A 57671-nucleotide genomic window follows, 5' to 3' on the forward strand; every position below is an offset into this window, starting at 1 on the left:
ATGTAGGAACGAATATAATAGATGGAAAAATTGTTGGAGACGTTAATTTTGAAAATGTTAAGAAAAAAGTTAAAGCTATAACGCCAGTACCAGGAGGAATAGGTATAATTACTATTAGGACTTTGGCAAAAAATCTTTTGAGGGCTGTAAAAAATGAAGTGGAAATTTAAAAATTGTAGTGAAATTAAAAAATTTTTAACAAATAATAAGGTATTTGTTTTTAGCTGCAGCGGTTGCAATACGGAAGATATAGAAGAAAAAAATAGAAAAATTGAGGAATTTTTAAAGGATTGTGGACTTGAAAGAGTAGGTATCATAAATTTAGAGCCAGAAATGTGTAATATTTATTCTTTAAGAGAAATTCTTTCTAAAGAATTTCCTAATAATATTGAAAATATATTAACCTTTACCTGTGGAGGACTTCCTCAAGTCTTGCCCTCGTATATAAAAGGTAATATAATACCTGCCATTGATCCCTTAAAGATGGAGTTAGGTAAAAAATTAGGAAGTTTTGCAAGATTGTGTGTGTATTGTGGTGAATGTTGGATTCACTATACAGGTAATTTATGCATGGAGAAATTATGTCCTAAGAAGATGAGGAATGGTCCATGTGGTGGAGCAAAAGATGGTTTTTGCGAAGTTTATGATAAAAGATTATGTCCTTTTGTAATTCTCTTTAAAAAGGATAATGAAAGGGCATTTCAAGATCTAATACCGCCTAAAGATTTTAGTGTAATTCTTCTTCAAGAATGAATTTTAGAGATAAGGTTTTGTCCAATAAATTTGTTATAACTGCTGAAGTAACTCCCCCTCGGGGAGTAAATGTAGATAGCTATATAAAGAGGAGCCTACTTTTAAAAGGAAAAGTAGATGCCTTAAATGTTACGGATTTTCAAAATGTAGGGGTTAGACTTACATCATTAGTTGGTAGCTATTTACTATTAAAGGAAGGTATAGAACCAATTTTTCAAATTACTTCTCGAGATAGAAATAGATTGGCTATACAAGGAGAAGTATTAAGTGCTTATGTTTTAGGTATAAGAAATATTTTAGTTTTAACAGGAGACTATCCAACTACAGGAATAATGAAAGATGCAAAGCCTGTTTTTGATGTGGACGCCACAAATATACTAAATATTATTAAAAATTTGTCAAATGGCGAGGACTCATCAGGGAAAAAGTTAGATGGAATTCCTCAATTTTTTCTTGGTGCAGTATTCAATCCTAATTTAACTCCACTGGAATTAGAAGTTTTAAAGATGAGAAAAAAACATGAGGCAGGAGCAGAATTTTTTCAAACTCAACTTTTTTTTGATTTATCACTAATTGAAAGGACAAGAAGCTTAATAAAAGATTGGGAGCCCAAAATATTAGCTGGAGTTACCATTTTTAAATCTCGTGAAATGTTAAATTACATGATAAGTAAAGTTCCAGGAATTAAAATTCCTTCTGATATTGTAGAGATGTTGGAAAATTCAAAGGATATTCGAAAAAGAAGCATAGAGTTTTGTGCAGAGCTTTGCTTAAAAATGAAAGAGAGTGGATTAGTGAATGGAATTCATTTCTTGGCAAGCCGTCCGAGTGATATTCTTGAAGTATTGGAATTATTAGGATGGTAAAAGGAGGAAACAAGTATGTTAGAGCCTAAAGATTTTTTTGAATTGGAAGGAATTGAATTGGAACTTTTTAATGGCATTAATTATGTGTGGGAAGCATTACATAATATAAAAGATTTTCTTTCTAAGTATGTGAAACCAGAAATTCGAGGAAAAATTATAGGAGGCGTATTTATTGAGGGAGAGGTATTTATAGATGAAGGTACCGTAGTAGAGCCTGGAGTTTATATAAAAGGACCAGCCTATATAGGCAAGAATTGTGAAATAAGACAAGGTGCATATATAAGGGGAAATGTCTATGTTGGCGACAATTGTGTGGTAGGGCATTCTACTGAAATTAAGAATAGTATTTTGCTTTCAAAGGCAAAGGCACCTCATTTTAATTATGTAGGAGATAGCATATTGGGACATAATACGAATCTTGGTGCAGGTACAAAAATATCTAACTTAAAAATAGGTCCCGATTCTACTATTAAAATAAAGATTGATGATAAAGTTTATGATACAGGAATGAGAAAACTTGGTGCAATAATTGGAGATAATAGTGAAACAGGATGTAATTCAGTTCTAAATCCAGGTACGATAATAGGAAAAAATGTTCTCATTTATCCAAATGCTAATGTAAGAGGCTACATTCCTCCATTTACAATTGTAAAATTTAAACCTAATTTAGATTTTGTAAATTATTAATCTTACCAAGCTCTTTTAAGGAGCTCCAAAAGGATCTCTTCATTTAAGGGTTTTGGATTTGTTTTTATAGATCGGGATTTCATGCTCTCTTTTGCCATTTGGGGTAGATCTTCAAATTTTATATTGTAATTTCTTAATCCTAATTTAATATCCAAAGAGTCAAAGAAATCTTTTATTTTTTTCAATATTTTCTCCTTTGCCGACCTCAACGAGTAAACCCCTAATGATCTTCCCAAAAGCATTAATTTCTCTCTTTGTAAAGCATCTAAATTATAATCAAGAACAGGTAAAGTAATTAAGGCAGTAGATAAACCGTGAGGGACATTTCCAAATATTCCAATAGGATGGGCTAATGCATGAATTGCACCAAGCCCTGTTTGGGTTAGACATATCCCTGCCAAAGTACTTGCATATAAAACTTTTTCCCGTAGATCTAATCTTTCTCCATGTTTGTACACTCTTGGAAGGTAATTATATATCAATTTTATGGCTCTAAGAGAAATAGACTCTGTCAAAACATTGTTATTTATAGATAAATATGATTCCAAGGCATGTATAAAGGCATCAATGCCAGAAAAAGCAGTATATTTTGGAGGAAGAGAAAGGGTCAAATAAGGATCAACTATTGCCAAATCAGGATAAAGAAAATCACTTGCTACACTGAGTTTTTCCTTTGTTTCAAGATTTATGAGAACTGAAACTCTTGTAACTTCGCTTCCAGTGCCGGCAGTCGTAGGAACCAAAATACATGGTAAACCCTTTTTAGGAATTTTATCTGCCCCTATATAACTCCAAATAGAACCATCAATGGCAGGTTTAACAGCAATTGCCTTTGCACAATCTAAAGCGCTTCCCCCACCAATCCCAACCACTACTTCAATATTCTCTTCTTTTAAAATTTTTCCCCCTTCATCAACTACTTTATAAGGAGGTTCAGGCGGAACCTCATCAAAAACAATAACCTTACTTGAAAAATTTTCAAACTTCTTTAGGAGTGTATCTAATATTCCTGTTTCTTTTAAATGTCTTTTTCCTGTAACAATCAGTATATTCCTACCATATTTTATGGTCTCCTCAGGAATCGTCTCCCAAAGACCAACACCAAACTTTATTCTTACAGGTAGATAAAAGGTAAAATTATTCATTTTAGTTTGAAATCTTTTTCTTTCTTTAAATACTCAACTAATCCTCCTGCTTGTAAAATATCAATCATGATATTTGGTAATTTTGAATAAATTTTTATTATAGAATTTTTAGATTTATTATAAATCTCCCCATTAATCAAATCAATACTTAAAACATCTCCATCATCAATTTGATCTGTATCACATTCAATTACAGGAAGTCCAACATTAATGGCGTTTCTAAAGAAAATTCTTGCAAAGCTTTTAGCAAGAACAGCACTAATTCCAGCATACTTTATGACTAAAGGTGCTTGCTCACGGGATGAACCACAACCAAAATTTTTACCAGCAACAATAATATCTCCTGGTGTTATCTTCTCATAAAAATTTGGATAAATATCTTCTAATAAATGTTTAGCCATCTCATTAAAATCTAAGGATTTAAACTTGTATTTACCTGAGATAATATAATCAGTATTTATATCGTCTCCAAATTTATGTGCTTTTCCCTCAAATTTCATCTTTCTCCTCCTAATCTAAAACTTCCAACGGATTTGTAATTTCACCTTTAATCGCAGATGCAGTTACAGTTAGTGGAGAGGCTAAATATATAAAGGCTTTGTTATTCCCCATCCTTCCTTTAAAATTCCTATTTGCTGTAGAAATTACATTCTCGTTATCTGCAGGTACTCCCTGGTGAGTTCCAACACAAGGACCACAGCCAGGATTAACTACTACAGCTCCAGCATTAATAAAAGTTTCTATAAGACCTTCTTTTAATGCTTGAAGATAGATCCTTTTTGAGGCTGGAGCAACTATAAATTTTACCCCTTTTGCTATTTTTTTGCCCTTCAACAAATTAGCAGAAAGCCTTAGATCTTCTAATCTACCATTAGTGCATGTTCCAATATAAGCTTCATGAATCTTTATTTTATCTACTTTTGATATAGGCAATACATTGTCTACTTGATGGGGAAGAGCAATTTGTGGTTCCAAATTACTTAAGTCAAAAGTATATGTTTCTAAATAAGTAGCATCTGGGTCTGCGGATATTCCTTCCCTAATATCTAAGCCAATTTCTTTAAAGAAGTACATTGTTTTCTCATCGAAGGGCATGATCCCAGCCTTTGCTCCCATTTCTACAACCATATTTGTAATAGTAGCTCTTCCATCGATGGACAAATCTCTTATAACCTCTCCATCAAATTCTACAGCCTTATAAGTTAATCCATCTACTTTAAAGTAGCCTACAAGATATAAAATCACATCTTTTGCTGTTACTCCCTTTTTTAATTTTCCATTTAAAATAATTTTTACAGATTCTGGAACCTTAAACCACAATTTGCCTGTATACATTGCTGCTGCAAGTTCGCTTGATCCTACACCAGTTGAAAAGCAGTTCAATGCTCCATATGTACATGTATGGGAATCAGCCCCTATAATCAGACTTCCTGGAGTAGCAAATCCCCTTTCCATAAAAACTTGATGACAAACTCCCTCACCAATCTCAGATAAATTAAGATTATGTTTGTAGGCAAAGTCTCTCATTAGTTTATGTAAATTTGCAACCCCTTCATTTGGTGGTGGTGCGGAATGATCTAATACCAAAAGAACTTTTTCATTATTAATTACCCTTTCTCCACCAAGTTCTTCAAAGACTTTTATTGCCAGTGGGGATGTGCCATCTTGCCCCATCATAGCAGATATAGTTGCTATAACAAGATCTCCTGCTTTTACGTCTTTACCTGACTGTTTTGAAAAAATTTTTTCACTAATAGTCTTTCCCATAATTTACTACTCCTTTTCCATTTTTGATTTCATATAATCTTGATATAGATACATTAATTCCTTATCAAATAGTGGTCTTTTTAATTCAACTGCGAGAGCTCTAACTGATTTTAAAAGTTCAGTTGCATCTTCTTCACTTAATTGAATTCCATATTCTTGGAATTTTCTAATCAATGCATGGGTCCCTGAATGTTTACCAATTACTATCTGTCTTTCTCCACCAACTTCCTCTGGAGTAAATACTTCATAAGTTTTTGGATACTTTAGAACTCCATCTGCGTGTATGCCTGATTCATGAGCAAATATATTTTTACCTACAATAGCCTTATTTACAGGTATTTCTCTCGCAGATGCTTTTGCTACATACTCACACAGTTCCTTTAATTTGTGAGTCTTTATATCTAAATCCACATTATAAATATACTTAAGTGCCATAACTACCTCTTCTAATGCTGCATTACCAGCTCTTTCTCCTAATCCATTTACAGTTACTCCCACGTAAGTTGCTCCTGCTCTGACTCCAGCTAAAGCATTAGCTGTTGCCATTCCAAAATCATTATGAGTATGCATCTCAATAGGTATACCTACTTCATCTATCAATTTTTTTATTATTTCGTATGTAGTAAAAGGTTCTAAAATACCCACAGTATCACAAAATCTTAATCTATCAGCTCCTGCCTCCTTAGCAGCCTTTGCAAATTTTATTAAGAATTCCATGTCAGTTCTTGATGCATCTTCAGCATTTACAGATACGTATACACCATGTTTTTTTGCAAATTCACAAGCTTTAACCATACTTTCTAATACCCATTCTCTCGTCTTTTTTAATTTATATTTTATGTGTATATCAGATGTGGAAATAGAGATAGCTACTGCATCCACGCCACATCTTAGTGATGCTTCAATATCACTAATTACGGCTCTATTCCAACCCATAATACTTGCTTTTAATCCGGCTTTTACAATAGCTTTAATAGCCTCCTCCTCATCTCCTCCCATAACTGGTATTCCTGCCTCAATTTGATGTACCCCAATTTCATCTAACATTTTTGCAATTTGTACTTTCTCTGTTTTTGAAAAAACCACACCAGCTGTCTGCTCTCCATCTCTTAAAGTAGTATCCACTATTTTTATGCTACTCTTATCCATCTTTAATTCCTCCTTTTATGTTTATTTATAAAAAGAAAAAGGTGCTTTGTTTTTAACCAAAGCACCTTCGCCAATTTTCAAAACATTATTTTAATTTTTACAGGGGTATTATATCATAACAATTGTGAGTTTTAAAGTTTAATAAATGATGAATTACTATTTTATAAGAGGTAGCTTTATGGTAATTATAGTGCCTTTACCAATGTTACTATCTATATTTAGACCATAGTTTTCTCCGAAAAGTAGTTTTATTCTCTTATGTACATTTGATAATCCTTTATTATCGCTCTCATTATTAAGGGACTCTCGTATTAATAATAATTCTTCCTCTTCCATGCCTTTTCCATTATCTTCAATTGATATAATTAAATCATTACCTTCTTTAAATCCTTTGACTATTAATATATTTTCGTTATTTGAATTTTTGGATTTAAAGGCATGTTTAAATACATTTTCCACTATAGGCTGAAGAGTAAGAATTGGTATTTTATAGTTTAATAAATCTTTATCTATGTACTTTTTATATGTTATTCTTTTAACTCTCTTGGACATTAAATAAATATAACTATCTAAATATTTCAATTCTTCCTTAAGATCTATTAAGAATCTATCTTGTTTATTCATGTGAGCCTCAAGAATATTAGAGAAGGCATCAATCATTTCTGTTACCTCTTCTGCTCCTAAAAATCTTGCCTTCCAACTAATCATTTCTAAAGTATTAAAAATAAAATGTGGATTCATTTTTGACTGTAGAGCTTTAATCTGAGAATCTTTAGCTAATAATTGAGCCTTGTATACAGAATCAATAAGATTTTTTATTTTCAATATGGTATTGTTAAAGGAGTTTATTAAAAAACCCAATTCATCATTCCTTATGGATTCTAATTTTACATTTAGATCTCCATTTTCTACTTTTTTCATGGCTTCTATTAGCTTATTTATCGGCATCATGATATCTCTATAAAGAAAATTAATTACAAGAAAGAGAATTAATATGATAACAAAAAACAGTAAAAACAAAAATCTACTAATGGGAGAAACTTTTTCTAAAATATTCTTTTCATAAATAGATAAGTATATACTCCAGTTTATATTATTTACATCAGTCGTAAGATATATAACCCCTTTTAAATTATCATTTATTACTCTTTTCCCAATTAATTCTTTATTATTTAATGAGTATATAACTCTATTGTTACTCACAAAAATTACATCTTTTGCATTTAACTCATTCATGAATTTTACACTTTCAAAGATTATGTAAGGATTTAGCTTTACTATTAGTAATCCTATTTCTTTTAAAGTATTTCTGTCATATACTATCCTTGATATATAAATATCCGCTTCATTATTAGGTGAAAAATCCACATAAATCAAAGGTTCTCCTTTAAGGTTTATGCTTTTTGAATACAGGGTTTTTACTAAATATTCTGGAAATAGTTGTGAAGAGCGGGAGACATAAAAAAGGAATTTCTTGGAAGAAAACATAAAAGCCAAAGAAGTTACGTCATTTCTTGAAAAAAGGACAGAATTTAAAAAATCCTCTATTTTTCCTCTAAAATCGTAAAAGGCAATTTCATTTTTATCAGATATTTTCATAATATCTTTATTGGCTCCATATAGAAAATTATTATAAAGAATTTCTTGAGTGAACCTATAAAGATCTTCTATTTTATTTTCGATATAAAAACTAATTAATTTTAAATTGGTTTGGTAAGCATCAAGTAGTTTGCTCTTTAAGATATCTACTGTAATAGAATTAATATAGAAAAAGATAAAAGAAGGGGTAATCAGAATTATAATGAAGATAATAATGAGTTTTTTTCTTAATGATAGTTTATTATATAACCTTTTCATTGCGATATTCATAAGGACTTTTTCCGGTTAGTTTTTTAAATACTTTGCAAAAATAAGTTACATCGTTATATCCTACCAATTCCGCTATCTCACTAATTTTATACCTTGGCATTCTCAAAAAGATTTTAGCCTTTTCAATCCTTACCATATTAAGAAGTTGGTTAAAATTAATATTAAGCTCTTTCTTTATAAGTTTCGACAAATGCCAATAACTTATAAAAAACTGCTCTGATAAATCATTAAGAGTTAAATTTTTATTATAATTTTGTACTATATATTCAATTATTTTTCTAATCAAAAAACTAAAATTATCTCTATGAGTTACTGCTTTCAACTGGTTTATAATAAATTCATAGAATTCTTCCTCTTTTAAATATAATTCCATATCCATATCTTCTAATGCCTCTTTAATACTTTCTTCTAACTCTTCAATTTTTATAGGTTTGAATAATAATCTAAATGCTCCAAGTTTTACCGCTTCTTGTGCATAACTTAAGTTTCTATAGGCAGTAATAATTATAATCTTACTCTTTTGATTTTTATTTTTTATTCGTCTTATCATTTCTAATCCGCTTATTCCAGACATTACAATATCTGTTATTATTATTTCGGGTTTAAACTTTTCTATTAAATACAAACCTTCGAAAGCATCTTCTGCTGTACCAATTAATTTGCAGTTGAATTTTTGCCAGTTTATAAACTTTTTGAGCCCCTCTCTGGTTATTTCTTCGTCCTCCACAATAAGGACATTTACTATATATATCACCCCCACATAATTAACATTTACTTTCTTTAAGGTTAACCCTTAATCGCACCTGCAGTCAATCCTCTTATTACAAATTCTTGTAAAAGCATGTAAATTATTATGACAGGTATTATTGTTATTACAAGAGCTGCCATCATAGCGCCATAATTGGTACCGTATATACTTGAGACTAAAGAGAGAAGAACACAAATGGGTTGTTTGTCTCTTGTTGGGATAAATATCATAGACATAAATAGGTCATTATATGACCATAGAAATACAAAAATTGCTACAGTTATAATACCAGGAATTGATAGAGGAAAGATTATTTTAAAAAGAATAGTTAACAAATTTGCTCCATCGATTAAAGCGGACTCTTCCAATTCTTTTGGAAGGGTGGTCATGAAACTTGAGAGTACTAAAATTGCGAAGGGGAGATTTAAAGCAGTTTGAGTTATGATTAAAGATAGATGACTACCACCTATGCCTATTTTTCTAAATAAGACAAGAGCAGGAATTACTATAGAGAAAGCTGGAACCAACATAGCGGAGGTAAAAAAGGATTTTATTATCCCTGTTTTGATCTCAAATCTTGATAGGACAAAAGAAGCTAAACTAGATAATAACAACACTAATAAGACTACGCTTCCAGATATAATGAAGCTATTTATAAATCCTCGAAACATATTGATATTGCCATAGTTTCCTAATTGTTGATAATTTTTTAAGGAGATTTCCTTTGGTAAAGAAAGGGAATTAAGTAAAATTTCTGATGTAGATTTAAAGGAGTTGTTAATGACCCACAAGAATGGGAAAATAGTTGTTATTGCCCAAAAAACCAGAACTATGTAGCTTAGAATACTAAAAACTGACAATTTTCCCTTAGCCATAACTTCCTCCTATCTAATAAGTGATTCTATCTCTTTTTAGAACTCTGTTAGCAAAAATTGATAATATAACTCCCAATATGATAATTAATGTGCCAATTGTAGAAGCATATCCTTGATTTTGTCCTGTGAAGGCTACATTATAGAGGTATGTTCCTAAAACTTGACTGGCATTCATTGGACCTCCACCAGTTATAACATAAACAATATCAAAAACCTTAAAAGTTCCTACTATAGCAAGAGAAATAGCTACAGAAATTACATCCCAAATTAATGGAATTGATATATAAATTGCTCTATGAAATTTGGAGGCACCATCAATTAAAGCAGAATCATAAAAATCTTGAGGTATTTTAGAGAGAGCGGATAGGAATATCACAAAATAGAAGCCTACATATTGCCATATAATTGGTATTAGTACCATTATTAGGGCACTATTTTCTGTTATCCATACAATCTTTTCCTTTCCTAAGGATGTTAAGATAGAATTTAAAAATCCATAATCATATCCATAAGCTAAATAAAACATAAGTCCGATTGCTGTTCCAGAGATAGCAACAGGGAAAAAGTAAACAGTCCTAAAAAATTTGTATCCCTTAGATATTGAGTGTACTAATAGAGCAAGAATAAGAGCAATTCCTATTTGAAATATTATTACTGCAATTAACATAATCATAGTATTAAGAAGAGCTTTATGTACTGCAATATCTTCAATAAGTCTTTTATAATTCTCCAATCCAATAAAGCTTCTGAAGTTTGAAAAATCTCTCCAGTTATAAAAGCTATAATAAATAGTTGCAAAGAGAGGATAATAAATTAATATACCTGTTAAGATTAATGCTGGAAGTAGAAAAATTATTGCATATTTTTTATTTTTAAATACCACTTTTCATAGCCTCCTTATTGAAAGAGTGGGGTGCCTAAAAAGGCACCCCCAAAGTTTAATTATTGCTTGGCACTCTCATGAATTTTTCTTGCTTCCTCTAATAGTTTCTTGGCTGTCTTCTTTCCAGTTACCACATAAGCAAGATTAGTTCTTATATATGTGAATGCCTCTGGTGTAATTTGGGCATCAATAGGCATAGATACTGTGCGAGCTTTTTCCATCATATCATATCCAGTTTGAGCAGCAGGAGAAACATTCTCAACCTTGCACTTTATTGCGGGTACACCTCCAACAGCAATGAATTTGGCTTCTACCTCTGGTGAAGTAATATATTTAACAAATTTAGCAGGAATTCCTCCCTTTTTCTCATTTAATTCTTTACTTACATACCAACCAGAACCAAAACCACCAATTATATCTGTAGGATCTGCTTTACCTCCAGGTATAACAGGAACTGGCATAATCACAGTATTTAGTTTATCCTTCAGTCCACCTACACACCATGATCCATTTATCATCATTGCAGCCTTCTTTTCATAGAACAATTCTCTTGCCTGTTCATCTTTAAGAGTTAATGCATCCTTTGGAAATGCACCTAAAAGGTACAATTTCTTTATATATTCCAAGCCTGCCTCCCAAGAAGGATGGAATGGGGTATTATGTCCCTCTGGTCCTCCAGCAGAAAGTACTAAAGTTTCAATTAAATAGTATGAATCAAGAATAGAGCCTGCAATGGGTATTATCCCTTTTGCCTTGAACGTACTAATAGCTTTCAATAAATTGGTCCAAGTTGTTGGAAGTGCCAGCTTGTATTTATCAAATAGATCCTTATTTACAAACAATCCTTCATAAAATCCAATAGTAGGCAAAGCATATATCTTTCCATCATATTCCTTTATTGGACCTTTATATCTACAAAATTCTAAAGCTCCCTTATAGAAATTTTTACCCCAATCCTTATCTTTTTCTAATTCTTCATCCCAAGAATAAACTTTTCCTGTTTTTAAAAGGGGTTCTGCATCTGCTCCAACAAAGAAAAATGCTACATCTGGTTCGTTACCTGAGGCATAATCTGTTTTTATCTTTGTTCTTATCAAATCACCTGAGGTTGGAGTTGCTTCGTCAATTATTTCCACATTTGGATACCTTTTCATGAAATCTTTTATTACACTCTGCCATACTGCTGTCCATGGATCCTCACCTGTAAAGTAAGTCACAGCTCTGATCTTTACTTTTTCTTGAGCAGAACCTATAAGGGTAGAAATGAGCAAAAAGGAGATTAGGAGAAGGAGTGGTAAACTTTTAAATCTTCTCATAAGAAAATCCTCCTTTAAAAAATATTTTCACTAAAAATATACTTTGGGTAGATTTATTTATGAATGGTAAAGGTTTGTTATTTTTTGAAAAATTTTGGGAATTTTTATAGATATAAAAGCTCTATCTTCTTTTGATGAGTAAGCTTATTCCAATTATAATAAGTGTAATTGGAATTAAAAGATTAATATAATTAGAAAGCTTTTCTTGAAATATTAAAATTAACCCTATTGTGGTTAAAATAATACCCGGATATAATGGCCAGTACCTCTCACCAGAATATTTTGAAAATTTTGAAGTATGTACAAAATATATAGCTATAAAGGAGAGACCTAAGAGTGGGAGAAAGTATATTCCTTCTACATAAACAAGATCTCTTAATAATAAATATATTCCTACTGCTGTTAATATGCATCCTGGAATCAAAAAGCCTATATTCTTACCAAACCTCTTATACATATAGAGAAAGGAAATAGCAAAAATAAATATGATTGATGAGCCAGATAAAAGATGAAAGTTAATTAGTGTCAAAAAGATACCTATTAACAATAAAATCATTCCTAAAATTTTCTGGTCCATTTTTTCCTCCAAAGTTTTTTATTATTATATCATTTTTTATATTCTTGACTTTTTTGCTCTGAATATATAAAATTTATCAAAAAAATGACTGAGAATTCCTTATATGAAAAAGCATTAAGTTTTCCTGAGGCTCCAGGGGTATATATCTTTAAGGATACCCAGGGAAGAGTAATTTATGTTGGAAAGTCTAAATCCCTCAAAAAAAGAGTACTTTCTTATTTTAAAGACAATTCTATCAAAAGCCAATTAATCTTAAAAAGAGCAAAGGATTTAGACTACATTATTACCGATTCTGAAGTGGAAGCATTCCTATTAGAATCCGTATTAATCAAAAAGAATAAACCCATATTTAATGTGCAATTAAGAGATGACAAACAATATCCATTATTAAAGCTAACTCTTAATGAACCATATCCAAGATTAATTCTTTCAAGAAGAATTGAAAATGATAATGCAAGATATTTTGGACCATTTCCCCAGGGGAGTACAGTAAGGGAAACTATTTCAATAGTTAAAAAGATATTTAATCTTAGGAGTTGTAAGTGGAATTTACCTAATAAAAAGCCTAAAAGACCATGTATCTATTATGATTTGAAAAGATGTTATGCTCCATGTCAAGGATATATTACTCAGGAAGAGTATAAGAAGATTGTTGATGAAGTTCTATTATTCTTAGAAGGAAAATATCAAGAATTGATAAAGATACTTATGGAAAAAATGAGACAATCTGCAGAAAAATTAGAGTTTGAAAAAGCCATTAAGTATAGAGAGCAGATAAGATATTTACAAAATCTTGGTGAAAAGCAGAAAATTATCTCCTTTAACAATGAAGATAAGGATTTAATTCAGATTGTTCGTGAGGATGGTACCGCTAAAGCATTAGTCTATCTTATAAGGGAAGGTAAATTAGTGGAGAAAAGATTACATACTTTAAAGATTCCTCATACCGAAGATATATCAGTAAAAGAAATTCTTACTGGATTTTTAACTCAATATTATTCCCAAAGGGATATCCCAAGTAAAGTTATCATTCCAGTAGATTTGGAAGAGGAAAAAGAAGATCTGGAAAAATTTTTATCTAATAAAAAAGGTATTCATGTAAGCATAAAGCTTCCAGAGGGAGAAGAAATTGAGCTAATGGATATGGCTTTAAAGGACTTGAATATAATTGAGATTAAAAAGGATAAGATATGGAGAGGATTATTAGAATTACAAAAAATTTTCAATCTTGATTCAATTCCTCTTTGGATTGAAGGGTATGATATATCCAATCTTCAGGGTAAAGAAGCGGTAGGATCGAGAGTCGTTTTTTATAAAGGATTGCCCTACAAAGATAGATATAGAAGATACAAGATAAAATTTACTGATGAAGAACCAAATGATTATCAAATGCTTCAGGAAGTTATGGAGAGAAGGCTTAATGATAAAGAAGATGAAATTTCAGATGTAATATTAATAGATGGAGGGAAAGGACAGTTAAATGCAGTCTTAGAGGTGTTTAAAAAATATAATATATATCCCAAACTAATTATTGCATTAGCTAAGAGAGAGGAAGAAATATATGTTCCAGGTAAGAAGGATCCTATAAAATTGGAAAAGGATTCACCTGCTTTACATATCTTACAAAATGTTAGAGATGAAGCCCATAGATTTGCTCTTTCATACCATAGAAAATTAAGAGGTAAGAAGATTATAAATAGTCAAATTTTAAATATTCCTGGCTTAGGTGAAAAGAGAATGAAAATATTACTGGATAAGTTTGGTAGTATAAATGAATTGAAAAAGGCTTCCTTAGATGAATTAGTAAATATAAAAGGAATTCCTAAGAATTTGGGAGAGAAGATTTATATGTATTTACATAAAGAATCATAAAACTTTATTTTGACAAAATAAAAAAATGGGAGTATATGATGTATAATTAAAATTGAAAGGGGGTATATAATAATGGAAATATTAATAGGAACCGAAAAGGTAAAAAGAGGGCTTGCACAAATGCTAAAAGGTGGAGTAATAATGGATGTAACTAATGCAGAGCAAGCAGAAATTGCTGAAAGTGCAGGAGCTGTTGCAGTTATGGCATTAGAAAGGGTACCTGCGGATATAAGGGCACAAGGTGGAGTAGCAAGAATGGCAGATCCTAAGAAAATAAAGGAAATTATGTCCGCTGTTAGTATACCTGTAATGGCAAAGGTTAGAATTGGGCATTTCGTTGAAGCTCAAATATTAGAAGCCTTAGGCGTTGACTTTATAGATGAAAGCGAGGTTTTAACTCCTGCGGACGAAAAATATCATATAAATAAACATATGTTTAAGGTGCCTTTTGTATGTGGAGCAAGAGACTTAGGAGAAGCTCTAAGAAGAATAGCAGAAGGAGCAGCAATGATTAGAACAAAAGGTGAGGCAGGAACAGGAAATGTGGTTGAGGCAGTAAGACATATGAGGCAAATAATGGATGAGATAAGAAGTCTTGCACTCCTTCCAGATGAAGAATTAGTGACAAAAGCTAAAGAATTAGGAGCTCCTTTAGATCTCGTCATAGAGACGAAGAAGTTAGGAAGACTTCCAGTAGTCAATTTTGCAGCTGGTGGAATAGCAACTCCTGCGGATGCTGCATTGATGATGCAACTTGGTGCTGATGGTGTATTTGTTGGTTCTGGTATCTTTAAATCAAAGGATCCTAAAAAGAGAGCAAGAGCAATAGTTCTTGCCGTAACTTATTACAATGATCCTTATATTCTTGCGGAAATATCAGAAGACTTAGGTGAGCCAATGCCTGGTATAGATGTTAGACAACTTTCAGATAAAGATTTATTACAAGTAAGAGGTTGGTAAAAATGAAGGTAGGAATATTAGCAATTCAAGGTTCTGTTGAAGAACATAAAAAATCACTTGAAAGATTAAATATTGAAAGCGTTCTTGTTAAGAAAGCAAAAGACTTAGATTTTATAGATGGATTAATCTTGCCTGGTGGAGAAAGCACAACTTTCTTAACCATATTGAAAAATATGGACATGTTTGATTATTTGGGAGAAAAAATTAGGAATGGACTCCCTATAATGGCAACTTGTGCTGGATTAATTATATTGGCTAAACATATAGAGAATCATCCAGAGCAAGAAACTCTTGGCGTTTTAGATATTACTATATCAAGGAATGCTTATGGTAGACAGAGAGAAAGTTTTGTAACTTATCTAAATATTCCTATTTTGGGAGATGCTCCCTTTGAATCAGTTTTTATTAGAGCTCCTCAAATATTAAGCGTTGGAGAAAAAGTTAAGGTACATGCTACTTTTAATGAAAAGCCTGTTTTTGTGGAAGAAGGAAATATTTTAGGTTTAACTTTTCATCCAGAACTTACTGAGGATCTCAGAATACATAAATACTTTATTCAAAAGATTAGTTGAATATGCTCTGTCAAAATTGTAAGAAGGAGCAGGCGGAATATTTTATAGTAATAAATGAGGGAGATAAAACAAAAAAACTATCTCTCTGTAGGAATTGTTTTATTGATATTTATAAAAAATTGTTAGGTGAGACTTTTAATATGTTATTAAATATATTTGATAAAAATTTTGGAGATGTTAAAAGGTGTCCTACTTGTGGCAGATCATTAGATGAAATTTTAGAGAGCAAAAAAGTAGGATGCTTTAACTGTGTTAAAACTTTTGGTGATGAAATAAATAAATTAGTTGAGAAAATACATGGCAAAAAGGTCTACAAAGGGAAGACACCTCTTTTCCATGGCGATAAAAGAGAGGAAATATTAAGAAGTAAGATTCTCTTATCAAAAGCTATAGAAGAGGAGGATTATGAGAAGGCAGCTAAGATTAGAGACTATTTAAAAAATTTGGAGAAGGGTTGAAGTCATGAATAATTTTGTATATAAATATTTGGGCTGGATTAATGATGATTTTTCTTATAGAGATGTATTTATTAGGACGAAAATCCGCCTGTTAAGAAATGTGGCGGATTTTCCTTTTCCTGAGGAGCTTGATGAAAAGAAAAGAAAAAGATTTTTGAATAGTATTGATTGGTGTTTAAAAAATGATAGTTTTTTAAAAAATTTTAACTATATAAATTTTGAAAAAGTACCCCATAATATAGCAATTTCATTAGTGGAAAAGGGTATTATTGATAATGAAATTAAGAATAATGAAGGTAAAAGCTTATTGATAGATAAAAAGGGAGCTACAAGCATTTTGATAAATGAAGAAGAACACTTCCAATTCCAAAAACTTGTTGCTGGTTTTGATTATGAAGATAGTTTGTTTGAGCTTTTTAATTTGGAAGACATTTTTTCACAATATTTTAAATTTGCGTATGAACCTAAATTGGGTTATATTACATCATCTATAGAAAATTGGGGTCATGGAATAAAAATAACTTCTATAATTCAATTAACTGGGCTTTCTCAGAGTGGTGAACTTTCTTCTCTAAGTTCATATTTAAAGAAAAATAAAATTAATTTAGTAAAGCTTTATGAGGAATATGATTACACTATTGGAAGTCTATTTAAAATAACTATAGAGTCTGGAATATCATCTTCAGGTACTTTAGAGACAAAAGTAAAGAGAATTATAAATAAAATTGTAGAGAAAGAGAGAGAGGCAAGAAATTACTTAATGGAAGAAGATAAAATATTTTTAGAGGATTTGGTGAGTAAATCTGTAGGAATGATAAAATATAGCAAGTTATTAAGTTTTATTGGGGCTTTGGAATTGCTTTCAAATATAAGATTGGGTAAATATCTTGGAATTGTGTCCATCCCTGTGAAACTTATTGATGTTCTTTTTATATTGGTTCATCCAGTCCATCTTCAAATGAGATATGGTGGGAGTCTAAAATCTCCCCACATAGAAATTTTGCGAGCAAATTTATTGCGTGAAGTTTTCAAAAGTTATAAAATAGTATAGGGAAGTGTATTAAGGAGGTGCATATATTATGATGGACAAACTAACACAAAGAGCATATAGAGTACTCTTATTGGCACAAGAGGAGGCAAGAAGACTCAACTACTCTACAGTTGGGACTGAGCATATTCTATTAGGTCTTATTCGTGAAGAAGGGGGAGTTGCTGCCCAAGCCCTAATCAACTTGGGATTGGATCTTAATTACTTGAGGGCAGAAATTGAGCGTCTTATTGGTCGTGGAGATGGGACCTCCTATGGAGCACTTCCCTTTACTTCTCGAGCTAAAAAGGTCTTAGAATATGCTTCGGAGTCTGCTCAAGAACTTAATCATAATTACATAGGTACAGAACACTTATTGTTAGGACTATTAAAAGAGGGAGAGGGTGTTGCAGCTCATGTCTTGGAAGAGATGGGAGTAAGGCTTGAAGATGTAACTATTGAAATTTTAAAAATATTAGGTGAACCTATCGATCCAAGTAAACTAAGAAGTAGAGGATTAACCACACAAAGGAAGAGAAAACCAATTACTGCTACTTTAGATGAATTTGGTAGAGATTTAACTCAGCTTGCAAGACAAGGAAAGCTTGATCCCATAATTGGTAGAGAGAAGGAATTGGAGAGAATTATTCAAATACTTAGCAGAAGAACCAAGAATAATCCTGTATTAGTAGGAGAGCCAGGAGTTGGTAAAACTGCTATTGTTGAAGGATTGGCACAAAAAATTGTTATGAATGAGGTACCTGAGGTTCTCATGAATAAGAGAATTGTTGCTATAGATATGGGAACAATAATTGCAGGTACTAAATATAGAGGAGAATTTGAGGAAAGAATGCAGAGAATAATAGAAGAAGTAAAGATGGCAAAGAATGTAATACTCTTTATTGATGAGATACATACCTTAGTTGGAGCAGGTGCTGCAGAAGGTGCAGTGGATGCAGCAAATATTTTAAAGCCATCTTTAGCTAAAGGTGAGATCCAGTTAATTGGAGCAACTACACCTACCGAATACAGAAAATATATTGAAAAAGATGGTGCATTAGAACGAAGATTCCAACCCGTAAGAGTAATGGAGCCAACTTACGAGGAGACTATTCAGATTTTGAAGGGGTTAAGAGAAAGGTATGAAAACTTCCATAGGGTAAAAATTCCTGATGAGACCATAGAGGAAGCAGTTAAACTTTCCGTTAGATATATTACAGATAGATTCTTACCTGACAAAGCTATTGATATTATAGACGAAGCATCAGCGAGAGTAAGGCTAATGAGGGTTAAAAACTCTGCCTTCAGCAATTTAGAGAAAGAATTGCAGAGAATTAGAGAACAAAAAGAAATTGCAATTAAGAATCAAAATTATGAGCTTGCTGCAAGACTAAGGGATGATGAGAGAAAATTGGAGGAGTACATAAGAAATCTTGAAGATACATCTTCGGTGGAAGAAAGAGTTGTTACACCTGAAGATGTAGCTCAAGTTGTATCAATATGGACTGGAATTCCTGTGGCACAACTATTAATGGAGGAAAGAGAAAGACTGCTAAGGATGGAGGAAGAATTACATAAAAGAATTATATCTCAAGACGAGGCAGTAAAAGTTGTATCCAAAGCAATAAGAAGATCAAGATCAGGGTTAAAAGATCCAAAGAGACCTATAGGAGCCTTTTTATTCTTAGGTCCTACTGGTGTTGGAAAGACTGAGCTTGCAAGAGCATTAGCAGAGTATCTCTTTGGAAATGAAAATGCCCTTATCAGACTTGATATGTCTGAATATATGGAAAGACATACAGTTTCAAGATTAATTGGAGCACCACCAGGCTATGTGGGATATGAAGAAGGTGGTCAACTCACAGAAAAAGTACATAGAAGACCTTATTCTGTAGTTCTTTTTGATGAAATAGAAAAGGCTCATTCTGATATATTCAATATACTATTACAGATTATGGATGATGGACAGCTTACAGACGGACAAGGAAGAAAAGTAGACTTTAAGAATACTATACTTATAATGACCTCTAATTTTGGAGCTGAGTACTTCAAGCAGGAATCTACACTAGGCTTTGCTTCTAAGGAAGATAGGGAAAAGTCCTTTGAAAATATTAAAAGCTTAATAATGAGTGAGATAAAGAAATACTTCAGACCAGAATTTTTGAACAGATTAGATGAGATTGTATTCTTCCGTCCATTAACAAGAGACGATCTTAAGAAGATTGTAGAAATATTATTAAAACCAGTTATAGAAAGATTAAAGGAGAAAAAGATCACATTAGAGGTTGACGATGAGGTCAAAGCCTTCCTGGTTGATAAAGGATATGACCCACTATATGGTGCAAGACCACTTAAGAGAACTATTCAAGCCTATATTGAAGATCCATTAGCTGAATATATTTTAGAAGGAAGATTTAATGAGGGGGATGTTGTAAGAGCAGAGTTTGATAAAGAAAATAATAGAATAGAATTCAAGAAGGTGACCTTAGTAGCAAACAGATAATGCTTGAAATTTAATGACAAAGCTAAAGGTAAAGTATGTATGTCAGGTTTGCGGTTACGAATCAATAGGATGGTTTGGAAAATGTCCTAACTGTGGTACTTTTGGCTCATTAGTAGAAGTAAAGGAAGAGCCATCACAAAGAAAAGAAACAAGACTTGAAGCTAAAACATATTATTTAAAGGATGTAGACTTAGCTGAGACTAAAAGAATAATAAGTAATTTTAAAGAATTTGATGATTTATTAGGAGGGGGTATTGTTCCTGGTTCTCTCTTACTCCTTGCAGGTGAGCCTGGTATTGGAAAATCTACTTTATTACTTCAGCTTGCGTTTTCTTTACAAGAAAATGGTTACAATGTTCTTTATGTATCAGGTGAAGAATCTTTATCTCAGATAAAATACAGAGCGGAAAGAATTTCATCTAAAATACCTCCTGTAAAATTTTTGGCTGAAAATAATTTAGAACTAATATTAGATATACTAAATAGAGAGAATTTTTCATTGGTTATTATTGACTCAATACAAACTATTTATTCTGATGAATTCCCTACATCTCCTGGTAGTGTTGTACAAATTAGAGAATGTACTTCAAGATTAATGAGAGTTGCAAAGAAAAAAAATACTGCTCTTTTTCTAATTGGGCATATTACAAAAGAAGGAGATATTGCAGGTCCAAAATTATTAGAACATTTAGTGGATGTGGTTTTGTATTTAGAAGGGGAAAGATATCAAGAGCTAAGAATACTAAGAGCTATTAAAAATAGATTTGGACCCACAAATGATCTTGCCCTATATGAGATGAGAAACGATGGTCTTGTGGAAGTTTCTAATGTATCTAAGAAATTATTAGAAGGAAGAAATAAAAACATATCAGGTTCTTTAGTGGTTCCTGTGATTGAAGGGACAAAGTCTATCTTGGTAGAGATACAATCATTAATAAGTAGAAGTAATACTACATTTCCACGTAGGCTTAGCATAGGTGTAGATATAAATAAACTGGCGATGATAATAGCAATTCTTGAGAAAAAACTAAATTTAAAACTTTTTGATAAGGATGTATTTTTTAATGTAATTGGAGGAATAAAAATTAATGAACCTGCAATCGATTTAGGTATTGCATTTTCTTTAATTTCTTCATATTATGATAATGTATTTCCAGAAGATACTGTAGTTTTTGGGGAGGTTGGCTTAGGGGGAGAGGTGCGATCAGTAAGTAATATTGAAAAAAGAATAAAAGAAGCCCACAAACTTGGCTTTAAAAAGGTAATACTACCAAGAACAGAAAGTATTTCAAAGTTTAAAGATATCATGTTATTTCCTATTTCAAGCATTGAAGAGGGGGCAAAAATAGTTTGGGGGAGAGAATAATGGAACTTAAAAAATTTGCTATTAATGCTATTAAAACTGTTGCCCCTGGAACTCTATTAAGAGAGGCTTTAGAGCAAATTTTAAAAGCTAAAACTGGAGCGTTAATTGTTATTGGGGACCTTGATAAGATCAAACCTTTAATGAATGGGGGCTTTCCCTTAGATATTGATTTTACTCCAAATAAATTATATGAGCTTTCAAAAATGGATGGAGCTATTATTTTAAGTAAGGATTGCAAAAAAATTCTTTTTGCAAATGTAATACTTCTTCCTGACTCAAATATACCATCCCAGGAAACAGGCGCGAGGCACGCAACTGCGGAAAGAGTTGCAAGACAGACTGGTCAACTGGTTATTAGTGTATCCCAAAGAAAGGATACAATAACCCTATACCAAAACGACTGGAAATATAGATTAAGAGATGTTGAAGAAATTTTAGCAAAATCAACTCAGGCATTACAAACCTTAGAAAGATATAGGAATATATTTGATAACCTTCAACAAAGATTAAATACCTTGGAGTTAGAAAATCAAGTTACTATTTCAGAGGTACTTTTCTATTTACATAGAATCGGAATGCTTATCGCTATTGGAAAAGAAGTAGAAACTTATCTTTTAGAACTGGGAAATGAGGGTAGATTGATAGAATTACAATTGGAGACTCTACTAGCTGGAGTATATGAAGAGGGGCTTCTTGTGGTAAAGGATTATGCAAAGAAAGACGATTATGAGTCTATATACGAAAATCTTATAAATAATTTTAAGGGAGATTTTCAAACCTTCTCCATAGTGGCAGGAGAAAATTTGGGATATTCCAAAGAGGATATAAATTTGAATATTACTATTATTCCTCGAGGATATAGATTACTTAGTAGATTATCATTTATACCTGCTAATGTTATGGATAATATTATCAAACATTTTGGAAATCTTCCCAAGATACTTGAGAGTAGTTTAGAGGATCTCGATAGTATCGAGGGTATTGGGGAGGTGAGAGCAAAAAGAATCAAAGAGGGACTTCTAAGACTTCAAAAATCAGTAATTCTCTAATTATTTATTTCTAAAGTTATTTGGAGGAATGATTTTTTATGAAAAAGGAATTAAAGTTATTATTGGCAACTAATGTGGTTCCATTTATTGGTTTGATTTTTATAGTAATATGGCTAATTTTGGGTGGAAATAAACAAATTTCACTGTTTTTATTGATTTTTTTCTCACTTTTTTTCTTGATTGGCTTTTATTATTTTTATATAAGAAGAAGACTTTTTTCAGACATTTTTAATTTCCCAGCAGTAAAGATATTAGATACAAGCGTCATTATAGATGGAAGAATTGTAGATATATTAAGAACAAATTTTATAGAGGGAAAAATAGTTATACCTCGTTTTGTACTTAAAGAATTACAAATGTTAGCAGACTCTTCAGAATCTCTAAAAAAGAATAGAGGAAGGTATGGATTAGACAATTTGTCCAAAATAAGAAAGGATTTAGGAGAGCAAGTAGTAATAGTTGAAAAAGATTTTCCAAATGTTCATAGTGTAGATTCTAAACTAATTAAATTAGCAAAATTTCTTAATGGAAAGATAGTAACTAACGATTATGGTTTAAATAAATTAGCCAAAATCGAAGGAGTAACAGTCTTAAATATAAATGAACTTGCAAATGCCCTAAAACCTATCTATCTACCAGGAGAAGAAATCCAGCTGAATATTATTAAGGAAGGGAAAGAAATAGGTCAAGGAGTAGGTTATCTTGAAGATGGTACTATGGTAGTTGTTGAAAATGGAAGGAAATATATAGGTTCAAATGTGAAAGTCACAGTTACAAGTGTGTTTCAAACAGCAGCTGGAAGGATTATTTTTGGAAGAGTTAGGGAGGAGAAAAAGGTTTAATGAAAATTATCGGAATTTTACTTGCTGGCGGAAAGGGTAGGAGATTTGGAAATGAGGATAAACTGTTACAAGAAATAGATGGGAAACCTGTAATATACTATTCTTTACTTGTTTTGGAAAAAACAGATGGAATTGACGAGGTATTATTAGTTAGTGATGATAAGAAAATAAATATTCTAAAAGATCTTGTAAGGGATTGGGATTTAAGGAAGGTTAAGGATGTAATAGAGGGAGGAAAAGAAAGACAAGATTCTGTTTTTAATGCGATAAATTCCATATCTCAATGCGATTATGTTTTGATTCATGATGGGGCGCGTCCATTTATATCTGTAAGCCTTGTAGAGAAAATTATAAAAGAAGGTATAGAAAAAAAAGCAGTTATAACTGCAGTTCCAGTAAAGGATACTATAAAATTAGTTGGAAGTGATAAAAGAGTAGAGAGTACATTGCCGAGAGAAAAACTTTGGCAGATACAAACTCCTCAATTTTTTGAGTTTTCTATTATTAAGGCTGCCCATGAGAATGCTAAAAAAGATAACTTTTATGGCACCGATGATGCGGTATTAGTAGAAAGATTGGGTATACCTGTTTATATAATAGAAGGAGAACAATGGAATATTAAAATTACTACAAAAGAGGATTTGGAGTTAGCAAAATGCATAATAAAGAAAAGATATACAGAGTTGGCATAGGTTATGATATTCATCCCTTCTGTGAAGGGAGAAAACTATTTTTAGGTGGTATTGAAATTCCCTTTCATAAAGGACTAAAAGGGCACTCGGATGGAGATGTATTAATCCATTCAATAATGGATGCATTATTAGGAGCCATGGGGCTTCCTGATATCGGTTTTTTCTTCCCCAATACTGAGCCAAAATATGAGAATATAAGAAGTACAGAACTTTTAAAGGTAATAAGGCAAAAAATAAAAGAAGGTAATTTTTACATAGAGAATATTGATTCTATGATTATCGCAGAAGAACCCAAAATTATGCCCCATAGAGAAAATATAATAAGAAACTTAGCAGATCTTTTAGAAGTTCCTAATTCAACAATTAATATAAAGGCTACTACTAATGAAGGATTAGGAGTTATTGGTAAGGGAGAGGGAATTGCAGTTTTTTCAATAGCATTATTATCAAAGGAGAAGAATAATGGAGAATAAAATTTATGGGAAAAATCCTGTTTTAGAGGCTTTGAATAGCGATATTAGTTTTAATAAAATATTAATTGCAAAGGATATACACAAAGACAAAAAAATAAGTAAGATCATTTCCTTAGCAAAGGAAAAGGGAATAGTGTTAAGATTTGTAGATAAGAAAATTATTGATGATGAAGTAAAAGACAATACCCAAGGGGTTTTAGGTTATATATCTGAGATAAAATATTACGAATGGGACGAAATAGAAAATGTTATAGATAAAAAGAAAGATTTTATAGTTATATTAGATCATGTTCAGGATCCGCATAATCTGGGATCAGCTATTAGAACTTGTGAGTTTGGAGGAGCAAAAGCAGTAGTAATTCCTAAGGATAGAGCTTCTCAGGTAACTTCTACAGTTTATAAGACTTCATCAGGTGCAGTGAGTTATATTCCAATAGTGAGGGCCACGAATATTAATCAATTTATTAGAAAATTAAAAGAGAGTGGATGGTATATTGTGGGGGCAGATTTAGATACTGATAATCTATATAGTGAAGTAGATTATAAGTTCCCACTTGCTTTAGTTATTGGAGGAGAAGAAGGTTTGCATAGATTAGTCAGAGAAAGTTGCGATATTTTAGTTAAAATTCCTAAGTTTGGTAAAGTTGAGTCTCTTAATCTTTCTGTTGCATTAGGTATATTAATATACAAAATTAGAGAAAAAATATGAAGGATGAATTAAAGGATTTCCTATTTTACTTAAAATATGAAAGAGGACTTTCCGAAAATACCTTTCTTTCTTACAAGAAAGATCTGGAGGATTTTATAAATTTTCTTTCTAAGAATAATATTTCTATAAATGAGCTTAATAAAAAGATATGGCAAGAGTACTTATCTCTGTTGCATGCAAATTATACACCCCGTTCCATATCAAGAAAAATTTCAGCTATCAGATCATTTTTTAAATTTCTTGTTAGAGAGGGATATCTTAAGAAGAATTTTGCAAATTTTATCTCTACTCCAAGAATTCCTCAATATTTACCCGAATACTTAGATGAAAATGAGGTGTCAAACTTCTTAGATATTCCCTCAACTTTATCACCTCTTGGGAAGAGAAATCAAGCTATTTTGGAGACCTTATATGCAACAGGAATGAGAGTTTCTGAGCTTGTAAATCTAAATATTGAAGATATAGATTTAGAAAAAGGATTAGTTAAGTGTTTTGGAAAAGGTGGAAAGGAAAGAATAATACCCTTAGGAGATTATGCAAAAGAAAGTATCCAAAGATATTTAGAAATAAGACATACTTTTAAACCTAAAGAAAAAGAGAGGGCACTATTTCTCAATAAAAAAGGAGAAAGAATAACAAGACAGGGAGTATGGTTAATAGTTAAAACTTATTCCCAAATTTTAAATCTGCCGAAGAAGGTCTCTCCTCATACCTTTAGACATACTTTTGCTACCCATTTGTTATCTCATGGAGTAGATATAAGAATTGTGCAAGAATTATTAGGTCATGCCAGTATATCCACTACTCAAATTTATACACATATTACATCTAAAAGGCTTCATGAGATATATAAAAATTCTCATCCATTATTAAGGAGGAGCCAATGAGAGTTTTATTAATAGTATTAGATGGTGTTGGAATTGGTGAGTTACCTGATGCGTATAAATACCATGACGAAGGAAGTAATACTTTAGCTAATACCGCAAAGGCAGTTGGTGGTTTAAAACTGCCAAATCTTGAAAAGATGGGACTTGGAAATATTCATCCAATCCTCGGTGTAAATCCAATTAGTGAACCTACATCCTATTACGGAAAAATGGCGGAAAAATCTCCGGGAAAAGATACCACTACTGGACATTGGGAGATTTCAGGAATAATTTTAGATAAGCCATTCCCTGTATATCCAAATGGATTTCCAAGGGAAATTATTGAAGAGTTCGAAAAGAGAATAGGTAGAAAAACATTAGGTAATATACCTGCCTCTGGCACTGAAATAATACAAAAATTGGGAGAGGAACATATCAAAACTGGCTATCCAATTGTATACACCTCTGCTGATAGTGTTTTTCAAATAGCTTGTCATGAAGAAGTTGTTCCTGTAGAAGAGCTGTACAGAATGTGTGAAATTGCAAGAGAAATTCTTCAGGGGGAGCATGCAGTGGCGAGAGTAATTGCAAGACCCTTTTTAGGAGAAAAGGGGAATTTTTATAGAACACCAAGAAGAAAGGATTTTTCTTTACCTCCTCCAAGAAAGACCCTTCTTGATTATCTAAAAGATAATGGTAATAATGTAGTTGGAATTGGAAAAATAGAAGATATATTTGCAGGAAGAGGGATAACATATAGCATGCATCAGGATAATAATAAAGAAGGTATGGAAAATATCTTGAAGGCTTTAGATTTATTTGATGAGGGTTTAATATTTGCAAACTTGGTGGATTTTGACATGTTATATGGTCATAGAAATAATCCAGAAGGTTTTGCAAAAGCATTAACTGAGTTTGATGAATTTTTACCTCTTCTTTTTACAAAATTAAATGAAAAGGATATATTGGTCATTACTGCAGATCATGGGAATGATCCCACTACACCAAGCACAGATCACTCTCGGGAATACGTACCTTTGCTAATTTACTCAAAGTCTTTCAAAAATGCAAGATCCCTTGGAGTTATACCAACCTTTGCATGTCTTGGGAAAACAATAGCTGAAATTTTTGGGGTTGATAATGAACTTGATGGTGAAAGTTTTTCAAAGGAGCTGAGGTGATAAAGATGAGAATGGTGGATATTATAATTAAAAAAAGAAATGGGGATGCTCTAACAAGGGAAGAAATAGATTTTGTTATTGATAACTATCTTAATGGAGAAATCCCAGATTATCAAATGTCCGCCTTTTTAATGGCAGTTTATTTTAGAGGAATGACTACTGAAGAGATATCCTATTTAACATTAAAAATGGCAAGAAGCGGAAAGATTGTTGATCTATCAGATATTCCTGGTTTAAAGGTAGACAAACATAGTAGTGGAGGAGTTGGAGATAAAACTACTCTTGTCTTTGCACCTTTAATTTCTGCTTACGGTTTACCTATTGCCAAAATGTCTGGAAGAAGTCTTGGACATACTGGGGGAACAATAGATAAATTGGATTCTATACCAGGTTTTAGAACAAATTTAGGATTTGAGGAGTTTATAAATCAGGTAAAAAGGATAGGAATAGCAATTATTGGACAAAGTGAAAATCTTGTACCTGCAGATAAGAAAATATATGCTTTGAGGGATGTAACAGGAACGGTAGATTCTATACCTTTAATTGCAAGCAGTATAATGAGTAAAAAAATAGCTGGAGGAGCGGACATCATAGTTTTGGATGTAAAAACTGGAAGTGGAGCATTTATGAAAAGTTACGATGAGTCAAAATCTTTAGCTAAGTTGATGGTTGATATTGGAAAGAGTTTAGATAAGAAAATGTGTGCAGTGATATCAAACATGGATGAACCATTAGGTAATATGATAGGGAACTCTTTGGAAGTAATAGAAGCAATAGAAACTTTAAAGGGTAATGGTCCTTCAGATTTAAAAGAATTAGTATTTGCATTAGCAACAGAGGCGATCCTACTTTCTGGATTAGATAATGATGTGAATATAATAAGAAACAAGCTTGAAAACCTAATTGATAAAGGTTATGCATTGGAGAAATTTAGAGAAATGATTATATCCCAAGGTGGGGATCCAAATGTTATAGAAAACTACAAATTATTCCCTCAGGCAAAAATACAAAAGGATATCTTCTCAAGAGAAGAAGGATATATAACAAAATTGGATGCATACTTAATTGCTCAATGTGTAATTGCTTTAGGTGCTGGTAGGAGTAAAAAAGATGATGTTATTGATCTATCTGTAGGGGTTAAGATTCATAAGAAATTAGGTGAGAAAATAGAAAAGAATGAGCCAATTGTTACTTTTTACGCAAACGATCCTAATAAACTGGACTTGGCGGAAGAACTGTTTAAAGAAGCCTTTAGTATTGGAGAGATACCTCCTGCTAAGGAGCCTTTAATCTTAGATATAATAAAATAGGAGGTACTTAATTGATGATATTTGATATCTCAAGCATACAAGAATTTATATGGAGAATTACCGCCGTATTAATTGCTATAACAATTCATGAGTATTTTCATGGAAAAGTTGCAGAATGGGAAGGAGATCCCACTCCAAGACTTTCAGGAAGACTATCATTAAATCCATTAGCCCATATAGATATAATTGGATTTCTTATGTTGATTTTATTTAGGTTTGGATGGGCAAAACCTGTTCCCGTTAACTTCTACAACCTAAAAAGGGGAAGAAAAAGTGTAATTTTAGTATCCTTGGCAGGCCCTTTATCTAACATAATATTAGCATTTTTACTAAGTATATTTTGGAAATTTGACCTATCTCTACCTGTTAATTTTGTAAGATTCGTAGTTGAGCTTGCCATTTTAAACCTTTATTTAGGTATTTTTAACCTTATCCCTATACCACCCTTAGATGGTTCTCACATTTTAGAATCTATTCTTCCATACAAATATAGGCATTTTTATGATATGTTAAGTTACTATAGTTTTTTTATTCTTATTTTTTTAATCTTGACAGGAATACTTTTTAGGATCATATATCCTATATTAAACTTTTTCATATATCTATTGGGACTTTATTGATATAATTTATGCTATAAATTTGGGAGGAGTTTATAGTTATGAAGGATGGAAGAATCTTAAGTGGTATGAGACCAACAGGAAAATTACATTTAGGGCATTGGTTAGGGGTATTAGATAATTGGGTAAAGTTGCAAGATGCATACGAATGCTATTTTGAAATAGCGGACTGGCATGCCTTAACTACACATTATAGAGAAACAGAAAGCATAAAAGACAATATCTTTCAGATGACATGCGATTGGTTAGCTGTTGGAATAGACCCAAATAAGAGTGTAATCTTTAGACAGTCTGATATTACTGAACACAGTGAATTATTTTTATTATTTTCAATGTTTGTTCCTCTTCCCTGGCTTGAGAGAAATCCTACTTATAAGGAACAATTAAGAGAGATGGAGGGAAGAGATTTATTTACCTATGGATTTTTAGGATATCCTGTACTTCAAGCTGCTGATATTTTAATTTATAGAGCGGATACAGTTCCAGTTGGAGAGGATCAATTGCCTCACTTGGAGTTAACAAGGGAAATAGCAAGAAGATTTAATTATTTTTATAAACCTATATTTCCTGAACCACAAGCAAAGCTTTCTGAAGTACCTGCCTTAATAGGAACCGATGGTAGGAAAATGCATAAGAGTTATGGAAATACCATTCCATTAGATACTGAGGAAGAGGAATTAAAAAAGATAGTAAGAAATATGGTAACTGATCCAGCCCGAATAAGAAGAAATGATCCAGGACATCCGGAGGTATGTCCTGTTTTTGCATATCACAAAATCTTCAATAAAGAAGAAGTAAACTATATAGAAAACGCATGTAGAACTGCAGAAATTGGCTGTGTGGATTGTAAGATGAAATTGTTTGAAAAACTAAATGCTTATATGTCCCCAGTAAGGGAAAAGAGAAGGGAATATACAAAACATCCTGATTTGGTGTGGGACATAATAAGGGAAGGAAATAAGAAAGCCAGAGGAGAAGCACAAAAAACAATGGAACTTGTACGTGAGGCAATGGGGCTGAGAATTTGGAAATAATAGTAAATCCTTTCTATAAAATTAAAGATATAATTAAGACAGTAGACGTCCAGTCTTTCCCTTTAAAAAGGTTAGTTGAGCAATATAAAGATTTAGGAAAAGAAAAATGGAAAGATTTGGAGCTAACCTCGTACTTTTTGGATACTGCTTTAGATATTTTAGATATAAAGATGAAATTTTTTTTTTGCACAGAATGCGAATGAATTGGAAGTTTTTGAAGAAGAAAAGAAAGTGGCCTTAGAATCTAATTGGCAGGAAATAAAGAGGTATTTGGAGGTACAAGAGGAAAAAGGAATAAGGGTCTTTTGGAGAAGAAGAAAAAAAGAATTTTATCTAAAAGAGGATGAAAAAATTAACATTACTCAAGTTTACTTATCTTGGAAGTACAAAAATAAGTTCTTATTAAATAATTTTAGTTTTCCTAAAGACGAACTAAATTTGGAAGAAAAGATAAACAAAATAATAAATTATGATAAAATTAGATTCAGTTTTCGAGAATTAACTTATGGTTTAAAGAAAAGAGAGATTGTTTATTATTTTCTTGCGGTTTGTCAATTAGTAAGTGAAGGAAGACTTAAAGTATATCAGGACAAATTTTGTGGAGATATAGTATTGGAGAAGATTCTTGAGCATGCAAGATTATGATGAATTTTTAAAGAAAGCTATAGAAGCTATTTTATTTGTCTCCGAAAAAGGAGTTAGCATATCAGAATTGTCTAAAATTTTAAATATTAGTGAAGAGAAAGCCTTATCTTTTATGGATGATTTAATTAGAGAATATGAAAATAGAGGTATAAATATCTATAAAATTAATGGAAAATATGAGATGGGCACCTCCCCTATGGTCTCTTCCATTATTGCTAAATTTTTAGAAGATAAAAGAGAGAAATTGAGTAAACCTGCATTAGAGACTTTAGCTATAATTTATTATCATCAGCCAATAACAAAGGCTGAAATTGAGGAGCTTAGAGGAGTAAATTGCGATGGAGTAATAAATCAATTATTAGAAAGAGGATTAATTAAGATTGTAGGAAGAAAAGAAACTATTGGAAGACCTTTCCTTTATGGGGTTACAGAAAACTTCTATAAATATTTTCTTATTGAGGACGAAAAATGCAAACTTTAGGAGAAATTTTTAAAAAGGAAAGAGAAAGACAAAACAAAAGCATAAAAGAAATAGCAAATATTTTAAAGGTTAGTGCAAGATATTTGATTGCTATTGAGGAAGATAAACTTGATGAAATTGATGTAGCAGATATTTATAAAAAAGGAATAATAAGAAATTATGCGCGTTATTTAGGAATTGATGAGAATGAGGCAATTTCGTTATATGAAACCCAATATCAAAAACCAATTATTCAAGAAATAAAGAAAGTAGAAAGAAAGCAAAAGTCATTTGTTTATTTAATATACGGCATAGTATTTGTTATAATAATAATATCCTTTTACCTTATTTATAAAAGTTCTAAAAGCGTTCCTCCTGAAGTTCCAAAAACATTTACTTATACATATACTTATACATACAATGAGACTTATACCGAGCAAGAAAAAGAAACTTATACTGCTTCCCAGGTAGAAGTATTAACACCAACTATTAAGGTAAAAGCCTATGATAGATGTTGGGTTAGAGTAAGTTATGATAATAAAGTGGTTTTTGAAGGAACTTTAAAAAGTGGTGATGAATTCACATGGACATATCCATATTTAGAATTTTATGTGGGTAATGCGGGAGGAATTGAAATTTTTTATAATGATAAATCTATTGGAATATTAGGAAAGAAAGGAGAAGTAAAAAAGGTAAAAGTTCCATGAAGAAGGCAAGAATAATATCTTTAGGATGTGCAAAAAATCTTGTAGATACAGAAAGGCTTATGTATGCTCTAAAAGAGCAAGGCTATGATTTTACCCCTTTTGAGGAAGAGGCGGATTTGATCTTAGTGAATACTTGTGCATTCATTGCTCCAGCTTGTGAAGAAGCTGAGGAGAATATAAAAAGTTTAGAGAAATTCAAAAAAGAGGGAAAAGAACTAATCGTATGCGGTTGTTATGTGGAGAGATACAAAGAAAAAATAAAAGAAAAATTCCCCTTTGTTGACAAATTTCTTGATTTAAAATCCTACGAAAATCTTGGAATAAAAGAGGATAAAAGGTTTAGAGTAACCCCAAAACATTGGTCCTATGTAAAGATTTCCGAAGGATGTATCAACTTTTGTAGCTATTGTACCATTCCATATATAAGAGGTCCATTAAGAAGTAGACCTATAGAAAACATTGAGAAGGAAATTAAAGAATTAGTTCACGATCAAGTAAAAGAGATCATTCTCATTGCTCAAGATACCACAAGATATGGAGAAGATTTATATGGAAAGCCTTCTTTATTGGATCTTTTAAAGGTTATTGAAGGATTAAAAGGGGACTTTTTTGTAAGAATTTTATATATGTATCCAACAAGACTTACCCAAGAGCTTTTATCTTTTATTAAATCTTCAGATAGGATTGTTCCTTACTTTGATATCCCATTACAGCATGTTAATGATAAAATCTTGAAGCTTATGAGAAGAACTTATTCAAAGGATGATATTATAAAATTATATTTAAATATTAGAGAAACTTTTCCAGAAAGTGTTATAAGAACCACATTTATCGTAGGATTTCCAGGAGAAGAAGAGGAAGATTTCAATGAACTTTTATATTTCATTGAAAAATTTACCTTTGAAAGGTTAGGAGCCTTTACATATTATCCAGAGGAAGGAACATTAGCTTATAATTTTGATAATAAAGTACCTGAAGAGATTAAAAAGCAGAGGCTTGATTTGTTAATGACAAAACAGCAAAAAATATCCAAAAAACTCAATAATAATCTTTTAGGAAAGGAATTTGAAGTTTTTATTGAAGGAAAAATAAGAAATGGATATTTGGCAAGAAGCTGGAGAGAAGCGCCAGAGGTAGATCCTTTTATCATTATAAAAGATAGTAATCGAAAATTTAATGTAGGGGATAAATTGAAAGTAAAGATAGAAAAGGCAGGTATATATGATCTATGGGGAAAAGTCATTTAATTCCTAATTACTTAACAGCTCTCAGAATAATATTAACTTTTCCTATAGTAATACTTCTGCTCCTTGGAAATTACGAATTAATAGCTGGAATCATATTTCTTATCGCCATATTTACTGATTATTTGGATGGAAAAATTGCAAGGGCTTATAATCAAGTCTCCAACTTAGGTAAATTTTTAGACCCATTGGCAGATAAAATACTGGTTCTAAGTATTTTAATTGTTCTTGTAGAAAAAAATATGATCTCTTCTTTAATTCCTATAATTATTCTTACAAGAGAATTTGCTGTATCAGGATTAAGAATGGTGCTTGCCCAAAAAGGTATTGTCCTTTCTGCGTTAAAAGAAGGTAAAGTAAAAACTGCTCTTCAAAACCTCTCTCTTATTTTCTATCTTTTTAAAATACCTGCGAAGGAATATATACTTGTCTTAGCTCTTCTCATTACCATATATTCAGGTATTACATATTTTGTTAAAAACTGGAAGTATTTATCGGAGTAAGTATATGAAGAGATTATTTATTGCTATTGATTTGCCTTTTGAAATAAAGAAGAAGATTGATGAATGTAAAAAAACATTAGAGGTAAATATTAAGCATGGAGTAAAGTGGGTCGAATTAGAAAATTATCATTTTACTATAAAGTTCTTAGGAGAAACTCAAGAAGAAAAGATAGAATCTATTAGTAAAATAATAGAAGAAATCTCATCAGAATTTAAACCTTTCTATATCTCTTTTAAAGAATTAGGAGTTTTTCCTAATTTTAAAAACCCAAGAGTTATATGGATAGGAATTGATGAAGGATTAGATGAGATGCAAAATATATTTAATACATTAGAAAAAAGAATAACAAAGCTTGGTTTTCCAAAAGATGAAAAGGAGTTTTCTCCCCACTTAACCTTAGGAAGAGTAAAAGAAAGATTAAAGTGGAAAGAAGATTGGAAGATTGATATTCCAGAAATAAGATTTTTAGCTATTGAGTTAACTCTTTTTGAAAGCCAATTATCTTCTCAAGGACCAACTTATATACCTTTATACCGCAGTAAATTCAAGAAAAATGGCTAAAAAAGATAAAAATCGAAGAAAAAAGCAATTTTATTTAAAATCACTCTAAAAAACAAGAAAAATATCCTAAAAATTCCAAATTTCTCCATAAAAACTCTTGCTAAATTTGAAACTTAGTGATAAAATCTCTTTCGTAAAAATTTCAGAAAGGGGGCGAGACCAAAGTGAAAATAACAGGGAAGTCTCTGGGGAGACATATTTTAGCGGAGATGTATAACTGCAATAGAGAGGTACTAAATGATCTACAAAAAATAAAAGAGATCATGACAAAAGCTGCAATAATCGCAGGTGCAGAAGTAGTGGAAGTAGTATTTCATCAATTTAATCCTTATGGAGTAAGTGGAGTAGTTGTTATCTCTGAATCGCACCTGGCTATTCATACATGGCCAGAATACGGATTTGTAGCAGCTGATTTATTTACCTGCGGAGATCATGTAGATCCCTGGAAGGCTTTTGAGTATTTGCAAAGTGAGCTTCAGGCAGAACAAGTTATGACTTTTGAAGCAAAAAGAGGTGTTCTGCCTTTAGATGCAGATCAATTTTCCTATAAGCCTTATAAGAATGAGAAAGTTGAGGAAAAGGAAAAGGTAGGTTGACTAAAATTTATTAAAGATAGGTGGAATAAAAATGAATGCTTACTGGTTGATTGAAAAAAACCATCCCAGTGAGATTCACTGGCATGGAATAGAGAAATTTATTTATGTAGACGAAACGCCATACCAAAAGGTTGAAATAATTGAAAGTCCTTTCTATGGTGTTTGCTTAGTATTAGATGGTAGGATTCAGTCCAGTGAAAAGGACGAGTTTATCTACCATGAGGCGTTAGTCCACCCAGCTATGATTTTACATCCGTCTCCTCAGAGAGTATTAATTTTAGGTGGAGGAGAAGGAGCCACTTTAAGAGAGGTATTAAAATATAAGGAAGTAGAAAAGGCTGTAATGGTTGATATAGATGAAAAAGTAGTAAAAATATCCCAGGAATTTCTCAAAAGTTGGCACAAAAACTCTTTTTTTGATAAAAGAGTAAGTTTACTTTTCAGAGATGCAAGGGCTTTCTTAGAAGAAACCGATGAAAAATTTGACGTAATAATAAGTGATCTTTCAGAGCCAATGGCAGGTAGTCCATCAGTTAAATTATTTACTTATGAGTTTTACAATATCGTAAAGAACCATTTAACTGAAAATGGTATTTTTGTAATGCAAGCTAGTACTTCTCATCACTTAAAATTGAAATTTCATTCTGTCATGAGTTCTACTTTGAGAAATATATTTGGGATGGTATTTTCTTATCAAGCTTATGTTCCAGTGTATGATTTCATATGGAGTTTTATATTTGCCAGTGATAAAATAAACCCAAAGGAATTTTCAGAGGATTATATTAATAAAAGATTAGAAGAAAAGAATATTATTGATTTAAGATTTTATGATGGTGAAACTCACAAAATGATGTTTTCACTACCTAAACATGTAAGAGAAATTATAGAAAAGGAAAATACAGTTGCCTATGATTCTAATCCTCTATATATGGTAGAGGATTAAATTTAGGAGGTATTAATGTTTTGCTGTGAAGAGTGTCCATATTACAAAGAATGTCAAAATCACAAGATAGGTTGCTGTCAACGTTGCCCTCACTTTAACGAGTGCTATGATACAAAGGAAAATTTCAATTCTGACTAAAGGAGTACTGCAATGAAGAAGAAACAAGAAAAGATTGTTAAGATTGTAGCTATTATTGTTGCAGTTTTTTTCTTGCTTAGTATATTTATTATCTGGGGAATGTATATCTTTAGTAGGTAATGAAGTCTTCCCTATCGTTAATTGGATTCATGGGAAGTGGTAAAACTGTAATAGGGAAGAAGTTATCTATTTATTTAAATGGTTTTTATTTTATGGATTTAGATAATTATATTGAAGAAAAGTACAAAATGAGTATTAACGATATTTTCAAGGAAAAGGGAGAAGAGTATTTTAGAGAAATAGAAAGCCTATGTTTAAAAGAAGTTTTTAGCTTGGAAAAGAAGATTATTTTATCAACAGGAGGGGGAGTAATTTTAAAAGAAGAAAATAGAAAGATTCTAAAAGAAAATAGTACTGTTATTTATTTAAAAGGAAGTTTTGAAACCTTATTAGAACATCTAAAAGATATTAAAGAAATAAATAAGAGACCTCTTTTGAAAAAGAGATGGAATGAACTTTACAATATTTGGAAGATGAGACTTCCTCTCTATGAGGAAACCTGTGATATTACTATAGATATTGATAATAAAAGCGTAGATACTATTGTTAAAGAGGTGTTGACAAAGGTAAATTATGATTAAGGTGCTCATATTACATGGACCTAACCTAAACTTGTTGGGAATTAGAGAACCTAATATATATGGAAATGTGAGTTTTCAAAAACTAAACGAATTAATTACAGAAAAAGCTAAGGAAAAAAATATAGAAGTAAGAATACTACAGTCAAACTGGGAAGGTCAACTTATAGATTGGATACAAGAATATAGAGAATGGGCGGATGCTATAGTAATTAATCCAGGTGCATTAACCCACTATAGTTACTCTCTGAGAGATGCTTTGGCTTCCTTTGAAAAACCTGTAATAGAGGTTCATTTAAGTAATATATATAAGAGGGAAGAATTTAGACATCATTCAGTTATTGCTCCTATAGCTTTAGGACAGATATCAGGCTTTGGAATAAACAGTTATCTACTCGCCTTAGAGGCTATTCACCTTTACTTTTCTTCTTTAAAATCTTAAATTGACAATCCATCAAATTTTTGATACATTATTCCACAAATTAATTTATTTTTGGGATGGATATTATGAAATTTCACATAAAAATTTTAGGTTTAATAGGATATCCTTTAGAACATTCAATTTCCTATATACTCCATAATTTTGCCTTTAAAGAATTAAATATTCCTGCAGTCTATGTTAATTTTCCCATTCCAATGGAAAAATTTCAAAAAGCAGTAGAAGGCTTAAAAGTCCTTCCCATCTATGGATTGAATGTAACAATTCCATATAAAGAATCAATAATACTCTATTTAGATGAAATATCTCTATTGGCGAAAAAGGTTAAAGCGGTAAATACAATAAAAGTAAAAGAAGATAAGTGGTATGGAGACAACACTGATATTCCTGGCTTTATTAAAACGTTAGAAGAAATTAAACTTCCAAAAGACATTCCATATTTAATATTGGGAGCTGGTGGGGCTGGAAGAGCAATTGGTTTTTCTTTGTGTGAATACCAAGTTAAAAAAATTTATATTACAAATAGAACAGAAGAGAGGGCTATAAATTTGATTAAAGATTTAAGTTTTAATTATCCTAATATAAATATTCAGTTTATACCATGGGATAAAATTGAGTATATAAATGATTATCCATTAGTTATTATTAATACAACATCTATAGGACTTGATGGTAAAAGCTTACCTGTAAATGATAATTTTATAAATCCAGATAAAGTTTATTTTGTCTATGATATTATTTACAACCCTTATAAAACTCCTTTAATCTTGGAGGCGGAAAAAAAGAAAATACCATATAAAAACGGATTAGATATGTTAATATATCAGGGAATATATGCATGGGAGATTTGGTTTAATATGAGTCCCCCTTTTGAACTACTCAAAAAGGTAGGAGAGGAGTACTTATGCGATTCTTAACGGCGGGAGAATCCCATGGACCTTGTCTTATTGCAATTATAGAGGGTTATCCTGCAGGAGTAAAAATAGATATTAATTTTATAAATAAAGAATTAGAGAAAAGACAGAAGGTTTATGGAAGAGGCGGTAGAATGAAAATAGAAAAGGATGAGGTTGAGATACTTTCTGGAGTTAGGGGGTCCTATTCTTTAGGTTCTCCTATAGCCATTAAAATAAGAAATAAAGATTGGGAGAACTGGAAAAATAAGATGGATGCATTAAATAGAAAAACAGAAAATCCCATTACAATACCAAGACCTGGTCATGCAGATTTTGCAGGAAGCATTAAATATAATCATGAAGATATTAGAAATGTGTTAGAAAGGGCAAGTGCAAGAGAAACTGCAATAAGAACTGCTGTGGGAGCTTTTGCTAAATTATTATTAAAGGAATTTGATATTGATACCATAAGTTATACAGAATCTATAGGAAATATTAAAGATGATTTTAAAGATATTTCCTGGGAAAAAATAAAGGAGAGAGCGGACCTTTCTGATTTAAGATGGATAAATAAAGAAACAGAGGATGATGTAAAAAATCTTATAGACAAGATTAGAGATGAAGGAGATACTTTAGGGGGTACTTTTATAGTTATGATAAGAAATGTTCCTATAGGACTTGGAAGTTATACTCATTGGGATAGAAGGCTGGATGCTCTTTTAGCTTCTGCAATTATAAGCATTCCATCAGTCAAGGGAGTTGAAATAGGTGAGGCATTCTATAGTGCAAAACATAAAGGATCTGAAGTATTAGATGCTTTTGAAGATAAGGATGGAATAATTAAGAGAAAAAGCAATTTTGCAGGTGGCATTGAGGGTGGAATTTCAAATGGTGAAATTATATTTATAAGAGGGGCTGTTAAGCCAGTTCCTACTTTAAGAAGACCTTTAAAATCCTTTGATTTTAAAGAAAAAAATATAAAAGAAAGTTTTTACGAAAGAAGTGACGTATGTGTAGTTCCAGCAGTTGGAATAATTGCTGAAGCAATGGCCTCATGGGTAATTGCGGATGAATTTCTCAAAAAATTTTCGGGAGATCATATAAATGAGATTAAGAAAAATTTCTTCCAATATAAAGAATATGTGGAAGAGCGATTATGGAAGAAATTAGAATAAACATACCAAATAACGAATACTCTATATATATTGGTAAGAATTGTCTTTCGTACTGCTCTAATTTTACCAATTCTTACTCCTCTATATTTATAGTTACCCATCCATTTTTGGCTTGGCAGTATGGTGATCAATTAAAGAACTCCTTAGAGGAAAAAAATTACTCTCCCAATTTTATCTTTGTCCCAACAGGGGAAAAAAGTAAATCTATAAAGGAATTTGTAAAAATTCATAGGACCCTTGCAAAACTCAATGCGGATAGAAAATCTTTATTAATTGCTCTTGGTGGCGGTGTTATAGGCGATCTTGTAGGATTTGTTGCGAGTACCTTTTTAAGAGGAATTGATTACTACCAAGTTCCTACCACATTACTTTCACAAGTTGATAGTTCCATCGGTGGAAAAACAGCCATCAATATACCAGAAGGAAAAAATTTAATAGGCTCTTTCTATCATCCTAAAGCAGTTTTTATAGATGTAAAAACATTAGATACTTTACCAGATAGAGAGTTTAGGAATGGACTTGCAGAGGTCATTAAATATGGAATCATATTAAATGAGGATTTATTTGAATTTTTAGATAAAAATTATGAAAAAATTTTAAAAAGAGATGAAAAAGCTATACTTCATATTATTAAAGAGAGTATATTGTGCAAAAAATATGTAGTAGAAAAAGATGAAAAAGAGAAGAACCTCAGAATGATCTTAAATTTTGGGCATACTATTGGTCATGCTATTGAAGCAAGAGGTCGATATAGCAAATATTTACATGGAGAGTGTGTTGCTATTGGTATGTATCTTGCAGTAAGGATAGCATATGTATTAAATATTTGTTCAAAGGATACCTTAGATAGAATAAAAAATATACTAATGAAATATGGATTTGATATTAATTCTCCTTATAAATCTTCCGCTCTTTTCCCATACATGTTAAGAGATAAAAAAGCCATATCTAAAAACTTGAGATTTATTCTACCAAAAAAGATAGGGGAGGTCACCATAGAAGAAAATATTCCTATTGAGATAATAAAGGATGTTATTGATAAAAAGGAGGATTTCTAAACATGATAATTGTTTTAAAGCCGGATGCAACCGACGAAGATATTCAGAAAATTGTTGAAAAACTTAAGGAATTTAATTACGGAGCCCATATATCAAGAGGTGAAACAAGAACGGTTATTGGTGCTGTTGGCGAAAAAAGAATGGAAGAAAAAATCCTAATAATGGAGCAATTGGAGGTTTTTCCATTTGTTGAAAAGGTCATACCTATTTTAACCTCTTATAAATTAGTTTTGAAAGAAATAAAGCCCGATGGAACAAAAATCAAAATAAATGACATTGTAATTGGAGGAAAACAAATAATTGTAATGGCAGGACCATGCGCTGTAGAAAGTAGAGAACAATTAAGAGAAACTGCAAAATTTGTTAAGGAAAAAGGAGCTAAGATATTAAGAGGTGGAGCTTATAAACCAAGGACCAGTCCTTACTCTTTCCAAGGACTTGGGGTGGAAGGATTAAAATTACTAAAAGAGGTAAAAGAGGAGTTTAATATACCTGTAATAACTGAAATTATGGATCCAAGGGACTTAGAAATAGCATTAGATTACATAGACATTATTCAGATTGGTGCTCGAAATATGCAGAATTTTTCTCTTCTAAAAGAAGTTGGTAAAGTAAAGAAGCCAGTCCTATTAAAAAGGGGTCCTTCTGCAACCTTAGAAGAATTTTTGTTTGCAGCAGAATACATATTATTAGGAGGAAATAGTGAAGTGATTCTTTGTGAAAGAGGTATTAGAACCTTCTCAGACTTTTCAAGAAATACCTTAGATTTATCTATAGTACCTGCTCTTAAAGAGAAGACTCATTTGCCAGTATTTGTGGACCCAAGTCATGGAACAGGGAGTTATAAATTAGTACCAAGCATGGCAAAAGCGGCAATAGCCTGTGGGGCGGATGGATTAATAATTGAAGTACATCCAAATCCTGAGAAGGCTCTTTCCGATGGACCACAATCTTTAAATTTCCAGGCTTTCGATAATTTAATGCAGGAACTTAGAAATATAGCCTCTGCTATAGGAAGAGACCTATGAGGATCGGAATTATAGGATTAGGACTAATTGGTGCTTCTTTGGCAAAGGCTTTTAAAAATAATAGCCTTTATGTTTGGGGTATCGATAAAGATGATAATGCAATAGAAGATTTAAGGTCTGAGAATATAATTGATAAGGGATATTCCACTATTGAGGAGGCAAAGGATGAATTAAAAGAGAGTGATTTTATATTTATTTGTGTATATCCATCAATGGTAAAAAAAATATTAGAAAGTATAAAACCGTATTTAAAGGAGGACCAAATTGTTATAGATTCAGCCAGTACAAAACAAAAAATTGTATTTTTTGCAAATAAAGATCCATTATTGACAAAAGTGTTTATCGGAGGTCATCCTCTTGCAGGAAAAGAAAATTCAGGATACAAAAATTCATCCGCAGACTTATTTAGAGGGAAGATATTTTTTTTAGTTCCTTCACAGGAAGTTACCTTTTTAAAAATAGATAAGGCTAAAGAATTGATAGAAAGTATTGGAGCAAGGGCAATGATTACAACCCCAATATATCATGATATAACCTTAGCTTATATAAGCCATCTTCCCCAAATTATTGCATATATTTTAGCGGATACTAGTATTAATAGAGATAGAGGAAAAACTTTTGGTACTGGTTTTAAGGATACTACAAGAATAGCAAAAAGTCCTGTCCCATTGTGGTTAGATATAATAAAGGAAAATAAAACACATATACTTAAATCCATGAGAGATTTTTATTCAAATTTTATTAGAGTTTACAATGCTATTGAAAAAGAGGAATGGGAAGAATTAGAGAAGATATTTAAAACTGCAAGAGAAAAAAGATTAAAAATTGAGGAGATAAATAATGAAGCTAATAAAAACTAAAAAAAGTTCTGGATTAAAGGGAAATATAGAGGTTCCTGGTGATAAATCTATCTCTCATAGAGCCTTAATATTTTCTTCTTTGGCTACAGGAATCTCTAAAATCCATAATTTTCTCTATGCTCAGGATTGTCTATCTACTCTAAATTGCTTAAAAAGTTTAGGAGTAAATATTTACAGAGAGAATGAAGTATTAGTAGTTGAAGGAAAGGGACTAAGAGGATTAGAAGAAGCGGATGATGTATTATATGCAGGGAACTCAGGAACAACTGTAAGACTTATGTTAGGAGTATTGGCTGGACAGCCAGGAAAAACAAATGTAATAACAGGAGATAATTCCTTAAGAAGAAGACCTATGAAAAGAGTAGTTGATCCCCTTATAAAAATGGGTGGAGTATTTCTGGGAAGAAAGGAAAGTAATTTCTTACCAATAGCTATTAGAGGAAATTACTTGAAAGGAATAGAATATGATTTACCAGTAGCAAGTGCCCAAGTAAAGTCCGCACTTCTCTTAGCAGGACTTCTTGCAGAAGGTAAAACTATTATAAGGGAGCCATCTTTATCAAGAAACCATACTGAATTAATCTTTGAATATCTCAATTTGCCTTTAAATAAGAGGGGATTGGAATTAGAAACTCATGGAGTGGAAAATTTCTTTGCAAAAGATTTTTATGTACCAGGAGATTTTTCATCCGCAAGTTTTTTAATAGCTGGAGCTTTATTAGTTCCAAACTCAAAACTTATAATTAAGAATGTAGGTATAAATCCAACAAGAATTGGAATGCTAAAAATTTTAAAAGATGCTGGTGCTAAGATAGAAATATTAAGAGAGGATGAATGGGGAAAAGAAAAAGTAGGAAATATTTTAGTTGAAACTTCAGAAATAAAAGGATTTACAGTAGAGGGAGAAATTGTTCCTACTTTAATTGATGAGGTTCCAATTCTTGCAGTTATTGCTACTCAAGCAAAAGGCAAAAGTTATTTTAGAAATGTGGAGGAATTAAAAGTAAAAGAATCAGATAGAATAAAAGCAATATTAGAGAATATACGAAGAATGGGAGGAAAGGGTGAAGAAATAGAGAATGGTTTTGTTATTGAGGGACCAGTAAATTTGAAGGGAGCAGAAATAAATTCATACAATGATCACCGAATTGCCATGTCCTTTATTATAGCTGGACTCATATCTGAAGGAGAAACAATAGTGGAAAGAGACAGCATAGATATATCATTTCCCAATTTCATTGATATTTTAAAGGGTATTGGAGGTGAAATTTTTGAGTTATGAACCAAAGTGGGTTGACGATAATATAAAAGTATTAGTCAAAGCTATTTTAACCCTAAAGAATGAAGAAGAAGTTTTAAGATTTTTAGAGGATATTTGTACTATTAATGAGATAAAGGAATTAGCTCAAAGACTAATGGTAGCAAAGATGCTATATGAAGGAAAATCTTATGAAGAGATAGAAAAAACAACTGGCACAAGTTCTGCAACGATTAGTAGAGTTAAAAAGTTTCTATATTATGGAGCGGATGGGTATAAAATCGCATTAAGCAGAATCCTAAATAAAAAGGAAGAGGGAGAATAAATCTCCCTCTCTTATGCATACAACCAACACTTTACCCAATGATTATCAGAAACCATTATTTCAGGTGGTTCTTGTTTACATTTATCCATAGCTTGCGCACATCTTGGCGCAAATCTACATCCTTCTGGAGGATTTATGAGATTTGGTGGTTCTCCAGGAGGAACATCTCTTAATTTTTTTCTATTTTCAGGATCTGGATCGGGAATTGCTGAAAGAAGTGCTCTTGTATAAGGATGCATTGGATTATTCAAAAGTTCTTTTGTATTTGCCCTCTCTACTAAATTTCCCGCATACATGATGAATATCCAATGAGAGAAAGCTCTTACAGTAGCAAGATCATGAGTTATATAAATCAAACTCATATGAAGTTTATCCTGTAATTCTCTTAATAGCTCAAGGATCTCTATTCTTACTGATGCATCAAGCATTGATACAGGTTCATCCGCCACAACAAGCTTCGGATTCATAATTAAAGCTCTTGCTATAACAACCCTTTGCATCTGTCCACCACTAAGCATATGAGGATACTTAGGAGCAAAATCTTCTACAGGAGTTAATTTAACACTCTCTAAGGCTTTTAATATCATCTCTCTTCTTTCTTGTGGAGTACCAATTTTATGAATAAGAAGAGGTTCCTCAAGAATCCTATAAATGGTAAGGTGGGATGGAAGTGCTCCAAAGGGATCTTGCTGAACTAAACCTGTCTCTTTTCTATACCACTGAAGTTCTTTAGAATCTAAATTTGTTATATCTTTTCCATCAAAATAAATCTTACCAGAAGTGGGTTCATAGAGCCTTAAAATGGTCTTTCCAAGAGTCGTTTTACCACTTCCACTTTCCCCAACAAGGGATATAGATTCTCCCTTTTTCAATTCAAAATTTATTCCATCAACGGCTCTTACATATAGAGGATGAGAAAGTAATCCTTTTCTAATCTCAAACCATACTCTTAAATTTTCAACTTTTAATAAAATATCGTTGTTATTCATGGCTCTCACCTATATAACATTTTGCATAGTGTTCTTCTCCTTTTTTAAACATAGGAGGTTCTTTTACTCTACAGATATCCATTACATATTGACAGCGAGGATGGAATCTACAACCTTGAGGCGGATTGATTAAACTTGGAGGAGATCCTGGAATAGATCTTAACTTTTTATCAGTTCTAAGAGTTGGTACACTATTTAAAAGCATCATAGTATAACCATGGGCTGGTCTACTATAAAATTCATCTGCAGGACTTATTTCTACAATCTCGCCAGCATACATAACTGCTACCCTATCTGCTAATTCACTTGTAGTAGCTATATCATGGGTTATAAAGATATAGCTTAAATTCAATTCTTTCTTGAGTACCTTTAAAAGATTCATAATATTTGCTTGAGTAATAATATCTAATGCAGAAGTGGGCTCATCAAGAATTACAATTTGAGGGTTTGTTATTAAAGCCATAGCTATGACAACTCTTTGCTTCATTCCTCCAGAAAGCTCAAAAGGATATCTTTCTGCAAAGGACTCAGATATTCCAACCAAACTAAGTATTTCTTTTGCTCTCTTATAGGCAGATTCTTTATCCATTCCCATATGTACAATCAATGGTTCTGCTACTTGATACACTACCTTTAAAACAGGATTCAGAGAGTTCATTGCTCCTTGAAATACCATAGAGATTTTACTCCAACGAACATTTTTTCTAAAACTCTCCTCGTTTAGTGATAGAATCTCTTGTCCATCTAAATATATTTCACCAGATACCTTCTCTAAATTTCTTGGAAATAATCTAATAATTCCTCTTGCTAAAGAGCTTTTCCCACAACCTGACTCTCCTACTATAGCTAAGGTTTCACCTTTTCTTAATTCAAAACTAACATTTCTAACAGCTTCTAAACTTCCCTTTCTCGTCTTGTAAGAGAGTGTAAAATTATTTAGCTTTAAAAGTACTTCCTCCATCTCTTTGCACTCCTATATCTCCTTTAGTTTTGGATTTACAATTCTATCAATGACAAAACCTAATAATGAGAAGGAAATAGCAGTTAAAATTAAGAGAAATGATGGTTCAAGAACCCAATAATAATATCCTTTGTATAATGCTCCATTTTGAAAAGCATCCTCAATTACTCTTCCCCATGTAGGTTGTGTTGGATCAAGAACACCAAAAAGAGAAAGAATTGCTTCCAAAAATACATAGGCAGGAATTGAAATTATAAGGCTTGGAATTACTGGAGGAAGTATCTTTGGAATTATATATAAAAACACTATCCTCCAATTACTGGCACCATAAGCTTTTGCAGCCTCTATATAAGGAAGACTCTTCACTTGAAGTACTAATGCTCTCTGGGTTTTTACTGCAGACCCAAAAAGGCTTAAGAATATAAGAACAATTAATAGCTTCCAAAGGGTAAGTTTGTAAAATATAGATATCATTATCATAAGGGGAAGGAAGGGAAGAACCATGTAAATCTCGGTGAGTCTTTGAATTAAAGAATCTACTTTTCCTCCAAACCAACCACTTATAGTTGCAAGAATTAAATGTAAAAAGGTAATACTAATAGAAGCACCTAAACCAAAAGAAAGGTCAAGGGGAGTTCCCCAAAGGAGTGCTAAATCTATTGGTCTTCTTATATGGTCTGTTCCTGCTATTCCATAAACCTTTCCATATATTATAGGTTCTATTTCAATCTCATCTTCATTATTACTAAATTCTACTTCAATATACAGGTTGTATCTACCTTTTTCTATATTAAGATTACCAGAGGTATCTACAAAAAGACCTCTCTGAACAGTTACAGGATATGTAGGATAATATCCTAACTTTGATGTTAAATATTCTGTAAGTTTATTTTCAATGGAGGTCTCATTCGCTAAATATAAGGTATCATTTTCTCCTCTTAATCTATGCTCTATGAGTATAATCTTATCTCCATTTGGTTTTCCCCAAAAAACCCTTAGTAGGGGAGGTTCACTTTTATAAGAGCTTTTTAAGAATATATTAAACTCAGATGGAAAATCATCATAATTAAAATCAAAGGAATAAGCAAATTCTACCTTTTTTGGATTTTGTGAAATCACATTTATTTTAGCATCCTTTTCAGTAAGATGTATGTTTTTTGGAAGCTTTTTCCCTGTAAAGAATCCCCACCAAACAGGAAGAGCATTTCTTGGATTTTTTAGCCAAGCCTGACTATCATTCCATAGAGTGATAGCTTTGTCGTATGGAATCGTAAAAACTGCATATAAAGTCAATATAATAAAGAAGGCAAAAATGAGTAAAGAAAATATTCCAGTCTTATACCTTAAAACTTCTTTTACTATTCCCTTTAAACTATAACTTGAAGTAAGTTCCATTTCATCCATTTTTTTCACCTCATATTCTTACTCTTGGGTCAATAAGTGCATAGATAAAGTCCAATATTAAAACAGTACCTGCTAAAAGATATGCATAAATGACAGTAACTCCAACAATTACAGGAGCATCAAATAGACCTATAGCACGAGAAAGAACCATACCGAGACCAGGCCAATTGAAAATGGATTCAGTAACAATAGCTCCCATCCATGAACTTATTACTGTTAAAGCAAAGTTTGTTATTATTGGTGGAAGGGCAGGGCGTAAGATATATTTTCTTTCAATATCTTTTGCTGGAAGACCTTTTGCTTTTGCCACCTCTACATAATCCTCAGTTGAGAAAATGAGGAAGAAATTCCTCTCACTATAAATCCCTAAGAATAGTGGACTTATTATCCATGCAGTTAAAGGAAGTATCATATGTTTAATTACACTTAAGGCGTATTCCCATGGAGTAGGAGGAGGTGGAAAATCTACAAATCCACCAGGTGGAAGAATGTGGAGCCATGAATAAAAAATCATAATAAGGAATATTCCATAAAACCATCCTGGAATAACAGAGGTAGGAGAAAGGTATACTACTAATTTATCCCAAAAAGAACCGTACCTTCTTGATAATTTTAAGCCAAGATATAAGTTCAGGAAAAAGCTTATCACAGTAGCTGTTGTGAAAAGTAATATGGTAAGTGGGAGTCTCTCAAGAATTATATTTTTTACCTGCATAGAACCACTATCACTTGTCATATACATTGCGGTCCCTAAATTTAAAACAATAGCATTCTTTAAGTGATATAAACTCCTTATAAGGAAAGGCTTATCTAAACCTCTCCTTTTTAATTCATTCCTTACTCTACTCTCTATGAGCCTTTGTTTTTGCTCTTCAGTAAATCCTCGGAGAGTTGGATCATCCTTGATACGCATTGCTACTTGCATTCTAATCTCTGTCTCTGCCATCTTATCTACGTATCCACCAGCATTTGCAATAACAATAGTTAAATAGACAGAGATTACAACCGTTATAAAAAGTACGATAGCTCTTTTGCTGAAATACCTTAATATTTTTAATAGTCCTTCTATGGAACTCAACCTCCTTTTCTATAAATTAATTTTATTCAAAAAAAAGACCCAGGGAGGATATCCTCCCTGGGTTAATATTATACTATTTTATTTCAAAAATTTAACATTCTTTAATAGAACTGTATGAGCAACTGTATCTGCCTTCTCTAAGTAGTAGGGACCATTACTTACCCAGAAGTGTTTGAATCTATTGTACCAATTGCTGAGATTTTCATATCTTTCCTTAGCAGAACTTTCTGATACGTATTTCTTTACGAAGTTGGCAAAAGGTATGTATCCATCCTTTTGTGACTTATCCAACATATCTTTTAATATAGGTAGGCTTGGACCACCAATATAGTTCATCCATTCAACCTTCTTTGCCTCCGCTTTATCTGCAGAGAAAGCAAGTTTATCTTCCTCTTCTGCTCTTATTCCAATAGCAAGGTCATGCCATGGAGTAAGAGCGGAGCTTGTAGGCCATAAAGCGGTAAGTTCTGCATCTAACTCTGCATAGTTTGTATAATACTCAATTACTAATGGATGTTCTTTAACTATTTTCCATGCTACAAAAGATTCTCTCCATGAATTGAAGTAATCAACATAACTTTCATCATATAGCTTACTATCTTTGCTTGCTCTCTCAAATGGCAATATGAATTCCACAATATAATCCGCAAGACTTAAAACAGACCCATCATGATATTTCACTTTTCCTATTACGTCACCATAGTTAACCACAACCTTAACCTTTGCAGTTTTTACACCTGCTTCTCCTGCAGTAACCATTGTCTGTTTCTTTACATCCCAGCCATACCATGCATCAGATGGTACTGTAACAGTATTTACCTTCTTGAATTTTAACCAGTCAGAACCTTTATTTGGGAAGGTTGGAACTTCAGAGCTCACAGTAAGATCTGCACTTTCAATTCCAAGAAGTATAGGAAGTCCATTATATGGATGATAGATCCAATTTCTTCCAAAAGTTGCTTCCCAGAAAATGGTATCATATACCCAATTGGAGCCTGCTACTGGGTTCCATGGGTCAATAATTACTTCTGCCATTCCTGCCTTAACACTTCCGCCCTCTTTTCCAGCAATTCTTAAAGTATATGGCCATACTCTTGCGGAATTACCACCAGCATAATCTACTGCAATATCAATATTCTTTCTTCTTGCCCAAGCTGCCTTCTGATCTATCAAGAAGACTCTTACTGAATCCTTTAGACAAAGCTTTAAAGCTTTTCTCATTAAGTAGTTTCTTTCCGCTAAGCTCTTAAATGTTCTTTGAGCAAGCTTGTTTGCAACATCTCTAAATTCCTTGTCGGGTTTATAAGCTCTCCAAAGAGGAGAATAGGACATAGGAGAGTCTGGTAAATAGAAGAATTGGAAGTTATCAGACATATCTCTTGCAAGAACTGTTGTAATCCAACCACCGGTATATATATCCCATTGTCCTTCTGCAGGGTCTCCCCTTACCCATAGAGGAGATGCCTCACGAGAAGTTTTATACATTCTTTCTACTGTAAATCCTAATTTTTCAAGTTGTGTTGAAACATAATCTCCTATTTGCTTTCTCCTATCCTCAGTTCTTATTATGAATTTTACAGTAACTGGCTTATCTTTATAATACCACTTTCCTCCTTTAAGCTCTGCACCCATCTTTTTCATTTCATCAGAGATAATCTTTTTTCCTTTTTCAAAGTCATACTTATACAAGCTCTCTAACTGTTGTATTGTATCTTTATACCTTTCATACTCTGGGAATCCTTTATTTAATGGCAAAAGTTTTGGTTCTGCAAGTCCGCCCATAATTTCGTCCACAATGTATTGTCTATCTATTACAATATTCATTGCCTCTCTTATCTTCTTGTTGCTGAATGGATTCAATCTTCCATCCTTGTATGTGGGTCCTACAGGGTTAAATGTTAGCTCATAGTAAAGTCCAAAGGATGTTCCATATGTGAGATTTGGATCCTCTTTTACTCTTCTGAAAAGCTGTGGATCACTAATTTCATTGAAATATATATCTATATCGCCTTTGGATAACATTTCAACGGCTTTTGCCAAGTCTTTTTCTGGTACAAAGGCTATTTGATCTAACCAACCATTTTTATTTACCTGAACCGTTTGGGCTGATGAGGAGAAAACAAGTAAAGAAAGTAGAACTAAAACAATAGCTATGGAGATTTTTGGACCCTTAAGCCCTTTCCACATAAATCATATCACCTCCAAGGATTTAATTTTGATTTTTATCATACTAACTAACAAAATATTTGTCAATCCTGTAAGCTTGACAAAAATTAAAAAAAACATATACTAAAAGTAGTTTTTGATGCGGGTGTAGCTCAGAGGTAGAGCATCGGCTTCCCAAGCCGAGGGTCGCGGGTTCAAATCCCGTCGCCCGCTCCAAAATAAAAGGCGGCGTCGCCAAGTGGCTAAGGCAGGAGATTGCAAATCTCCCATTCCCCGGTTCGAGTCCGGGCGCCGCCTCCAAAAAGTGGGGCTGTGGCGCAGAGGGAGCGCGCTTCCATGGCACGGAAGAGGTCGGGGGTTCAAGTCCCCCCAGCTCCACCAAAAATTTTAAATCAGGGAGAGAAAAATGAGACTCTTCCTTTTTTTATTATTAATAATATTAATTTTTTCCTTTACTTGGGCGGAAGATACCAACCTATTATTAAAGGTTGCTCAAGAACAGGAGAATATTTTTTGGCAAAACAAAGAGAATTCATATATATCCTGGAATATTGCAGTAGATAATTATACAAAGTTATATCAGGTTTATAATAACACAAAATTACAAGAAAAATTAGTAAGACTACATATAGAAGGAGCTTTAATAAACAAAAAGAATCTAAACTTTTTTAACTTTCATTATGGTTATTCAACAAATTATCCCTTGAAGGTAATTTTACTGAACTTAAAAGATTATCCTAAATTTGATCTACCTATCTTTAATAAAACTATCCCTTTCTTTATAACAATTCAAAACCTTGGCGATAAAGATCTTGATTTAAACAAAACGAAATTTTACTTAGAAAATGTGTCTGGAGGGCAAGAAGTTTTATTAAATAATGAGCAAATCTATAGAGATCTATTAAAAGAAAGTGTTCCAGCCATCCCTATAAACAAAGTTCTGAAAGCAAAAGACAGTTTTTCATTTATAATCATATTTAGTTATAATAATAGGGCACCAAAGATACTTAGAATTGAAAATGGAAATACCCAATTAAATGTTATATTTTTTGAGAATATAATTTTAATTGATCCAAATTCTACCACAGGATAATTTATAAAGGGGGTAAATTTAATTGTATAGGATATTAAAGAAAGTGGAACTTGCACCGAATGTGAAATTAATTGATGTGTATGCTCCTTTAATATCTAAAAAGGCAAAAGCTGGTCAATTTGTTATATTAAGAATAAATGAGAAGGGAGAAAGAATACCACTAACTATTGCGGATATCAATCCATCCCTGGAATCTATTACGATAGTATTTCAAGAAGTAGGAAAAACTACAAGACTTTTAGGTAAATTGAGAGAAGGCGATGAAATATTAGACTTAGTTGGTCCGTTAGGAAATCCATCGGAAGTAGATTACTATGGTACAATAATTGGAGTTGGGGGAGGAGTTGGTATAGCTGCTTTATATCCTATTTTAAAGGCTCTTAAGGAAAAGGGAAATTATGTTATAACAATTCTGGGAGCAAGAAGTAAAAATTATCTTATTTTTAAAGAAGAGATTGAGAAAATTAGTGATGAAATATATTTTGCTACAGATGATGGCTCTTATGGTCATAAGGGGTTTGTTTCTGATGTTCTTAAGAAAATTTTAGATTCTGAAAGAATAATAGATAGAATTTGGGCTATAGGTCCCACCATAATGATGAAGGTAATATGTGAATTAACAAAACCTTATAATGTACCTACGATTGTTAGTTTAAATCCCATCATGGTTGATGGGACAGGTATGTGTGGGGGATGTAGGGTTACAGTAGGGGATAAGGTCATGTTTACCTGTGTAGATGGTCCAGAATTTGATGGACATTTAGTCAATTTTGATGAACTATTAAAGAGATTAAAAGCATATAGAGAGGAAGAACAACTTTCTTTGAAGCTTTTTGAAGAAAGTGAGGAATCCAAAATTGGCAGTAAGTAAGTTTAAAACTCCAATTCCAGAACAAGATCCAAAAGAAAGAATTAAGAATTTTGATGAGGTAGCTTTAGGCTATACTGAAGAATTAGCATTAAAAGAGGCGGAAAGATGTCTACAATGTAAAGATGCTCCTTGTGTTTCCGGTTGTCCAGTAAATATTAATATCCCTGAATTTATTAGGCTAATAAGGGAAAGAAGATATGATTTAGCTATCAAGGAGATAAAAAAGAATGACAATCTACCAGCAACAACAGGAAGAGTATGTCCTCAAGAAAATCAATGTGAAGCTTTCTGTACATTGAAAAAGATTGGAGAACCTGTTGCCATTGGAAGGTTAGAAAGATTTGTAGCGGATTTAGAACTTAATAAGGGATTTGATATACCTAAGATTGAGAGAAAAATTAATAAAAGGGTAGCTGTAGTAGGATCTGGACCTGCAGGACTTACCTGTGCAGGAGATCTTGCAAAAGCAGGAATGAAAGTCGATATTTTTGAAGCCTTCCATGAGCCAGGAGGAGTATTAATATATGGAATTCCAGAGTTTAGACTGCCAAAAAGGATTGTGAGAGCGGAAGTTGAGTATGTAAAAAGTCTTGGGGTAAATATTTACACTAATGTTGTTATTGGAAGAAGCTATACTATTGAAGAACTCCTAAATGAATATTCCGCTGTATTTATTGGTACTGGTGCCGGCACCCCTCAGTTTTTGAATATTCCTGGAGAAAACCTTATTGGTATTTATTCTGCAAATGAATTTTTAACCAGAGTAAATTTAATGAAAGCATATAAATTTCCTGAATATGATACACCCATAAAGATTGGAAAGGTTGTTGGGGTAATTGGGGGAGGAAATGTTGCCATGGATGCTGCAAGAACCGCTTTAAGGTTAGGAGCTAAAGAAGTGCATATCATATACAGAAGGACAGAAGAGGAAATGCCTGCGAGACATGAGGAGATAATTCATGCTAAAGAGGAGGGGGTAATTTTTGATCTATTAGTTTCTCCTGTTAGGTTTATAGGGGATGAAAATGGTAATGTTAAAGCTATAGAATTACAAAGAATGGAATTAGGAGAACCGGACAGTTCAGGAAGAAGAAGACCAATTCCTATTCCTGGTTCAAACTATATATTCCCTCTTGATATGGTGATAGTTGCTATAGGAACAGTTCCAAATCCACTTATTTACAAAACAACAAAGGGATTAGCTTTTAATAAACATGGAAATATTATTGTAGATGAAAAGACAGGAAAAACAAGTATGGATAGGGTCTTTGCAGGTGGAGATATAGTCACTGGTTCTGCCACAGTAATTAGCGCAATGGGTGCAGGAAAAATTGCTGCAAAATCCATTTTAAATCTTCTTTTAAACTCCTAAGCTTAGGTGATCCCATGAAGAAGAAATATTCATCCGCTCTAAGAAGAATTGAGGGACAGATAAGAGGAATAGAAAGAATGATAGAAGAGGGGAGGGACTGTAAGGAGATAATATCTCAGATATCCGCAGTTAGATCCGCATTGAAAAGAGTTGGTATACTTATTATAGAAGAACATGCAAAAAGTTGTGTATTAAGGAATGACGAAAATCTTGAAGAAGAACTTCATAATCTCTTGAAAGACTTGCAATCTCTTTTGTAATTAAATATAATGAAGTATGGGCGCCCGTAGCTCAACTGGATAGAGCGGCGGACTACGAATCCGTAGGTTAGAGGTTCAAGTCCTCTCGGGCGCACCATATTCATAAGGGAGGGATCAATGAAAAGAAAAATTTTATTAGCTCTCCTCATACTTTTTTTAACAAATCCATCTTTTGCAGGTACATGGGGCTATTCCCTTCAAGAAAATTCATATAATTATATTACTTTTTTGGATGCAGGCTTTATTTTTTCACCTTTCTCTCCTTATATCCTTTTAAATTATGCAGTTGATAAAAATATGGTTATTTGGGGCGGAATTCATGACTCACTTCGTTTTGGGGGAAATCTAAAACTATATCCAAATTTAGCTTTAGGAATAGAGCACAGAAATAACCAAAATTATTTTGAGATTTTAGTACCATTCCTTTTAGAGAAGCTTAAAGGTGGAGTTCAATTAAATATTGGTGCTTTAGGTAATAGTGATGTTAATTTAGAAGGAGCATTCTCTTATCCTATTAATAATTATGTAACGGTTGGTGGATATTTCTTATTTCCTTTTAAAGAAGCAGGAAAAGTATTAATTTTTGGCAGATACTACTTCAAAGATTTTTATATTACTTTAGCTTTGGATGGTAATTCCTTTTCTTTAAGTATCCTTAAATATTTAAAATTTAAAAAGTAAGGAGAGATGAAAATTGCCATTAACAGGTAATTTAAGAGAATTTGATTTGGCATCTTTAATTCAGTTTATTAGTGGAAAGGGTGAAACGGGAACTTTAGTAATTCAAAGAAGTTATAGAAAGGGAAATATATATTTCAAAGGCGGAAGGGTGATACATGCTCAAGCAGGAAATATCTTTGGAATGGAAGCTTTTTTGGAGCTTTTTACCTGAAATGAAGGAAGTTTTGAATTTCAATCAGGAAACCTTCCAGACGTACCAACTACCATTGATTTTTCTCCAGAAGGATTGATTTTAGAGGCTGCAAGGATTACTGATGAATGGAACGAAAAGAAAAAACAACTTAAATCTTTAACCGTAGTTCCCTATTTTGTGAGACCAGAATTTGCAGTGCCTTCCGCTGTGCAAGTCTTACTTCTTAGGAAGAAACCAGAAACTATGACTCAAGAAGAGAAAGAAAGATTTGTACTTTCAAATATTGATGGGAGAAGAGATTTTGCTACTATTGCAAGAATGAGTAGTGTACCGACCCTTATGGCAATTGATGTTGTACTGCAAAATATTAATCAAGGGAGATTAGCAATAAGAGAATTAGTAGACCTACAAGAGATTGTTCCTGAACTTACTGGAAATGTATCATCCCCTAATCCTGCTACCCAGAAAATGATTAAAGCTATTGACGGAAGGAGAAATTTAGAGGAAATACTATTGGAAATTGAAGAAGAAAGAGGTAAAATTATCCCGGAATTTGTAAACTTAGTGAAAGGTAGAAGAATAAGATTATTGAAAGGAAGTGAACATTTAACAAGATTAGAACAGGAGAGGTTATATTGATATGAAATATGATGTAATAATAGTAGGTGGTGGACCTGCAGGAATATTTACTGCATTAACTCTTGTAAACTCAAAAGAGAAAAATCTACCTAAAATTTTAATCATTGAAAAGGGTGAATTAACAAACAAGAGGATTTGTCCAGCAAGGACAAATAATAAAGGATGTATTTTATGTCCAAGATGCGCATTAGTTTCTGGATGGGGAGGAGCAGGAGCTTTTAGCGATGGAAAATTAACCTTTTCAACGGAGATAGGTGGTTGGCTTAAAGATTATATTGGGGAAAACAAACTTTTAGAACTTTTGGATATTGTTGACAGTATTTATACAAAATTTGGTGCCAATCAGCCCCTCATTAAACCTGATCCAGTAATATTCGAAAAGTTTCAAAGAAGAGCAGTCTCTGCAGATCTTAGATTAGTATATTATGCCATTAGGCATTTGGGGACTGAAAACTGTGGTCCTATTCTTCTAAACATGTATGAATATATAAAAGATAAAGTTGATATCTTGTTAAATAGTCAAGTAACAAGACTCCTTGTTAATGATGGTAAAGTTTATGGAGTTGAATTAGAAGATGGAAAAATTTATTATGGTGACTATGTAGTTGTAGCACCAGGTAGGGAAGGGGCAAAGTGGTTTGGAGAAGAAGGTAAGAGAATTGGTCTTTCATGGAGTATAAATCCAGTAGACATTGGAGTGAGGGTTGAAATTCCTGCTTTAGTAATGAAGGAACTAACAGACTATTTATATGAGGCAAAATTTATCTACTATACTAAGACCTTTGATGATAAAGTGAGAACGTTTTGTATGAATCCATATGGAGAAGTGGTTATGGAACAAAATGAGGGTATAATTTCAGTAAATGGTCACAGTTTTGCAGAAAAAAAGACTGAAAACACAAACTTTGCAATATTAGTATCTAAAAACTTTACAGAGCCTTTTAAAGATCCCATTTCTTATGGAAGAGCAATAGGAAGCTTAGCAAACTTACTTAGTAATGGTGTAATATTGCAAAGGTTAGGGGATTTATTGGCAGGAAGAAGATCCACTTGGGATAGAATACAAAAAGGCATGGTTGTACCCACTCTAAAGGAGGCAGTACCTGGAGATTTAAGCTTAGTATTACCTTATCGATATCTTGTTAATATAATTGAGATGTTGCAAGCTTTGGATAAGGTAACCCCTGGTGTTTATTCAAGGCATACACTCCTATATGGAGTTGAAGTAAAGTTCTATTCTGCAAGAGTAAAGCTTAATTCAAATCTGGAAACAGAGATAAAGAATCTATTTGCAATAGGAGACGGTGCAGGTATAACAAGAGGCTTATCCCAAGCATCAGCCTCAGGCATAATAGTTGGACAAGAAATCTTAAAGAGATTGTCCCTACCTATACCGCAATTTTCTTTTTAGATGTTTTTATAGACCAATTGACCTTTTGATATTACAGCAACGACTTTTATTTCAGAATAGAAATCCTTAGGACTTGTATTAAAAGGATCTTTATTGAGAAATACAATATCCGCATACTTTCCCTTTTCTATGCTTCCTTTTTCCTTCTCTGAGAAGGAAGCATAAGCCCCATTTATTGTAAACATCTCTATGGCGGAATTAATATCTAAAGATTCTGCTTCATTAGGATGATTTAATGCGGAGTGGATTCCTAAAATAGGATCCAAAGGAGTTATTGAACTATCTGAACCTCCACATAATTTAACTCCTTCTGAATATATGGACTTCAGAGGCATTACCCTTTGAGCCCTTTCTTCACCTAAGTAATTCTCATAAAGCTTCCCCTTTCCACCCCAATAGTGAAGAAAACTTGGCTGAGTTGATATAACAACTCCCAATTCCTTTGCCAATTTAATATGTTCTTTTTTTGGAAACTCAAAATGCTCAATTCTATGTCTATGTTCTCTCGGATTTTCATTAATAACTTTTTGATAGGCTTTCAATAAAAGATCTATTCCTCTCTCACCAACTGCATGAAAAGCTAATTGAAGTCCCTCATTATGGGCTGAACGAATAAAGTTCTCAAGATTTTCTCTTTCCCAGTATAAGATTCCAGTAGTAGGCTCAATTAAATAAGGTTCATAAAAGGCTGCAGTCATACTACTTACTGAACCGTCAACAAGTAAACAGCCTCCAATTCTTGGAAGATTTAATGATTTAACCTTAGAAATAGATGTAGTTTGGTAATAGATAATTATTTGAACTGGTAAATAGTGTTGAAGCCCCAATAATAATTGGGGAGTATTTGGAGGAGAAGTATAACCACCTTCTAAGGCATGAATAGTGGTTATTCCTTTTTCAACTGCCTTTTTT

Annotated in this window: 62 protein-coding genes, 4 tRNA genes and 1 pseudogene (2 of these 67 running past the window's edge); 51 read left to right on the forward strand and 16 right to left on the reverse strand. The window is 32.4% G+C overall.

The features are described from left to right. The 4 genes in view from CBR30_00570 to CBR30_00585 are tightly spaced (at most 15 nt apart) and all read left to right on the forward strand, a layout consistent with a single transcriptional unit that may run on beyond the window. Positions 1–170 carry the 3' end of a bifunctional protein FolD gene (locus CBR30_00570; GenBank protein PMQ02186.1) on the forward strand. 679 nt of this gene lie to the left of the window's left edge, so only the last 170 of its 849 coding nucleotides appear in the window; its start codon lies beyond the left edge, outside the window; it ends in the stop codon at positions 168–170. Continuing rightward, on the forward strand, positions 154–753 hold the full coding sequence (locus CBR30_00575; GenBank protein ID PMQ02187.1) for a hypothetical protein: 600 nt from the start codon (positions 154–156) through the stop codon (positions 751–753). Before CBR30_00570 ends, CBR30_00575 begins: the two co-directional genes overlap by 17 nt. Beyond that, the gene (locus tag CBR30_00580) at positions 750–1619 is read left to right on the forward strand and encodes a 5,10-methylenetetrahydrofolate reductase (protein ID PMQ02188.1); all 870 of its coding nucleotides are present in this window, start codon (positions 750–752) and stop codon (positions 1617–1619) included. The genes CBR30_00575 and CBR30_00580 overlap by 4 nt, the downstream gene beginning before the upstream one ends. Before the next feature lie 15 nt (positions 1620–1634). Next, positions 1635–2306, forward strand: a complete 672-nt coding sequence (locus CBR30_00585) for a glucose-1-phosphate thymidylyltransferase (protein PMQ02189.1) — start codon at positions 1635–1637, stop codon at positions 2304–2306. Between the two features lie 2 nt (positions 2307–2308). Here the strand turns inward: CBR30_00585 and CBR30_00590 are convergent, their stop codons facing one another. From CBR30_00590 to CBR30_00635, 10 genes are all read right to left on the reverse strand, one after another. Beyond that, positions 2309–3451 (reverse strand): alcohol dehydrogenase, encoded by a 1143-nt coding sequence (locus CBR30_00590; protein PMQ02190.1) that lies wholly within the window; start codon positions 3449–3451, stop codon positions 2309–2311. Continuing rightward, the gene (locus tag CBR30_00595) at positions 3448–3951 is read right to left on the reverse strand and encodes a 3-isopropylmalate dehydratase (GenBank protein PMQ02191.1); all 504 of its coding nucleotides are present in this window, start codon (positions 3949–3951) and stop codon (positions 3448–3450) included. The genes CBR30_00590 and CBR30_00595 overlap by 4 nt, the downstream gene beginning before the upstream one ends. A gap of 10 nt (positions 3952–3961) precedes the next feature. Next, the gene (locus CBR30_00600; protein ID PMQ02192.1) at positions 3962–5218 is read right to left on the reverse strand and encodes a 3-isopropylmalate dehydratase large subunit; all 1257 of its coding nucleotides are present in this window, start codon (positions 5216–5218) and stop codon (positions 3962–3964) included. Positions 5219–5224: 6 nt separating this feature from the next. Next, entirely contained in the window at positions 5225–6367 is a 1143-nt protein-coding gene (nifV, locus tag CBR30_00605; GenBank protein PMQ02193.1) for a homocitrate synthase, read from the reverse strand. A gap of 156 nt (positions 6368–6523) precedes the next feature. Next, on the reverse strand, positions 6524–8236 hold the full coding sequence (locus tag CBR30_00610) for a two-component sensor histidine kinase (protein ID PMQ02194.1): 1713 nt from the start codon (positions 8234–8236) through the stop codon (positions 6524–6526). Next, positions 8208–8981, reverse strand: coding sequence for a DNA-binding response regulator (locus CBR30_00615; GenBank protein ID PMQ02538.1), 774 nt, complete (start codon positions 8979–8981; stop codon positions 8208–8210). The genes CBR30_00610 and CBR30_00615 overlap by 29 nt, the downstream gene beginning before the upstream one ends. Positions 8982–9022: 41 nt before the next feature. Further along, the gene (locus CBR30_00620; GenBank protein ID PMQ02195.1) at positions 9023–9859 is read right to left on the reverse strand and encodes an ABC transporter permease; all 837 of its coding nucleotides are present in this window, start codon (positions 9857–9859) and stop codon (positions 9023–9025) included. Positions 9860–9872: 13 nt separating this feature from the next. After that, complete coding sequence (locus tag CBR30_00625; GenBank protein ID PMQ02196.1) at positions 9873–10742, reverse strand: ABC transporter permease; 870 nt, start codon at positions 10740–10742, stop codon at positions 9873–9875. Positions 10743–10801: 59 nt separating this feature from the next. Continuing rightward, positions 10802–12058 (reverse strand): ABC transporter substrate-binding protein, encoded by a 1257-nt coding sequence (locus CBR30_00630; protein ID PMQ02197.1) that lies wholly within the window; start codon positions 12056–12058, stop codon positions 10802–10804. 121 nt (positions 12059–12179) lie between these two features. Beyond that, positions 12180–12635: a hypothetical protein gene (locus CBR30_00635; protein PMQ02198.1), complete on the reverse strand. Its 456-nt coding sequence runs from the start codon at positions 12633–12635 to the stop codon at positions 12180–12182. A gap of 84 nt (positions 12636–12719) precedes the next feature. Here CBR30_00635 and CBR30_00640 point away from each other — a divergent pair, with 84 nt between their 5' ends. From CBR30_00640 to CBR30_00815, 36 genes are all read left to right on the forward strand, one after another. Further along, complete coding sequence (locus tag CBR30_00640; protein PMQ02199.1) at positions 12720–14507, forward strand: excinuclease ABC subunit C; 1788 nt, start codon at positions 12720–12722, stop codon at positions 14505–14507. Positions 14508–14579: 72 nt separating this feature from the next. Continuing rightward, a complete protein-coding gene (locus CBR30_00645) occupies positions 14580–15467 on the forward strand; it encodes a pyridoxal 5'-phosphate synthase lyase subunit PdxS (protein PMQ02200.1) in 888 nt (295 codons plus the stop codon). Between the two features lie 2 nt (positions 15468–15469). Further along, positions 15470–16039, forward strand: coding sequence for a pyridoxal 5'-phosphate synthase glutaminase subunit PdxT (locus CBR30_00650; protein PMQ02201.1), 570 nt, complete (start codon positions 15470–15472; stop codon positions 16037–16039). Between the two features lie 2 nt (positions 16040–16041). Further along, positions 16042–16497: an excinuclease ABC subunit B gene (locus CBR30_00655; protein ID PMQ02202.1), complete on the forward strand. Its 456-nt coding sequence runs from the start codon at positions 16042–16044 to the stop codon at positions 16495–16497. Between the two features lie 4 nt (positions 16498–16501). Next, on the forward strand, positions 16502–17548 hold the full coding sequence (locus tag CBR30_00660) for a hypothetical protein (protein PMQ02203.1): 1047 nt from the start codon (positions 16502–16504) through the stop codon (positions 17546–17548). A 28-nt stretch (positions 17549–17576) separates the two neighbouring features. Then, a complete protein-coding gene (locus tag CBR30_00665) occupies positions 17577–20027 on the forward strand; it encodes an ATP-dependent Clp protease ATP-binding subunit ClpC (GenBank protein PMQ02204.1) in 2451 nt (816 codons plus the stop codon). Positions 20028–20040: 13 nt separating this feature from the next. Then, the gene (locus tag CBR30_00670; protein PMQ02205.1) at positions 20041–21393 is read left to right on the forward strand and encodes a DNA repair protein RadA; all 1353 of its coding nucleotides are present in this window, start codon (positions 20041–20043) and stop codon (positions 21391–21393) included. After that, positions 21390–22442 (forward strand): DNA integrity scanning protein DisA, encoded by a 1053-nt coding sequence (locus CBR30_00675; GenBank protein ID PMQ02539.1) that lies wholly within the window; start codon positions 21390–21392, stop codon positions 22440–22442. Before CBR30_00670 ends, CBR30_00675 begins: the two co-directional genes overlap by 4 nt. A 38-nt stretch (positions 22443–22480) precedes the next feature. Beyond that, positions 22481–23284 carry a hypothetical protein gene (locus tag CBR30_00680; GenBank protein PMQ02206.1) on the forward strand — a complete coding sequence of 268 codons (804 nt, stop codon included), beginning with the start codon at positions 22481–22483 and terminating at the stop codon, positions 23282–23284. Further along, entirely contained in the window at positions 23284–23976 is a 693-nt protein-coding gene (gene ispD / locus CBR30_00685) for a 2-C-methyl-D-erythritol 4-phosphate cytidylyltransferase (GenBank protein PMQ02207.1), read from the forward strand. The genes CBR30_00680 and ispD overlap by 1 nt, the downstream gene beginning before the upstream one ends. Continuing rightward, positions 23940–24449, forward strand: coding sequence for a 2-C-methyl-D-erythritol 2,4-cyclodiphosphate synthase (locus tag CBR30_00690; protein PMQ02208.1), 510 nt, complete (start codon positions 23940–23942; stop codon positions 24447–24449). Before ispD ends, CBR30_00690 begins: the two co-directional genes overlap by 37 nt. Then, positions 24439–25158 carry a 23S rRNA (guanosine(2251)-2'-O)-methyltransferase RlmB gene (locus CBR30_00695; protein ID PMQ02209.1) on the forward strand — a complete coding sequence of 240 codons (720 nt, stop codon included), beginning with the start codon at positions 24439–24441 and terminating at the stop codon, positions 25156–25158. The genes CBR30_00690 and CBR30_00695 overlap by 11 nt, the downstream gene beginning before the upstream one ends. Then, the gene (gene xerD, locus CBR30_00700; GenBank protein ID PMQ02210.1) at positions 25155–26045 is read left to right on the forward strand and encodes a site-specific tyrosine recombinase XerD; all 891 of its coding nucleotides are present in this window, start codon (positions 25155–25157) and stop codon (positions 26043–26045) included. Before CBR30_00695 ends, xerD begins: the two co-directional genes overlap by 4 nt. Further along, positions 26042–27205 (forward strand): phosphopentomutase, encoded by a 1164-nt coding sequence (locus tag CBR30_00705; protein PMQ02211.1) that lies wholly within the window; start codon positions 26042–26044, stop codon positions 27203–27205. The genes xerD and CBR30_00705 overlap by 4 nt, the downstream gene beginning before the upstream one ends. Positions 27206–27210: 5 nt before the next feature. Continuing rightward, complete coding sequence (deoA, locus tag CBR30_00710; GenBank protein ID PMQ02212.1) at positions 27211–28515, forward strand: pyrimidine-nucleoside phosphorylase; 1305 nt, start codon at positions 27211–27213, stop codon at positions 28513–28515. A gap of 14 nt (positions 28516–28529) precedes the next feature. After that, complete coding sequence (locus tag CBR30_00715; protein ID PMQ02213.1) at positions 28530–29135, forward strand: peptidase; 606 nt, start codon at positions 28530–28532, stop codon at positions 29133–29135. 38 nt (positions 29136–29173) lie between these two features. Next, positions 29174–30166: a tryptophan--tRNA ligase gene (trpS, locus tag CBR30_00720; protein PMQ02214.1), complete on the forward strand. Its 993-nt coding sequence runs from the start codon at positions 29174–29176 to the stop codon at positions 30164–30166. Continuing rightward, on the forward strand, positions 30157–30369 hold the full coding sequence (locus CBR30_00725; protein ID PMQ02215.1) for a hypothetical protein: 213 nt from the start codon (positions 30157–30159) through the stop codon (positions 30367–30369). Before trpS ends, CBR30_00725 begins: the two co-directional genes overlap by 10 nt. 1 nt (position 30370) lies before the next feature. Further along, positions 30371–30811: a hypothetical protein gene (locus CBR30_00730; GenBank protein ID PMQ02216.1), complete on the forward strand. Its 441-nt coding sequence runs from the start codon at positions 30371–30373 to the stop codon at positions 30809–30811. Next, a complete protein-coding gene (gene scpB / locus CBR30_00735; protein ID PMQ02217.1) occupies positions 30798–31292 on the forward strand; it encodes an SMC-Scp complex subunit ScpB in 495 nt (164 codons plus the stop codon). Before CBR30_00730 ends, scpB begins: the two co-directional genes overlap by 14 nt. Beyond that, complete coding sequence (locus CBR30_00740) at positions 31280–31978, forward strand: transcriptional regulator (GenBank protein PMQ02218.1); 699 nt, start codon at positions 31280–31282, stop codon at positions 31976–31978. Before scpB ends, CBR30_00740 begins: the two co-directional genes overlap by 13 nt. Next, the gene (gene rimO, locus CBR30_00745) at positions 31975–33225 is read left to right on the forward strand and encodes a 30S ribosomal protein S12 methylthiotransferase RimO (GenBank protein PMQ02219.1); all 1251 of its coding nucleotides are present in this window, start codon (positions 31975–31977) and stop codon (positions 33223–33225) included. Before CBR30_00740 ends, rimO begins: the two co-directional genes overlap by 4 nt. After that, a complete protein-coding gene (gene pgsA / locus CBR30_00750; protein PMQ02220.1) occupies positions 33207–33725 on the forward strand; it encodes a CDP-diacylglycerol--glycerol-3-phosphate 3-phosphatidyltransferase in 519 nt (172 codons plus the stop codon). Before rimO ends, pgsA begins: the two co-directional genes overlap by 19 nt. A 4-nt stretch (positions 33726–33729) precedes the next feature. After that, a complete protein-coding gene (locus tag CBR30_00755) occupies positions 33730–34287 on the forward strand; it encodes an RNA 2',3'-cyclic phosphodiesterase (GenBank protein PMQ02221.1) in 558 nt (185 codons plus the stop codon). A 164-nt stretch (positions 34288–34451) separates the two neighbouring features. Then, positions 34452–34883 (forward strand): S-adenosylmethionine decarboxylase proenzyme, encoded by a 432-nt coding sequence (locus CBR30_00760; protein ID PMQ02222.1) that lies wholly within the window; start codon positions 34452–34454, stop codon positions 34881–34883. A gap of 31 nt (positions 34884–34914) precedes the next feature. Then, on the forward strand, positions 34915–35826 hold the full coding sequence (locus CBR30_00765) for a spermidine synthase (GenBank protein ID PMQ02223.1): 912 nt from the start codon (positions 34915–34917) through the stop codon (positions 35824–35826). Positions 35827–35976: 150 nt separating this feature from the next. Then, positions 35977–36084 carry a hypothetical protein gene (locus tag CBR30_00770; GenBank protein PMQ02224.1) on the forward strand — a complete coding sequence of 36 codons (108 nt, stop codon included), beginning with the start codon at positions 35977–35979 and terminating at the stop codon, positions 36082–36084. Further along, complete coding sequence (locus tag CBR30_00775; GenBank protein ID PMQ02225.1) at positions 36084–36605, forward strand: shikimate kinase; 522 nt, start codon at positions 36084–36086, stop codon at positions 36603–36605. The genes CBR30_00770 and CBR30_00775 overlap by 1 nt, the downstream gene beginning before the upstream one ends. Next, the gene (gene aroQ / locus CBR30_00780) at positions 36598–37044 is read left to right on the forward strand and encodes a type II 3-dehydroquinate dehydratase (protein PMQ02226.1); all 447 of its coding nucleotides are present in this window, start codon (positions 36598–36600) and stop codon (positions 37042–37044) included. Before CBR30_00775 ends, aroQ begins: the two co-directional genes overlap by 8 nt. A gap of 65 nt (positions 37045–37109) precedes the next feature. Beyond that, positions 37110–37958 (forward strand): shikimate dehydrogenase, encoded by an 849-nt coding sequence (aroE, locus tag CBR30_00785; GenBank protein ID PMQ02227.1) that lies wholly within the window; start codon positions 37110–37112, stop codon positions 37956–37958. Beyond that, a complete protein-coding gene (locus CBR30_00790; protein PMQ02228.1) occupies positions 37946–39112 on the forward strand; it encodes a chorismate synthase in 1167 nt (388 codons plus the stop codon). Before aroE ends, CBR30_00790 begins: the two co-directional genes overlap by 13 nt. Further along, positions 39094–40170, forward strand: a complete 1077-nt coding sequence (gene aroB, locus CBR30_00795) for a 3-dehydroquinate synthase (protein ID PMQ02229.1) — start codon at positions 39094–39096, stop codon at positions 40168–40170. Before CBR30_00790 ends, aroB begins: the two co-directional genes overlap by 19 nt. A gap of 2 nt (positions 40171–40172) precedes the next feature. Next, the gene (aroF, locus tag CBR30_00800; GenBank protein PMQ02230.1) at positions 40173–41198 is read left to right on the forward strand and encodes a 3-deoxy-7-phosphoheptulonate synthase; all 1026 of its coding nucleotides are present in this window, start codon (positions 40173–40175) and stop codon (positions 41196–41198) included. Next, positions 41195–42058: a prephenate dehydrogenase gene (locus CBR30_00805; GenBank protein PMQ02231.1), complete on the forward strand. Its 864-nt coding sequence runs from the start codon at positions 41195–41197 to the stop codon at positions 42056–42058. The genes aroF and CBR30_00805 overlap by 4 nt, the downstream gene beginning before the upstream one ends. Then, on the forward strand, positions 42039–43340 hold the full coding sequence (aroA, locus tag CBR30_00810) for a 3-phosphoshikimate 1-carboxyvinyltransferase (protein PMQ02232.1): 1302 nt from the start codon (positions 42039–42041) through the stop codon (positions 43338–43340). Before CBR30_00805 ends, aroA begins: the two co-directional genes overlap by 20 nt. After that, entirely contained in the window at positions 43330–43641 is a 312-nt protein-coding gene (locus CBR30_00815) for a DNA-binding transcriptional regulator (protein ID PMQ02233.1), read from the forward strand. Before aroA ends, CBR30_00815 begins: the two co-directional genes overlap by 11 nt. 11 nt (positions 43642–43652) lie before the next feature. Here the strand turns inward: CBR30_00815 and CBR30_00820 are convergent, their stop codons facing one another. From CBR30_00820 to CBR30_00840, 5 genes are all read right to left on the reverse strand, one after another. Further along, on the reverse strand, positions 43653–44630 hold the full coding sequence (locus CBR30_00820) for an oligopeptide ABC transporter ATP-binding protein (GenBank protein PMQ02234.1): 978 nt from the start codon (positions 44628–44630) through the stop codon (positions 43653–43655). Continuing rightward, a complete protein-coding gene (locus tag CBR30_00825) occupies positions 44623–45591 on the reverse strand; it encodes a dipeptide/oligopeptide/nickel ABC transporter ATP-binding protein (GenBank protein ID PMQ02235.1) in 969 nt (322 codons plus the stop codon). The genes CBR30_00820 and CBR30_00825 overlap by 8 nt, the downstream gene beginning before the upstream one ends. 12 nt (positions 45592–45603) lie before the next feature. Further along, positions 45604–46995, reverse strand: coding sequence for a peptide ABC transporter permease (locus CBR30_00830; GenBank protein PMQ02236.1), 1392 nt, complete (start codon positions 46993–46995; stop codon positions 45604–45606). A 10-nt stretch (positions 46996–47005) separates the two neighbouring features. Continuing rightward, positions 47006–48073, reverse strand: a complete 1068-nt coding sequence (locus CBR30_00835) for an ABC transporter permease (GenBank protein PMQ02237.1) — start codon at positions 48071–48073, stop codon at positions 47006–47008. Between the two features lie 78 nt (positions 48074–48151). Then, the gene (locus CBR30_00840) at positions 48152–50260 is read right to left on the reverse strand and encodes an ABC transporter substrate-binding protein (protein PMQ02238.1); all 2109 of its coding nucleotides are present in this window, start codon (positions 50258–50260) and stop codon (positions 48152–48154) included. 120 nt (positions 50261–50380) lie between these two features. Here CBR30_00840 and CBR30_00845 point away from each other — a divergent pair. The 11 genes and pseudogenes from CBR30_00845 to CBR30_00895 all read left to right on the forward strand — a co-directional run bounded on the left by CBR30_00845 (position 50381) and on the right by CBR30_00895 (position 56759). Beyond that, positions 50381–50455: transfer RNA gene (locus CBR30_00845), tRNA-Gly, on the forward strand. Between the two features lie 8 nt (positions 50456–50463). Continuing rightward, positions 50464–50539 (forward strand) — tRNA-Cys (locus CBR30_00850). A 6-nt stretch (positions 50540–50545) separates the two neighbouring features. Continuing rightward, positions 50546–50620, forward strand: a tRNA-Ala gene (locus CBR30_00855). Positions 50621–50645: 25 nt separating this feature from the next. Next, positions 50646–51332, forward strand: a complete 687-nt coding sequence (locus CBR30_00860; protein PMQ02239.1) for a hypothetical protein — start codon at positions 50646–50648, stop codon at positions 51330–51332. A gap of 22 nt (positions 51333–51354) precedes the next feature. Then, the gene (locus CBR30_00865; protein ID PMQ02240.1) at positions 51355–52203 is read left to right on the forward strand and encodes a ferredoxin-NADP reductase; all 849 of its coding nucleotides are present in this window, start codon (positions 51355–51357) and stop codon (positions 52201–52203) included. Further along, positions 52190–53575 (forward strand): glutamate synthase (NADPH), homotetrameric, encoded by a 1386-nt coding sequence (gene gltA, locus CBR30_00870; GenBank protein ID PMQ02241.1) that lies wholly within the window; start codon positions 52190–52192, stop codon positions 53573–53575. Before CBR30_00865 ends, gltA begins: the two co-directional genes overlap by 14 nt. A gap of 14 nt (positions 53576–53589) precedes the next feature. Continuing rightward, positions 53590–53835, forward strand: coding sequence for a hypothetical protein (locus tag CBR30_00875; GenBank protein ID PMQ02242.1), 246 nt, complete (start codon positions 53590–53592; stop codon positions 53833–53835). Between the two features lie 20 nt (positions 53836–53855). Beyond that, positions 53856–53932: transfer RNA gene (locus CBR30_00880), tRNA-Arg, on the forward strand. A gap of 20 nt (positions 53933–53952) precedes the next feature. Beyond that, the gene (locus CBR30_00885; GenBank protein ID PMQ02243.1) at positions 53953–54516 is read left to right on the forward strand and encodes a hypothetical protein; all 564 of its coding nucleotides are present in this window, start codon (positions 53953–53955) and stop codon (positions 54514–54516) included. A 13-nt stretch (positions 54517–54529) separates the two neighbouring features. Continuing rightward, a pseudogene (locus CBR30_00890) lies at positions 54530–55348 on the forward strand (hypothetical protein). Position 55349: 1 nt separating this feature from the next. After that, a complete protein-coding gene (locus CBR30_00895; GenBank protein PMQ02244.1) occupies positions 55350–56759 on the forward strand; it encodes an FAD-dependent oxidoreductase in 1410 nt (469 codons plus the stop codon). On the opposite strand, the gene CBR30_00900 is transcribed toward CBR30_00895, so the two are convergent. After that, a protein-coding gene (locus CBR30_00900; GenBank protein PMQ02245.1) for an amidohydrolase crosses the window boundary here: on the reverse strand, positions 56756–57671 show its 3' portion. It continues 581 nt past the right edge of the window; the window shows 916 of its 1497 coding nt (coding positions 582–1497); the start codon falls outside the window, past its right edge — the gene reads right to left on this strand; the stop codon is at positions 56756–56758. The genes CBR30_00895 and CBR30_00900 overlap by 4 nt on opposite strands.

Source organism: Dictyoglomus sp. NZ13-RE01, from assembly GCA_002878375.1.
Lineage (GTDB): Bacteria > Dictyoglomota > Dictyoglomia > Dictyoglomales > Dictyoglomaceae > NZ13-RE01.

What these genes read in the sequence shown, in the direction of transcription:
- CBR30_00575 (PMQ02187.1), top strand. Translation starts at nt 154, where the DNA reads ATGAAGTGGAAATTTAAAAATTGTAGTGAAATTAAAAAATTTTTAACA.
- CBR30_00580 (PMQ02188.1), top strand. Translation starts at nt 750, where the DNA reads ATGAATTTTAGAGATAAGGTTTTGTCCAATAAATTTGTTATAACTGCT.
- CBR30_00585 (PMQ02189.1), top strand. Translation starts at nt 1,635, where the DNA reads ATGTTAGAGCCTAAAGATTTTTTTGAATTGGAAGGAATTGAATTGGAA.
- CBR30_00590 (PMQ02190.1), bottom strand. Translation starts at nt 3,451, where the DNA reads ATGAATAATTTTACCTTTTATCTACCTGTAAGAATAAAGTTTGGTGTT.
- CBR30_00595 (PMQ02191.1), bottom strand. Translation starts at nt 3,951, where the DNA reads ATGAAATTTGAGGGAAAAGCACATAAATTTGGAGACGATATAAATACT.
- CBR30_00600 (PMQ02192.1), bottom strand. Translation starts at nt 5,218, where the DNA reads ATGGGAAAGACTATTAGTGAAAAAATTTTTTCAAAACAGTCAGGTAAA.
- nifV (PMQ02193.1), bottom strand. Translation starts at nt 6,367, where the DNA reads ATGGATAAGAGTAGCATAAAAATAGTGGATACTACTTTAAGAGATGGA.
- CBR30_00610 (PMQ02194.1), bottom strand. Translation starts at nt 8,236, where the DNA reads ATGAATATCGCAATGAAAAGGTTATATAATAAACTATCATTAAGAAAA.
- CBR30_00620 (PMQ02195.1), bottom strand. Translation starts at nt 9,859, where the DNA reads ATGGCTAAGGGAAAATTGTCAGTTTTTAGTATTCTAAGCTACATAGTT.
- CBR30_00630 (PMQ02197.1), bottom strand. Translation starts at nt 12,058, where the DNA reads ATGAGAAGATTTAAAAGTTTACCACTCCTTCTCCTAATCTCCTTTTTG.
- CBR30_00635 (PMQ02198.1), bottom strand. Translation starts at nt 12,635, where the DNA reads ATGGACCAGAAAATTTTAGGAATGATTTTATTGTTAATAGGTATCTTT.
- CBR30_00640 (PMQ02199.1), top strand. Translation starts at nt 12,720, where the DNA reads ATGACTGAGAATTCCTTATATGAAAAAGCATTAAGTTTTCCTGAGGCT.
- CBR30_00645 (PMQ02200.1), top strand. Translation starts at nt 14,580, where the DNA reads ATGGAAATATTAATAGGAACCGAAAAGGTAAAAAGAGGGCTTGCACAA.
- CBR30_00650 (PMQ02201.1), top strand. Translation starts at nt 15,470, where the DNA reads ATGAAGGTAGGAATATTAGCAATTCAAGGTTCTGTTGAAGAACATAAA.
- CBR30_00655 (PMQ02202.1), top strand. Translation starts at nt 16,042, where the DNA reads ATGCTCTGTCAAAATTGTAAGAAGGAGCAGGCGGAATATTTTATAGTA.
- CBR30_00660 (PMQ02203.1), top strand. Translation starts at nt 16,502, where the DNA reads ATGAATAATTTTGTATATAAATATTTGGGCTGGATTAATGATGATTTT.
- CBR30_00665 (PMQ02204.1), top strand. Translation starts at nt 17,577, where the DNA reads ATGATGGACAAACTAACACAAAGAGCATATAGAGTACTCTTATTGGCA.
- CBR30_00670 (PMQ02205.1), top strand. Translation starts at nt 20,041, where the DNA reads ATGACAAAGCTAAAGGTAAAGTATGTATGTCAGGTTTGCGGTTACGAA.
- CBR30_00680 (PMQ02206.1), top strand. Translation starts at nt 22,481, where the DNA reads ATGAAAAAGGAATTAAAGTTATTATTGGCAACTAATGTGGTTCCATTT.
- ispD (PMQ02207.1), top strand. Translation starts at nt 23,284, where the DNA reads ATGAAAATTATCGGAATTTTACTTGCTGGCGGAAAGGGTAGGAGATTT.
- CBR30_00690 (PMQ02208.1), top strand. Translation starts at nt 23,940, where the DNA reads ATGCATAATAAAGAAAAGATATACAGAGTTGGCATAGGTTATGATATT.
- CBR30_00695 (PMQ02209.1), top strand. Translation starts at nt 24,439, where the DNA reads ATGGAGAATAAAATTTATGGGAAAAATCCTGTTTTAGAGGCTTTGAAT.
- xerD (PMQ02210.1), top strand. Translation starts at nt 25,155, where the DNA reads ATGAAGGATGAATTAAAGGATTTCCTATTTTACTTAAAATATGAAAGA.
- CBR30_00705 (PMQ02211.1), top strand. Translation starts at nt 26,042, where the DNA reads ATGAGAGTTTTATTAATAGTATTAGATGGTGTTGGAATTGGTGAGTTA.
- deoA (PMQ02212.1), top strand. Translation starts at nt 27,211, where the DNA reads ATGAGAATGGTGGATATTATAATTAAAAAAAGAAATGGGGATGCTCTA.
- CBR30_00715 (PMQ02213.1), top strand. Translation starts at nt 28,530, where the DNA reads ATGATATTTGATATCTCAAGCATACAAGAATTTATATGGAGAATTACC.
- trpS (PMQ02214.1), top strand. Translation starts at nt 29,174, where the DNA reads ATGAAGGATGGAAGAATCTTAAGTGGTATGAGACCAACAGGAAAATTA.
- scpB (PMQ02217.1), top strand. Translation starts at nt 30,798, where the DNA reads ATGCAAGATTATGATGAATTTTTAAAGAAAGCTATAGAAGCTATTTTA.
- CBR30_00740 (PMQ02218.1), top strand. Translation starts at nt 31,280, where the DNA reads ATGCAAACTTTAGGAGAAATTTTTAAAAAGGAAAGAGAAAGACAAAAC.
- rimO (PMQ02219.1), top strand. Translation starts at nt 31,975, where the DNA reads ATGAAGAAGGCAAGAATAATATCTTTAGGATGTGCAAAAAATCTTGTA.
- pgsA (PMQ02220.1), top strand. Translation starts at nt 33,207, where the DNA reads ATGGGGAAAAGTCATTTAATTCCTAATTACTTAACAGCTCTCAGAATA.
- CBR30_00755 (PMQ02221.1), top strand. Translation starts at nt 33,730, where the DNA reads ATGAAGAGATTATTTATTGCTATTGATTTGCCTTTTGAAATAAAGAAG.
- CBR30_00765 (PMQ02223.1), top strand. Translation starts at nt 34,915, where the DNA reads ATGAATGCTTACTGGTTGATTGAAAAAAACCATCCCAGTGAGATTCAC.
- CBR30_00770 (PMQ02224.1), top strand. Translation starts at nt 35,977, where the DNA reads ATGAAGAAGAAACAAGAAAAGATTGTTAAGATTGTAGCTATTATTGTT.
- CBR30_00775 (PMQ02225.1), top strand. Translation starts at nt 36,084, where the DNA reads ATGAAGTCTTCCCTATCGTTAATTGGATTCATGGGAAGTGGTAAAACT.
- aroQ (PMQ02226.1), top strand. Translation starts at nt 36,598, where the DNA reads ATGATTAAGGTGCTCATATTACATGGACCTAACCTAAACTTGTTGGGA.
- aroE (PMQ02227.1), top strand. Translation starts at nt 37,110, where the DNA reads ATGAAATTTCACATAAAAATTTTAGGTTTAATAGGATATCCTTTAGAA.
- CBR30_00790 (PMQ02228.1), top strand. Translation starts at nt 37,946, where the DNA reads ATGCGATTCTTAACGGCGGGAGAATCCCATGGACCTTGTCTTATTGCA.
- aroB (PMQ02229.1), top strand. Translation starts at nt 39,094, where the DNA reads ATGGAAGAAATTAGAATAAACATACCAAATAACGAATACTCTATATAT.
- aroF (PMQ02230.1), top strand. Translation starts at nt 40,173, where the DNA reads ATGATAATTGTTTTAAAGCCGGATGCAACCGACGAAGATATTCAGAAA.
- CBR30_00805 (PMQ02231.1), top strand. Translation starts at nt 41,195, where the DNA reads ATGAGGATCGGAATTATAGGATTAGGACTAATTGGTGCTTCTTTGGCA.
- aroA (PMQ02232.1), top strand. Translation starts at nt 42,039, where the DNA reads ATGAAGCTAATAAAAACTAAAAAAAGTTCTGGATTAAAGGGAAATATA.
- CBR30_00820 (PMQ02234.1), bottom strand. Translation starts at nt 44,630, where the DNA reads ATGAATAACAACGATATTTTATTAAAAGTTGAAAATTTAAGAGTATGG.
- CBR30_00825 (PMQ02235.1), bottom strand. Translation starts at nt 45,591, where the DNA reads ATGGAGGAAGTACTTTTAAAGCTAAATAATTTTACACTCTCTTACAAG.
- CBR30_00830 (PMQ02236.1), bottom strand. Translation starts at nt 46,995, where the DNA reads ATGGATGAAATGGAACTTACTTCAAGTTATAGTTTAAAGGGAATAGTA.
- CBR30_00840 (PMQ02238.1), bottom strand. Translation starts at nt 50,260, where the DNA reads ATGTGGAAAGGGCTTAAGGGTCCAAAAATCTCCATAGCTATTGTTTTA.
- CBR30_00860 (PMQ02239.1), top strand. Translation starts at nt 50,646, where the DNA reads ATGAGACTCTTCCTTTTTTTATTATTAATAATATTAATTTTTTCCTTT.
- CBR30_00875 (PMQ02242.1), top strand. Translation starts at nt 53,590, where the DNA reads ATGAAGAAGAAATATTCATCCGCTCTAAGAAGAATTGAGGGACAGATA.
- CBR30_00885 (PMQ02243.1), top strand. Translation starts at nt 53,953, where the DNA reads ATGAAAAGAAAAATTTTATTAGCTCTCCTCATACTTTTTTTAACAAAT.
- CBR30_00895 (PMQ02244.1), top strand. Translation starts at nt 55,350, where the DNA reads ATGAAATATGATGTAATAATAGTAGGTGGTGGACCTGCAGGAATATTT.